Genomic DNA, 57,671 nt, shown 5'->3' with positions numbered 1-57,671 from the left:
GGGAAGCTGGTCGCTCTGGGCATCGTCGGCGGAGTCTTTCTGCTCTGGTTCTCCGCAGCCCTCGCATGGGCCTACGCCGACGGGGACCACGGCCGACACGCACTCCACCGCGCGTACAACGTCACTTTCGGATGGGGCGACGGGTTCTGAGTACCAAGGCCAAACCAGAGGGGGCGATTTGACTTTCGAGGTGTTGAGGTCCGCTCTGGTCGGGAATGGCTCCATCAGCGGGCCCGCGGCCCTGGCTGCTCTGCTGTCGGGCGCGCGGTGGGAGGTCCCTTCCAATACGGCCTCGGCCCGCTCGTTGTGGGCGATCTGGTGCGATCGGCTGGACATGTTGGTGGAGACGGGAGGATCTGATCCGGGTCTGCTAGAGAGCCTGGCTCAGGCCCTGGACGGGCTCCACGATGTAGGAGACGCACGGGTGTACATGGCCACGGTCATCGACCCACCGCGCCGGTTTCACGTCTACCTCTCAGAGGACCTCGCCCACTGTGTCGGGGCGTGGGAGGGCCGCGTGAACGAGCAGGCTCCCTGAACGGCGACCTGAACCGAGGTGGCCAGGTCTTCCTGAGATGCCGCTCAGATCGGCTCACCTTGACTAGTGCAGAGAAGTGGCACCCAGACCTGCCGCTACGGAGTCGGCGCCTCGCCCTTGTGCGCGGCCTGCAAGGCCGCACGGAAGGCGCAGTACGGGGGCTGAACATGTCCGAGCTCCCACGGACCTGCCGCGCCTGCGCACCGTCGTGACCTATCTGCGCGGTGAGCTCGGCCGTGCCGAACGCTCGCTGAACATTGCGGAGGAGCGCGAGGCGCTCGCCATGCGGCGCAGGCCGCTGCCCGAGCCGCCCGCGTGCGATCGGAGTGGGCCGGCTGCCGGTCCGCGTCCATGCAGGTGGCGCACGCCCCGTACTGCCGGGTGATCGTCACCGTGTACGAGATGAAGCGGCTCGGGCGTTTTACCGAACGGAAGGGCGTCCGGATGGCCCGTGGCCTGCAGAAAAGCATGACGTGGGCATCCGTGACGTCGCGTCCTCCACTCGAGCATTCGCTCTAGGAATCGATTTGGGAGGCGGCTGCGGTCCAGCTGATCTCGTGACGGTTGTCGGTGATTTCGCGGAACGCATGAACGGCGGCAGCAGCGTCAGGCCGTTCCTTGGGGCGCTTCGCGGTGGCCAGGAGGACGGACGTTACCGCCACCAATGACTTGAAGGCAGCATAGGGTTCGACTCCGGAAGATAGCCAGTTCCGAGGCCGTAGGCGGTGGCCCCCTCATCGCCGCGCCCACCCCCTTCGAGATCAGCACACCCGCCTAGCCCAGCACGGGCTAGATCAGGCCCATCCAGCTGGCCGTCCGACCACACGCCTACTCAGCAGCCGGCCCCAGCTATGCCCTGCTCAAGGGGTAGCTGGGGCCGGATCGGTTACGGCTCAAGGCTGGTCCGGGTGACTGTGTTCACGAGAACGGGCTCTGGCACAACTTCTGTGGTGCGGCGTGGTCGCCCGGCAGAGCGCGGTCGGTGGGAGAGGGAATCGCCAGGTAGGCGGTTTGGGCGACGTCGGGCGACCGGCCCACGTGACGCGACACCACAGAACTTGAGCCAGAACCCGTTCTCGTGTGCACAAAGCAGGCGGCGAACCAGCGGCTGTGGGACACCTCGTACGGGCTGCTGAACACCGGTCAGCGGGTAGTGCGGCATTCAGGTGACGGATGGGCTGTCTGAGCAGTGGATACCCCAAAATCCCCCCACCCGGAGGCGAGGGCGGCGCCGACGGGACGGACACGGACGGGAACGTGCAGCCGCTCGGCCGTCCGTGCCACCGACTCAAGACGTGCGAGGACTTCGGGGGCCGCTGGTGCCCGTTTTGAGGCTGCCGGGCTACCTCGGTGCGTCGGCGATAATTGGGGTCAACACGGTGCCAACGACGGGGAGGTTGTCCGCCAGAAAGCAGGTGACATTGCCGAGCGAACCGGTGATCGGGAGTCCATGGAGGGTCTTGCAGACGCTCAACCCCCCGATCCCCAGGGCGGTTGGATCCGCCACCCCCGGGAGCGGTGCGGCGCTGGCGGGTGCGGCCTGGGCCCCGAGGAGAGCGGCGGTCCCGAGGGCGAGGGCGGCAAGTGCCCGGCTGGTGGTGTTCATGCCCCGCCAACGATCTTCATCCCGCCGGAGTCACGCCCGGCTCACGGACATCGCCCTGCGAGCCCTGACCAGGCCTGTGCGGTGCCTGACCAACGACACCTTAGGGGGCCGCCCGGACTCGACGGCCTGATCCCCCGGCAGCCGCCTGTTTCATAGGTGGTCGCTTATAAAACAAAGCGGCAATCGTCGCTGCCAGGCGATCGGCGTGAGTCGAGTCGGCTCGGGGCTGCTGCCGCGCAGGGACCGCCGTTTCCATTGGAAACGGCGGCCGCCCCTCGTCGCCCTGAATGTGCGGGCCATCGCTACCAGCAAGGCCAGGGTGCTGAACTGGCCGGGCGGGCGGGTGCTCGTCGGCGTCGTGGGGGCCGTCTTGGTGATCGTGGGCGTGGTGATCGTCGTCCGCAGCCTGATGCGGAAGTTCGAGGACAACCTGCGGACCGAGGCGATGAGCGCGCCCACGCGACGGGTCGTCGCGTGGCTGGGCGTCATCGGCGGCGTCGCGTGCGGGGTGATCGCGGCAGTCGCGGGCCTGTTCATCGTGCTGGCCGCCGTCACATTCGACCCCAGCCAGGCCAAGGGACTCGACGCGACACTCCGCTCGTTCGCCGCCACCCCCGCTGGACCCGTGCTCCTGATCGCCGCGGCGGTGGGCCTGCTGCTGTTCGGCCTCTACTCGTTCTGCGAGGCCCGCTGGCGCAAAGCCCCGGAGCACGACGCCTCGGCCGAGTAACCCCTGACCCCCGGCCGCCGGGGAAGCCGAAATGCACGCTCAGCGGGCGAGTGTGACCATTTGATTACTACGGGTAGCGTGCTTGTGTGCGTCCATTCCGATGAAAGACGCAGGACAGATCATGGCCAAGCAGCCGAAGCGTCCCAGCCCCGCGACGGCGAGGGAATCAGCCGGCACGAGGGCGGCAAGCAGCACGGCTGGTCTCCCGACGTGGACGAAACCCGCCAGCAGGACAGCCCCAGCGCCCAGCGCTCCTTCCACCCGCAGAAGTACGCCCCCGCCAAGGGCCCCGGCAGAAGGGTCTCCAAGGAAGAGGCGGGCAACCCGCACGGCAAGCCCTCCAAAAGCATGGGAACCCGCGGCGAAGACCAAGAGAAGGGCACCGGCGAGAAGGGGATGCACGACAGCGCGCGCGGCCGCTCGCAGCGCCCCAGCGGAACCAAGGACGCTTCCGCCACCACTGGTGTGGATCCCCAAGACCCCCAAGGTATGCGAAGCGCGGGATAGGCATGACCGCCGGCAGTTCCCAACACTTTGGCGCGAGGTGCGGTGCCCGGCACTGCCGGCTGGTGGCCTGATGGCTCTGTCATCTGTGTGAGGCCGCACGGGTAGCAGCCGATCGCTCTCGCTGTGCCAACCGGTCTTGCGCAGCCTGTTACTGCTTGCATTCACCAAACCGGGGATCCCGGTGGATGCGGCGCGCCTGACGGGTCGCGGGGTCCCTGAACCGTACGGCTGGCTGCCTACAGGGTGCGGGTAACGGTGACTACGACAGTGACGCGGTCGGATATGCATTGCCGGGCCAGGTAGGCGGAGACGGCGTTTCGCACGTCGTCGCGTACCTGCCTGGCCACGTCGACGACGCGCTGGTCGGCGTGCAGGATGCAGCGGACCTCCACGTGCGGGTCCGGGACTTCGCCAGCGCCGCGTCCACCAGCTCCGGCGGAAACACCTCGGTCAGGTCCCCCAACCCGATCCGATCCACCAACCGAGGAACCATCGGACACCACCCCCTGGTATCCGTTGAACCGCCAAATCGCCCCTATGTCAACGGCATTTGGATAAACGACAAGCTCAGCTCCACCAGGAGCCCGTCCGCCCGGGCGCCTCCGTCACGGAAGTACAGGTCTTGCAGCCCTTCGGCGGCGAGCTGCTGCAACTCGGCCTGTGATCGGGTGGGCCGCCTGCCGAGGGCGCGTGAGCGTCGATACCATCGCCTGGTCCCGGACGGAAAGTGAGTCGACGCCAGCATGACTGACGAAGTGAGAGGGGAGCCCGTCGGCGGATTTCCCGGCCGGGCGCGAGAAGTCGCGATCCTGCGCGCGGTGCTGGCGGGCGAAGGTGGCACCTGGTGCGTCGCGGTCACCGGCGAACCGGGGATCGGCAAGAGTCGGCTGCTGACGGAGCTGGGGAAGCTCGCGGACACAGCAGGATGGACGGTCCGCAGCGCACGCGCGGCGGAGTTCGAGTCCCACATCCCGTTCGGTGTGTTCGTCAACGCGCTCGACGACCAGCTCGCCGAGCTGGGCCCGGAGCGTCTCGCCGCCCTCGGGCAACAGCAGCTCGCACTTCTCGCGACCGTGTTCCCGGCGATTCCCGCCGCCGGCCCCGCCGACCTGGTCGACGCGGAGCGGTACCGGCTGCACCGCGCAGTTCGGGCGTTGCTGGAGCTGGTCGCCGAGCCGTCCGGGCTGGTGCTCGTCTTCGACGATCTACACTGGGCGGACGAGGGTTCGGTCGAGCTGCTCGACCACCTTTTGCGCCACCCACCCCAGGCGCGGCTGGTCTTGGCATTGGCGGGCAGGCCCCGGCAGACGTCGCTGCGGCTGTGGCACGCGCTGTCCCGCGCCGCGACCGACGGAGGGGCCGAGCTGCTGGAACTCGCGCCGCTGAGCCAAGCCGATGCCGACCACGTCATGCCGGAAGGTCTGGGCCGTTCCCGGCGGGAAGAGCTTTACCAGGCCAGTGGCGGAAACCCGTTCTACCTGGAAGCACTGGTGCGGGCCGGTGAGCGGGGTATCGCCGTCGGTGATACGGCGCTCCACCCCGACGGGGCGATCCCGGTGGCGGTCCACGCGGTGCTCGCCGCCGAGTTGGCCGCGCTGACCCCGCAAGAGCGGGTCGTCGCGCACGCCGCCGCGGTCGTGGGTGACGACTTCGAGGCTGATTCGCTCGCCGAAACGGCAGCCATGGACGGCGGGTCCGTGCTCACCGCGCTCGACCGGCTCGCCGAGCGTGACCTGGTCCGGCTGGACGGCACGACCGGCCGGTTCCGGTACCGGCATCCGCTGGTGCGCAGCGTCGCCTACCAGGACGCCGGTCCTGGCTGGCGGCTTCAGGCACACGGCCGGGCCGCGTCGGCACTCCGGAGCCGGGGCGCGCCGCCGGCCGAGTTCGCCCGGCACGTGGAGCGATCCGCCGTGCGCGGTGACCTCGAGGCGGTCGCGGCGCTCACCGAGGCGGCCGAGGCGACGATGCACACCACGCCGGCTACCGCCGGGCACTTCCTGCGGGCGGCCATCCGGTTGCTCCCCGACTCGGAGTCGGCCACGCCGCAGCGCCTGATCCTGCTCGGCCGGCTGGCACACGCACTCGGCGCCACTGGCGACCTGCGGCAGGCCAGGGAAACCATGCACGAGGTGCTGCGGCTCCTGCCTGCCGAACTCACCCAGATCCGGGCACAGACAGCGCGGGCCTGTGCGACGGTGGAGCAGATCCTCGGGCGCTATACCGAGGCCAGGGCGATGCTGCACAGCGAGTGGAGACGCGTCGAAGGTGTTGACGCCCACTCGGCGGCCGTCCTGCTCGTCGCGCTCGTGGCCGGTGAAAGTGTCGAGCGCGAGCACGGACAGGACCGGGTGGCCGAGGCGATCGCCGCCGCGCGGCAAGTCGGGGATCCGATGCTGCTGGCGACGGCGTTGTCGGCCGCAACGCTCATCGACCGGCGGGCGGACCGGCTGGACGAGGCGGCCGCACTCCTGGATGCGCTGCCCGACAGCGACCTGGTCCGCGACATCGATGCGGCGTTCTGGCTGAGCTGGTCGGAGGTCTCCGCCGACCGGCTCATGTCTGCGAGCCGGCACATGAGTCGTGGCCTGCAACTGGCTCGCGCGAGCAGGCAGTCCCACAAGATCGCGCTGCTGACCGCGATCCGCGGCATGGTGCATGCCTACCTCGGCGAGCTGGCGGCGGCGACGACCTGCTTCGACGACAGCCTGGAGTCGGCGGAACTGACCGGCAGCGAGGAGCTGCGCGTCATGGCGTTGACCTTCGGGTGCTGGATCACCACCTGGCGCGGCGACCTGGCCGAGGCCATCCGCCTAGGCAAGGAGGCCATCGTTGTCGACGACCAGGCGACGGCCATGAGTTCCTGGCGCAGTGGCCAGGCCGAGGCGATGCTGGCGCAGGCGATGTTGCACTCGGGTGATCCGCACGCTTGCATCGAGCTGTTGCTCACCAGTGGCGGTGGGACCGAGCTGCCTTCGGTGGGCCTCCGCACCAGGCCATTGGTGTACCTGATGCTCACGGAGGCGGAGGTCGCGGCCGGCCGAGTTGCCGCGGCCGCAGCATGGGCCGACCGAGCGGAGGACGCAGCCGGCCAGCTCGAGCTTCCGCTGCGCACCGCCATGGCACAGCAGGCCCGCGCGATCGCCACGCTGCCAACGGATCCGGCGGCAGCCGCACCGCTCGCTGTCGCCGCTGCCAACACGTTCGGCCAGATCGGGGCGGCCGTGGAGGCCGGGCGGGCGCACTTGCTCGCCGCGTCGGCGTTCGGCAGCAGCGGGGCGATCGACCAGGCCCGTGCGCACCTCGTGTCCGCCCGCGCGTTGTTCACCCGGTGTGACGCGCAACTGTTCCTGCCTCAGGTCGCGCGCGAGGAGCGGCGCCTGAACGCGCGCGGCCCCCGGCCCGAAAGCGGCGTCGAGCGGTTCGACTTGACTGCCCGTGAGGTCGAGATCGTCAACCTGGCCTCGGACGGCCTGACCAACCGGGAAATCGGCCTCCGGCTGCATCTGAGTCCCAAGACCGTCGAAGTCCACCTGGGCCGGGCCTACGCGAAGGTCGGCGTCTCCGGTCGTGCTGCTCTGGCCGGTGTGTGGGCCGCCGCGACGCGTGATTGAGGACGCCGCGGCAGCCAACAACTCAGTTGCCGAGGCCGCGTACGTACAGGTTGAACTTCCGGCTGGTGCCGTCACCGCCCAGGTTCGTCGCGCTGGTCGTGAAAGCGACGTGGTGGCCGTCGGCCGAAATCGAGGGGCTGTAGCTGTACCCATCGCTCTGGGAGCCGTCATTGGCGACGCTGACCCTGGTCGTGGTGGCGGTCACCCGGTCTCGCACGTACACGTCCCAGCTTGAGTTGGAGTCGCCGGTCACCAGCTTGTCCTCGCCGGACACGAACGCGATGTAGCGGCCGTCGGCGGAGAGCGTGGTCCGCTCCTGGCCGGGGGTCCTGCCGTCGCTCAGGCCATCGGGACCGAGGTTCACCTGCGTCGTCGTCCGGGTGACCCGGTCGTACAGGAAGATGTCGGTGTCGTACGGACCACCGGTGTCGCCCGCCACCAGATTCGACGCCGTGGATTCGAACGCGACGAAGCGGCCGTCGGCCGAGATGCTCGCCGTGCGACTGGCGGAATTGCCTTCGTTGCCGTCGGGACCGACGCTGATCCGGTCGGTGTACCCGGTCAGCTGATCGTGCACGAACACGTCGTCCGCGCGGTTGGTGTCGGGGAACAGGGACAGTGTCTTCGCCCCGGAGGAGAAGGCGACGTAGCGCCCGTCTGCCGAAATCGACGGCAGTTGGCTGATGCCGTCGCCCTGGCGAACGTTCGAATCGACGCTGGCCCTGGTGGTCTCACCGGTCTGCCTGTCGCGCACGAAGACGTCGTGCATGTCGTTGGTGTCGCCGAACACCAGGTTCGACGCGGGTGAGTCGAACGCGACGAACCGGCCGTCGGCGGAGATCGACGGATGGGAACTCTCGCTGTCGCTCTCCTCGCCGTGGCTTCCGGCGCTGACCCTGGTCGTCTCACCGGTCTGCAGGTCGTGCACGAAGATGTCGCGGTAGCGGTTGGTGTCACCGGCCACGAGGTTCGTCGCGTAGGACTCGAACGCGACGTAGCGACCCTCGGCGGAGATCGACGGATTCCGGCTCACGTTGTTGGCCTGGTTGCCCGCTGAGTCGACGCTGACCCTGGTGATGGCGCCGGTCTGTCGGTCGCGCACGAACACGTCGTCCGCCCGGTTGGTGTCGCCAGCCACCAGATCCCTTGCCGGCGAAGAGAAAGCCACGTAGCGGCCGTCGGCGGAGATCGACGGCCCGCTGGCGGCGTTGCCGATCGGCGCCGTGCCGGCCGGCTTCGGTTCGACATCCGTGGCATGCGCGACGCCGCCCGTGAGCAGCGCCGCGACGATTCCCGGCGCGAGCACTGCGCGTCCGGTGTTGCGGATTACGGAGAGACGTCTCATGGGTGGTCCTTCTGTTCGGTTCGCCGCCACGGCAGCCAATTGCACTGATCAGCGTTCCGTGTCGGACCGGCCGAAGCATGAGGGAACCCCCTACACCTTCGGCGTCGCGTTCTGCGCGGCGCGCGTTTGGATCTTGCATGGCACATTTCAGCGTGCCGTGTCCGATCCGGCGTTTACAGTGAGCAACAGCCAGTGGATCGGGCCGGCGAGATCCATCTGCGGTTTCGCCGGCTCACCCCAGGCTTGGCGTTCGGAGCGCGGTGGGCGCATCGGCTGTGAACCGGCGGGACACCCCGAATGTCGCAGAGGCGCTTTACGCCGAACCGGCGCTGGTGATCTTCGGGCCAGGGTAGTTGCTGTTAATCGGGAGTAGTTGGCCAGGCTTGAAGAAGCCCCGGGCGATCCGGCCCATGCGCAACCGCTGAATGCTGCCTTGGCAGTACGAGCTGCGGTTGACGCCGACTTTCGCTCTGGTCTGCGGCAGTGGCATGAGCGGGCGTCCACGAGGCGGGTGGCGGCCGGGGTGAGTGCGGGCATCGGCCTGGCGAGGAAGGCGGACCAGTCCCGGTCCATGACGAACAGCGGCAGCCGTCCCGGTACGGCAAGGTGTTCGGAGACCGGCCGGGCGGCCCGCGTGGCGCGGACCAAGGCGAGGCGTTTGGTCTGCAGGCGGCGCCGGCCGTAGATCCCGGCCATCCGCCCGGTACGGTCGGTGCTCGTCCGCAGGCGCGGCGCCAAGACGCCGCCGAACCAGAGCTGATCAGCGCCAGCAGGAAGCGACCGGGACCGTGCCGCCCCGCGGGGGCAAGGCCACCTTCGAGATTGCCAAGACAGACCCGCAGAACCCCACCGAGAACCGGTTCACCGGCGAGCGCTTCGAGAAGGCCCTGAACGTCACGCTCAACTCGGTGGTGTTCCGGTCCAGCGGTGAGGATCTGACCACCACCGGCCCTACATCGAGACGGCGTCCCGCGTGACGGAGCCCATCCTTCTGGGCTTGGCGGTGCTGGCCGTCCGTAACCGCGTCAAACGCTGACCCAGTACCCCCACCTCCAGGGGCCAGCAGAACGTCGCAGCCACCGGGCACTGAAACAGCCGGTGCGCGCGAACGGCCATGAGCCACCGCACGGAAGATTTCAGTGCTCAGGTCGCAGTCCCGCCCAGTGAAATCTTCCGTGCGGCCCGACATACGTTGTCGGGTCGCATGGCTGAGCCTGAGCACGATAGGTGTCGCATTTGCACGACAACTGCCGTAGGGAGCACGGAACTACGCCAGACCGATCAGGCCGCGAGCACGGAAGCCTCGGACCCCGCGTCACCTCGCGGGTGCGGCCGGTGCACACACGCCGCGCGGCGCCCGATGCCGGGCCCCCGGTCAGTCGGCTTCCGTCAGGGCCGCGTGCGCGGCGGCGAGGATCTCCTCGGAGAGCGGGGAGCCCTGGGTGGCCCGGGACAGGACCAGAGCACCGACCAGGGTGCACAGCCGGGCGAGGCCGCCCTCGCCGCCCCCGACGCCCTCGCCGTCCGCGACGGCCTCGGCGGGGGCGAGAAACGCGGCGAAGTCGGCCACGCCCTCCGCGTAGGTACGGCGCGCCTCGCGGCCTTCGGGTCCGCGCGCGATATCGGTGGCGAGAGCCGCGACCGGGCAGCCGTCCGCCGCGTTGTCACGGTGTTCGACGGAGAGGTAGGCGTCGATCAGGGCCCGCTGAGCGGCATCCCGCTGCCCGTCGTGCTGCTCGAGCCCGGCCACATTGCGCCGTGCGATCTCATCGAAGGCGTGGGCGGTGACCTCATCGACGAGCGCTTCCTTGGAGGCGAACTGCTTGTAGAAGGCGCCGTGGGTGAGGCCGGCCGCCTTCATGAGATCGGCGACGCTGACGTGGGTGCCCTGCTCCCGGAACAGCCGCGACGCGGTGTCCACCACCCGCCTGCGATTTTCCTCCGCCTGCGCCTGCGATACGCGGCCCATGGCCACCTCCCGTTTGGATGTCGACTGGCATCTATCATAGCCCTGTGTTTAGATTGTGCTTGCAATCTAAATGACGCGGGTGCTCCGACGGCACCTGCGAAGGACAGGAGCGAGCATGGAACTCAAGAACGCGGTCGCGGTGGTCACCGGCGCCAACCGGGGCCTCGGGCGGCACCTGGCCGCCCAGCTCGTGGAGCATGGCGCCAAGGTCTACGCGGCGGCCCGCCGTCCCGAGACGGTCGACCTGCCGGGCGTCCGCCCACTGCGCCTCGACGTGACGGACCAGGAGTCGATACGGGAGGCCGCCCGCATCGCGTCGGACGCGACGCTTCTGATCAACAACGCGGGCGTCTCCACCGGCGCGACGTTGGTCGGCGGCGACCTGGACGAGGTACGTCGCGAGATGGAGACCAACTTCTTCGGCCCGCTCGTCGCCACACGGGCCTTCGCTCCTGTCATCGAGGGCAACGGCGGCGGCGCCGTACTCAACGTCCTGTCCGCCCTGTCCTGGTTCCACCCGGCAGGCCTCGGCTCCTACGCGGCTTCCAAGGCCGCCGCCTGGGCGCTGAGCGACGCGAGTCGCGAGGAACTGGCGCCCCGCGGGATCACCGTCTCGGCGCTGCACGTCGGCTACATGGACACCGACATGGCCGCCGGCGTGCCCGCCGATCAGAAGGTCGCCGCCGCCGACGTCGCGGCCCAGGCCCTTTACGGCATCGAGACCGGCCTGCCCGAGATCCTCGCCGACGAGACCAGCCGGTACGTCAAGCAGAGCCTGTCCGCGGCGCCCCAGCCGAACGCGGGCTGACGCTCACCCCCTCCACCACGGCAGGACGGCTTTCCAGGCCCCCTTGCGCAAGGACTTCTCATGCGTTACATGGCCTTCGGCCGCAAGACCGGACTGCGCGTCTCCGAGTACGCGCTCGGCACCGCGAACTTCGGCACCGGCTGGGGCGCCGGCGCCGAGCCCGACGAGGCCCGCCGGATCTTCGACCGGTTCGCCGAGGCCGGCGGCACCTTCCTCGACAGCGCCGACAGCTACCTCGCAGCCCTCGACGTCCAGCTCACCGACGAGCAGTACGCGCGCCTCGACAAGGTCAGCGCCATGCCGCTCGGCGTACCGCACGAGGGCGTCGCGGGCTCACTGGGCCGCCTCCAGGGCGGCGACGCGGGCAGCGTCATCGCCCCGGTCGTGCCGGTGGCCTGAGCCCGGAAACACGGCCGCCGCAGGGCTCTCCGCGCAGGCACTGGCCACTTGCCGTGCCGACGCGGAGCGCGCGGACCAGAAGACACGACAAACTGTCTCGTAACGAGACAAACCCCTCACGGACAGAACACCCCTCCCGCTTGGACGGGAGACCACACGAACGGAGATGACGATGAAGGCCTTCATGGTCGAGAAGTACGGTGACGCGTCCAACATGCGTGCCGCCGAGATACCCGATCCCCAGGTGGGCGCTGACGACGTCCTGGTCAGGATCGATGCGGCGAGTGTCAACCCACTGGACATGAAGATCCGCGACGGTGACCTCAAGCAGATCCTGCCCTACCGTCTCCCGCTCGTCCTGGGCAACGACCTCGCCGGGACCGTCGTCCGCGTCGGATCGTCCGTCACCCGCTTCGCGGGGGGCGACGAGGTCTGGGCGCGGCCCGACAAGGACCGCATCGGCACCTTCGCCGAACTCCTCGCCGTCCACCAGGACGACCTGGCGCCCAAGCCCGCCACGCTCACCATGACCGAGGCCGCCTCCCTCCCCCTGGTCGCGCTGACCGCCTGGCAGGCCCTGGTCGAGCGGGCGAACGTCCAGCCGGGCCAGAAGGTCCTCATCCACGCGGGCGCCGGCGGCCTGGGATCCATCACCATCCAACTGGCCAAGGCACTGGGCGCGCACGTGGCCGCCACCGCGAGCACCGCCAAGGTCGACCTCGTCAAGGACCTCGGCGCGGACGAGGTCATCGACTACCGCACCCAGGACTTCTCCGAACTCCTCACCGGCTACGACCTCGTCCTGGACTCCCTCGGCGGCGAGAACCTCGCCAAGTCCCTGCGCATCCTCAAGCCCGGCGGCCTGGCCATCTCCGTGGCGGGCCCGCCCGACACGGCCACCGCCCGCGAACTCGGCTCGAACCTGGTGCTCCGCCTGGGCATCGCCGCGCTCAGCGCCAAAACCCGGCGCCAGGCCAAGCGTCTCGGTGTCACGTACTCCTTCCTGTTCATGAAGGCCAGTGGCAACCAGCTGCGCGAACTCACCCCCCTCATCGACGCCGGGAAGATCCGCCCCGTCGTCGACCGGGTCTTCCCCTTCGACGAGACCCTTCAGGCCATGGAGTACGTCGAGAATGGCCGCGCGAAGGCCGGCAAGGTCGTCGTCTCCATGATGTGAACCCAGGGCAACGGCCCTGCCGGACGCCGAGAACGCCGCCCGCCACAACGAGAAGATCCCGCCCCACGCTCCTTTCTCCCACACCAGGACCCGATCACGAACGCACCGTCCAGCTCCCCCACGCCCACACCGTCGTCGTACAAGAACGCGCCGACCCGCGCCGTGTCCGTGCACGGCGTGGGCGTCACCTACCGGCAGCACGGTCCGGACGACAACTTGCCTGCGAAGAGTGCGGATCACGTCAGGAACGATGCGAATTCGGCGACTGATGTCGCGCTCAGAGCTTCACGAAAGGGCAGGTCGGGACGGAAGGATGACGACACCTATCGTGCTCAGTCTCAATGGCAGATTTCAGTAGCACACGATTCACTTCAGTGTGTCTTCCAGCGCCACGCCGAAGGATTCAGTGATGCCCCTCCGAGGCGCGCGGTCCGCGCAACTAACGGGTCGCGCTCGATCGTCCTCCAGGTATGACGCACCCGAGCCTCACACCGTCCCCGGCTCTGCCTAGATGGCCGTACTGCGGCCACAGCACCAGTCCTGAAGATCCGATTGGCTGCTGCGGCATCCGCATCCCGGGCCACACCGCATGCTTCACCCACCTGACCGACGCCGACCGCGACACCTACCTGGCCGGCCTGACCCCTGGCGCCGACATCGACCACCGCGGCACCCCGTTCACCGAATCCCTTCTCGAAGCCCTCCTCGATGCGCTCCGCGACCCCGCCACTGGACACCCCTGCCTCGGCCGCGCCCGGTTCGACTCGGCGACCTTCCAGGGCCGCGCCCGGTTCGACTCGGCGACCTTTCAGAACAGCGCCTCCTTCGACTCGGCGATCTTCCAGGGCATCGCCAAGTTCGACTCGGCGACCTTCCGGAACGGCGCCTCCTTCCGCTCGGCGACCTTCCAGGACGGCGCCTCCTTCGTCTCCGTGACCTTCCAGGGTCCCGCGCGGTTCGACTCGGTGACCGCCCAGGGCATCGTCACGTTTGTTCAGGCGATCTTCCAGGACCTCGCGACCTTCGTCATGGCGACCTTCGAGGGCCTCGCAACGTTCTGGTCGGCGACCTTTCACGGCGAGGCCGCGTTCATCTTGGCGACCTTCCAGAACGCCCTGTTCAACACGGCGACCTTCCAGGGCATCGCCAAGTTCGACGCGGTGACCTTCCGGAACGGCGCCTCCTTCAGCACAGCGACGTTCCAAGGCAGTGCCCGGTTCAACTCGGTGACCTTCCAGGGTGACGCCGGGTTCGATCATGTGGTTTTCGAGAGGGCGGCCGTCTTCGGGCCGTTAGTGTGCGCCGGGGCGGTGTTGCTGTCCGGGGCGGTGTTCGGCGGACCGGTGACACTCTCATTCGCCGCGCGCCGCCTGGAGTGTCGGCGGACCCGCTGGTCTTCCACGGCCGAGGTCCGCCTGCGCTACGCCACGGTAGATTTCTCCCACGCGGTCTTCGAGTACCCCCTCACGGTCGCCTCGGAGGCCAAGCCGTTCGTGCTCACAGACGGACGGTCGCTGGCAGAGCCGCCCTTTGCCGGCGCTCCGGATGCCACGGTGCGGATCGCCTCGCTGCGAGGGGTAGACGCAGCGCACCTCGTCCTAGCCGATGTCGATTTTTCGGAATGCTTGTTCATCGGGACAGTCCATCTAGACCAGGTGCGGCTGGAGGGCGCCTGCTCATTTGGCACTGTCCCGCCCGCACAGTGGCGGCGCTGGCCCCCGCGGTTCACCCAGCGCCGCACCCTGGCCGAGGAGCACCACTGGCGTGCCAGGCGGCCGGCAGCGGCTCAGGGATGGAACTCGGCGATATCCGGAGCCGGACACGTCGGGCCGGCGCAACTGGCACCGGTGTACCGGGCGCTGCGCAAGGCGTTCGAGGACGGCAAGAACGAGCCGGGGGCGGGGGACTTCTACTACGGCGAGATGGAGATGCGCCGCCACGACCGCGCCGGCACCAGCCACGCTGAACGCAGACTGCTGCACGGCTACTGGCTGCTGTCCGGCTACGGTCTGCGCGCCTCCCGCGCCCTGGGCTGGCTTGCTGCCGCCATGCTCGTCACCATCGTGCTGCTCATGGGCTTCGGCCTCCCGCAAGACGATCCGAAGCAGGAAGCAACCGGCATCGTGCCACGCGGCGGAGGCAAGGTCACCTTCGAGATCGACAAAGCCGATCCCCAAAATCCCACTGGGACCAGATTGACCGGCAAGCGCCTCGAGAAGGCCCTGAACATCACCCTCAACTCGGTGGTCTTCCGCTCCTCCGGCCAGGACCTGACCACCACCGGCACCTACATCGAGATGGCCTCCCGCCTAACCGAGCCCGTCCTACTCGGCCTGGCAGCTCTGGCCATCCGCAACCGCATCAAACGCTGACCCACTGCCCCTGCAGCCAACGGTCAGCCGAACGCCACAGCCACCGCGCGCTGAAGAACCGGTGCGCCCATTCGACAACAAGCCAACGCATGGAAGATTTCAGCGCCCAGGTCACAGCGTCGGCCACTGAAATCTTCCGTGCGGCCCAACATAACGGGCCGTGTCGCAGCGGTCGAACTGATGACCAGCGACCCGCCTGCCTCCATCCATGATCTTCACCGGCCTTGAATCCGGGCCGCAGCCGCACGCAGCGTGATTCTCATAAATGACCATCGGTGAGAATTCTTCGAGAGCCCCGGACGCCACCACGTTTCCGCAGGTCGCCGTTTCGCAAAAGCCCTCCGAAACCCGCATGTTGTGCGAGAAACTTCTGAGGGACTGGCGCCATGGATCTCACGCCGATCAGGCCGCATCGGCGGCAGAACGACACGACTGCCCGAACTGTGACGCGCCCGCCGGCAGCGCCTGCCGCACCCGGGCGGGAAGACCGCCTCGAAGTACCACACCTCCCCCTTCGTCCTCGTCCCCGCGCTCCGCGAGCACCTGGAGATCCCCGTCCCCTCCGACCGGATGCCCGGCCGCGCGTGGAAGCAGGGCCCGGCGCTCGCGATCGTGCCCGCGCCCCGCACCGAGCGGCCGATCCGGATCGGGTACGCCCGCACGTCGACCGCCCGCCAGGAGTTGGCGAGCCAGCTCGAAGCCCTCTACCGCGCCCAGTGGCACAAGGTCTTCAAGGAGCAGATCAGCACCCGCGTCAAGGTGCGGCCCGATCTGGAGAAGGCGCTCGCGCTGGCCCACCAGTTGAAGGAGGTCGCGCCCGATACGCCGGTCATCTTCACCGTCGACGAGCTCAAGCGTCTGGCCAGGAACGCGGCCGAGCTGATGACGCTGTCCGCCGAGCTCCAGGCCAGCGGCATCCAGCTCGAACTCCTCGCCGGCCCGCTCACCGGGATCTACGACCCGGGCGGCATGGGCGCCATGTTCTTCGCCGTCCTCGCCGTCGCCGGGCAGATCGAACGCAACGACATCCAGGACAGGACCCTGGAGGGCCAGTATGCCGCGGCGGCCCAGGGCAACCACGCCGGACGGCCGAAGGTCATCGACGACGACATGCTCACCTTCGCCGTCGCGCTGAAGCACAAGGGCGTCCCCGTTCCGGAGATCGCGAAGAAGCTGACGATCAAGACGGGGAAGAACGCAGGGCGCAATCCGTCTGTCCTCGCTGTACCGGACATTCGCCGAAGCCGAGGGGCCCGACCCGCAGGCCAACGGCCCGCGCCGCCCCACCCGTACCCAGCTCGCCGGCCCGGGCAGGGGCGCCGACCTCGATCTCATGGAACGGCTCACCCGCCAGGTCCTCGACGGAGTCGGCGCGTCCGTACCTCATCCCGGACCAGGCGCGTCTGCGCGAGGCCATCGAGCGGGTCCCCTCGCCCCGGGAGCTCCACGCGCGGGGTGAGCTCTGATGGCGGCGATCGCTCTTCCTGTCCTGCCGTCGACGGAGGCGGCGCGCACCCGCCAGCTGGTGGAGGCTCTGGACGCGGAGTTCCTCAGGGGCATCAGCTGGGACTGGGAGGTGGGGGTCCTCTTCTACCCGCGGGAGCACCCGGTGCTCGGGATGCCGGAGTGCCAGGTGCAGGGCTGCGACAAGGGGTACGAGCGGAGCGGTCCTCTCTGCTCGGGGTGCCGGATCCGGCTCAACCAGTCCGGCCTGGGCTTGGAGGAGTTCCTGGGGGCGGCTTCGAGGTACAACGCCCAGCACGTCCGGCAGGAGCTGTGCCGCCTGCCGGGCTGTCAGCGGCCGTGGCGGAGCCCCGGAGCCGGCCTGTGCCAGAACCACCACTACCAGCGGACGCCGCGCCTGCAGGTCAGCTTGGAGGAGTTCCTGACGCACCCGGTGCCCCAGGCGCTGCCCGGCCACAGTGTCTGCGAGGTGGTGGCCTGTCTGCGACAGCGTGTCAGCTTGAGCACGCCGTACTGCGACGCCCACCGGCAGCGGCTGAACAAGGCGAAGACCACGGGCACCTACGGCGGAGACGAAGAAGCGTGGCGGAAGACCACGGCACCGATCTCTATGGGCGGCGAAGTCAGCATGCGGGGCCTGCCGCGGCGCCTGGTCGCTGAGCTCCTTTACTGCGTGCAGATGCGGACCGCCGCCGGGATGAAGACGTACGGGTACTGGCTCCGCTCGATCTGCGAGCGGCTGCGCGCGCTGCGGTGCGAGAGCCTGGACGGGCTCGGCGATCCGGCGGCTGCGGGACTGCGCGGCCATGCCGTGACCCTGATCGGCACGATGCGCAAGACGCTGCGCCGCCTCGGCGCGACGCCCGAGGAGGAGATGCGGCTCGATGTTTGGGACCTGACCGTGTTCGGCTTCTCCGGCTCGGCGGACTTCACCGGGATCCGTCAGCCGGCTCTGCGGGAAGCGGCGAAGCTTTGGGCGGCCGATGACCTGCCTCGGCGCCGGGGAAAGAACGCCGGACACGGGCTGCAAGGCCGGATCAACGCGCTCGCGGCGCTGTCGAAGAGTCTCCACCTGCAACGGGAGGACAGCGGCCAGGTGGTGGCGTTGCTCGACCGGAGCGACATCACCGCGTTCTGCACCCGCCTCGCGTTCCAGGCGCAGAACGGGCTGTTGACCGCCCACCAGTGGCTGCGGATCGCCCGCACCGTCCGCCAGGTGTTGAACCGGTGGCGGACCCTCGGCCTCACGGCGGGGGGCCAGGTCCTCGAAGGGCTCCGGGCGGACTTCGCGATGGGCGCCGAGGACATCCCGGACGAGCCCGAGGACAGCGAGGCTGGCAAGGACCTGCCCGACGAGGTGATACTCCAGCTCTGCGACAACCTGGTGCTGCTGGAGGAGATGAGCGGGACGGAGGTGCGGGTCTGTACCGAGCTGCTGATCGATACCGGGCGCCGGCCGGACGAGATCTGCCAGCTGCCCCTGGACTGCCTGGAGCGCGACCCGGACGGCAGCCCCGTCCTGGTCTATGACAACCACAAGTCGTACCGGCTGAGCCGAAGGCTCCCATCGCCAAGGCCACCGCCGCTGTGATCACCGCCCAGCAGGAACGCGTGCGCCAGCGCTTCCCGAACACGGCGGCGGCCCAGCTGAAACTCCTGCCGTCTTCGGTGTCGAATCCGGCTGGGACCAAGCCGATCTCCGGGATCTGGGACCAGCACCGGGCCTGGGTCACAATCCTGCCCGAATTTCTCGTCCCCGTCGAGGTCGAAGAGGACGGCCAGCCGGTCATTAAGATGCTGCCATTCGACAAGAGGAAGGTCTTCCCCTACGCCTACCGACACAGCTTCGCTCAGCGGCACGCCGACCAGGGCGTGGCGCCGGAAGTCCTCAAGGAACTCATGGACCACCGGCAACTGATGACCTCCCAGGCGTACTACCGCATCGGCCAGGATCGCCGCCGCGAGGCGATCGACCGGGTCACAGTCCTGCAGTTCGACCGGCACGGCAACCGGGTGTGGCGCAAGGCCCAGGGGCTCCTGGACTCTGAGCACGTCCGACGGGAGATCGGCGAGGTCGCCACCGCATACGGCGTCTGTAGGGAGCCCTCCAACGTCGCTGCCGGCGGGCAGAGCTGCCCATTGCGGTTCCGCTGCCTGGGCTGCGAGCACTTCAGCACCGACGTCTCCTACCTCCCGGACCTCGAGGCGTACCTCGCCGACCTCCTGCGCAGCCGCGAGAAGCTGATGTCGGCCTTCGAGGCGGACGACTGGGCCCGCAGCGAGGCCATGCCGTCCGACGAGGAAGTCCGCCGGGTCCGGCGCCTGATCAACCGCGTCAGGGCGGACCTGGACGATCTCACCGAGGAGGAACAGGCCCAGATCGGACAAGCGGTGTCGATCGTCCGCCGCGGGCGCAGCGTGATGCTGGGAATGCCCCGCATCCGACAGCCGCGGCCCGACGTGCGGCCCAGGAGGTCAGCGTGAGTGCCGCGATGAGCGACGGCCGCAAGGCCGATTCCGAGCGACGCCGGCAGCGGGTGATGAAGGCAGTGGCGGCCGCTGCCCAGCGCGGGAGCCGCATCAGCGTCTCCGGGATCGCCCGCCAGGCCGGGGTGGACCGTACGTTCCTCTACCGCCACCAAGACCTGCTCGCCCTGATCCACGCGGCCGAGGCCGAGCCCGGCGAACGCGACCCCGCGTCCGGCGCGCACACAGTGAGCCGCGCATCCCTCCAAGCCGACCTCGCCCACGCACAGGCCCGAAATACCCGGCTCGCCGGGCGCGTCCAACAGTTGGAGAGGCGCCTCTCCGCCGAGCTGGGCGAGCAGGCTTGGCGGGAGTCCGGCCTCGACGCCGCCCTCGATGTCGACGAGCTCCAACGCACTGTCACCCGGCTTGAGCAACGCAACGTGGAGCTGACCGAGGCCCTTGAGGACGCCCAGGCGGACCTGAAGGCGGCCCGGGAGGCCAACCGCGAACTCACCCGAGCGCTCAACCAGCGCGGACAAGCTGGCGTCTCCCCCTGACTCTGACCCGGCATGTCCGTGGCCCGGACCGGATTCGCGCCCGGCGCTGTCTGTCGCCGTGGTTTTGGCTGCCGTTCACAAGCCGGAGCAACTATCAGGTGATGCAGGCATACAACTTAGCTACCTGACCTGGCCATCAACGCCGAAACCCCCGCCCGGAGGGCTAGTACTGCAACGGTGTTTGCCGTGACGGTTGGGCAGTTCGGTCGTTGTTCAGGTCATGGGTGGGGAACTTGCAGATGCCCGGTTGTGGGCTGGTGAACTGAAGGCTTTGCATGAGCGGTTCGTGCACCGTTTCTCCAGGTCGGAGCCGCGGGAGTCGGCTCTTGCCTATATGCGGGGACTGATAGCTCCGCTGGAACGGAAGAACGGATGGACGCTTGCCGAGGAGGCCGGGCATGGGGGTCCGGACCGGATCCACCGGCTGCTGAACCGGATCGACTGGGACGCCGATGAGGTCCTGGCCGACGTGCGGGACTACGTCGTCGAGCACCTCGGAGACCCGGAAGCGGTGCTGATCGTGGACGACACGGGGTTCCTGAAGAAGGGTGTCCGCTCGGCCGGGGTCCAACGCCAGCACTCCGGCACCGCCGGGCGGACAGAAAACTCCCAGATCGGAGTGTTCCTCGCCTATGCCGGCGGCCGGGCCCGCACGTTGATCGACCGCCGTCTGTATCTGCCCACGTCATGGACGGAAGACCGGGAACGGTGCCGGGCTGCCGGCATTGAGGACACGGTCGCCTTCGAGACGAAGGTGGTGATGGCCAAGGCCATGGTCCGCCGGGCGATCACAGGCCGGATTCCGTTCCGGTGGATGACCGCGGATGCCGCTTACGGCTTCTCCAAGGGCTGGCGCACGGAGCTCGAGCAAGCCGACGTCTTCCACGTCATGGCCACCACCCGGCACGACACCGTCGTCACCCGCTGGGCGATCGACCACCCCGTCCACGACCTGTTCCCCGGTCTCCCGAGGCAGAAGTGGAAACGCCGTTCCTGCGGGATGGGGGCCCATGGCCCGCGGGTCTACGACTGGGCGAGAGTCGAGGTGAGGCCCTGGCACCGCGAGGACCGCCGGCACTGGGTGATCGCCCGCCGCAGTGTCCGCCGGCCCGAGGAGATCTCCTACTACATCGCCTACTGCCCCGCCGAGACCACACTGGATGAGCTGATCCGCATCGCGGGCGCCCGGTGGGCGGTCGAGGAATGCTTCCAGACCGCGAAACAGGAGTGCGGCCTGGACGACTACCAGGTCCGCCGCTACGACGGCTGGCACCGCCACATGACCCTGGCCATGGCCACCCACGCCTGCCTCACCGTCCTGCGAGCCCGCGAACTCCAGACGGGCAAAGCAGAAACGGATCCTCCCAGCTCATACCCCTCACCCTGCCCGAAATCCGACGCCTGATCAGCCGGCTCACCCGGCCCCGCCCGACCATCGACCACGTCCTGCACTGGTCACACTGGCGCCGGCGACGACAGTTCCAGGCCCGCGTCAGTCACTACAAACGACGCGGCCACACACCACCAGAAACTGCCCAACCATCACGACAAGCACCGTTGCAGTACTAGGTGAAGACGCCGCGTGAGTGGCGCGCACCGTGCGATCCCAAGGAGTGCCCATCCGATGAGCCAGCTCGATGCCACCCCCGCAACTCAGTCGCCGGACTACGCGGTGCTGGGGCTCTCCCCCGCTGACGAGGTAGAGGCGCAGTGGGTGACCTCGCAGGCCACGGAAGCCCTCGCCCGGGTGCTTGCCTGTGAGCGCGCCGGCTTGTTTGGACTCGTGGTGGAGCTGAATGAGGACGGGCAATGCCCCTTGAGGCGCGCGAGGTCACGAGGCGGGCAGTGGCTGCTGGGCTGAGTAGCAGGGTGCCGGTGATGGCGCCGACGTCCGAGAGGTCGAGCCGGTCAGCCCGGCACCAGCGGGTGGCCCCCGCGATCTGGCGGCCAGGCGAGGAGACCGGCTTCGCGGTGTCCGGCCTGCGGGCCGGCGACCTGGTCGTCGCCGGCCGCGCGTGTCGCCGTACGGGGCCAGCCGCCCGAGCTGCGGCCGCAGTGCGCCGGACGGCCGCGGAAGCAGGGAGCTGGCCGGGGCGACGGGCACGGGCGCCCGGGTCACCAAGGCGACGTCCGGCGCGGCGGCCAAGCTCCCGCGGGGAGTCACTGCTGGCAGCGTCCGAAGTCCACGACGTAGGTGCCGGTGTTGGACGACGATGCGCCGGCCGGGTCCGCCGCTCCGGGCAGGGCCGCCGCGCCGATGTCACGCAGGGACGACTTGAGGATGATGGCGCGATGGCCGGGGCTGTTCATCCACCAGTTGACGGCGGCCTGCGGGGTTCCCGATCCGCCCCAGCCCGTGTACGTGATCTCACTGAACTCCCACGACCGGGGGTTCGGGCAGTATGCGGCCGCCTGGATGCGGCTCTGCGGTGTCGAGCCGGTCTGGGGGTTACGGTGGGGGTCCTTGCCCGGCCCCCACCACTTCAGCTGCACGGATGCGGCGGCATGCTGCTGGGCCGCGTTGGTCAGCGGCTGGTTGACGGTGAGGGCAGGCAGCCCGCGCTGTGTGCGCTGCGCGTTGATCAGGCAGATCACGGCAGCCCTCGCCTGGGCTTCCGCGCCAGCGGTCGGCGCCCGGTTGACAGCGGCCGGGTCACAGCCCGCGGCTGGTGCCGCAGCCGGGGCGACGGCCCGCTGCCCGTTGATATTGCCTGCCGCGGCGTACCGGCACACCAGAATCCAGCCCGTACTGCCCGCCACGGGCACGCCCTCTTTCACGCCGCAACCGACTGCCGTGGTCGCTGACGCGGGAGACATCCATATCATCTGGGAGTAATGACCCCACGCACGGTAATTGGTGCCCGCGGATGCATTGCTGTTGATCGGGGCATTGTTGTCGGCGTCGAATTTTGGCTTCTCCGCCGTCCAGCTGAAACTCACGGAGGGGTCCAGTGCCATCAGCGGCCGCGCCGGGCCAGGGAAAGCATTGAAAAGGTTCTCACCCTCGTTGCCGTTGGTGTCACGGCTGCTGTGGTGCAGTCCGCCGCCCTGGCTGGATGCAGGGTCATCTGCCCAGGCCTGCGCGTCACAGGCAAGCTTGGGGTTCCATGCGACAGAAACCACGGAGGAGCCGGGGCTGTACTTCTGAACGGCTGCCCGGCGCGCGTCGTTGTGAATACGGGCGATCTCGGCAGCGTCGGCGGCGGATATCCGTGAGCCCGTTCCGGGCGGGGCATTGGACGAGGGACAGGTGGGAGATTTTTCCTCGGAGGCAGGGGCCGAAGCGGCGCGTGCGTGGGGGGAGGCTGCCGATACCGGGCCCATTATGGCAAGGCCGCACACGAGCGCAGCCGCGGTTGCGAAATGCTTTTGTTTCATGGAACACCCCGAATGCGGGTAAGGGTTTCCCATGCGGGCGAAAATGCCGGGGTGCCGTATTCCGAACGCCCGGATCGACCGCACGTGGATGAAGTCGGCGGGGAGGTCTCCGTACGCCGGACGATGAGATCATCGTCGCCCATTCGGCGTAGATCCACCCGTCAGGCCATCGGCCGATTACTCCACTCGGGTGAATGCGACGACTGTGGTTGCGATCAGCGTTCCCGTCTCGACACCCACCGGCACACGGCCCAGCAGCCGGTGCCAGGAGCACGTTGTACTTGATGCCGCGCCAAACCCACTGGTATCCGATGGGTCAGATCCACGCCGCCACCGCCATCAGGACGGCGTTCAACAGCACGAACGGGATCCAGGTCGGGGCAGCTCCCCACCGGGGGCGCAGCGCCGTTCCGCCGCCACTGTGGCTGTCGTTCCACGGCAGGGCCGTCCCCGCACCAGAGCAGCACGTAGCAGCCCATGGCACAGAACAGCAGGGCCGGGAGGGGCTTCTCCCGGAGCTGAGCCGGGGCGGCAGGGGCGGGAGGGGCGGGAGCAACGAACCGCGTCGGGCCATCGATGCCACGGCGCGTGCATCTCACCAGCCAGATCCTTGCGGGATCGGACAGCTGGGAGCGGCCCATGACAAGTGCGCTCCGCGCAGGTTTCTCGCCGCGGTGATCTGCACGGGGTTCAGGACGGCTGTACTGATGCCTTCACGGTGGCGTGGTGACCAGAGGCGGCCTTCTGGGGTCCACGCAGACGGAACCTCAGCTTTGTGGCCGCACGCCGGACCCGTCGCTGTGGGCCAGGCGGGCGAGGACCTTGGCGTACACCATGGTTGCCGCTGCGGTGACGGTCGCTACGGACGCCAGGGCGAGGATGCCCACCAGCGCGGGCCACTGCCGCAACTCGTCGCTGCGGCAGACTCTGTCCTGAGGCCACGGGTCGCTTAGCGGGCTCTGGCACACGGCGTGGGTCCCCTTGTATGAGGACACCTCGGGGCCGTAGTCGGCGACCAAGAGGAAGATGAAGCATCCCCAGATCAGCATGGCGAGGAGCATCCAGACGATCGACCACCCCTCAATGCGGCGCGCGTCCCGGGCCCTCGTCTCAGCCCCCTCTGATGCGGTGCCTGCAAGAACCGACACTTCCAGAGGCGTCTCATCGGCTGTCATTCTTGCCCCTCCAACTTTCAATTAAGGATCATCAGTCCATCACAGCCTGATTGCGCACCTGACATCCCCAGAAGTCCTGGGCGGGCCTGCGTCTTCGCGATGGAGAGCACAGCGCCGCAAACGCCGGTCAGCCGGCGCTGACGCTTCTTGACGATCTGCGGCTCGAACGAGCCCTCCCGGTCCCGCGGGACCTCGATTTCGACCGGCCCGACGTCGGTGACGACGGTCTTGGAGCGTTTTCCGTTCCGGGAGTTCTCGCCGTTCTTCCCAGCCGGATCGTGCCGGTCATAGCCGAGGTGATCGCTCATCTCGCCTTCGAGGGCGGACTCCAGCAGCCGCTTCGTCAGCTGCTGGAGCAGCCCGCCCTCACCCGTCAGCTGCAGCCCCTCGGCCTGAGCCCGGGCCACGAGCTCGTTCAGGAACTGGTCATCCACAGCTGCAGGCGCAGCCCCCGCCTCAGACGGCTTGGCTATGTTCTCGCTGGTCACAGGTGCACTCTTCCATGATCGGAGTTACACCGTTCTCTTGGCCCTGTCTCACATTCGGTGGTGACGCAGAGTGGTGTAGGTCGTTGATGTGAGCGTGGAGAATCTCAACGAGCTGGTGGCGACGGTGTTTTCGGGGATATCCCCGCTGGTCATCGAGGATGTGGTCGACGAGGGTGAGCGCGTGGTCGTGAGGGCACGGACTCCGGGATCGACCGCGGTCTGCCCGGTGTGCGGGGTGTTGTCGGTGCGGGTGCACGGCTATCACTGGCGGACGGTCGCCGACCTGCCGATCGACGGCCGGCGGGTCGTGGTCCGTGTCCGGGTTCGGCGTCTGGTGTGTCCTACCCGCGGTTGCCGCCACACTTTTCGCGAGCAGCTGCCTGGGGTGCTGGAGCGATACCAGCGGCGCACAACCCGCCTGACCAGGCAGATCAAGGCTGTGGTCAAGGAGTTAGCGGGCCGTGCGGGATCGCGTCTGCTGGCGGTACTCGCGATGGGCCTGTCGCGTCACACGGCCCTGCGCACCCTGCTGCGCATTGCGCTGCCCACCGGGCGGGTGCCCCGCGTGATCGGTGTCGACGATTTCGCTCTGCGCCGGCGGCACCGATACGCCACCGTGGTGATCGACGCGGAAACGCATGAGCGGATTGACGTGCTGCCCGACCGCACGGCCGACACGCTGGAAACGTGGCTGCGCGAGAATCCGGGCGTCGAGGTCGTGTGCCGTGACGGTTCAGCGACCTACGCGGAGGCCATCCGCCGTGCCCTGCCCGACGCAGTGCAGGTCGCCGACCGGTGGCACTTGTGGCACAACCTCTGCGAAACCGCCCTGAGTGAGGTCAAGGCACACAGCGCCTGCTGGGCCGCCGTGCTGGACACTCCAATTTACGAAGGACCACGAGCCGAGACTACGCTCGAGCGTTGGCACCAGGTCCACGGCCTCCTCCAGCAGCGTGTGAGCCTGCTGGAATGCGCCCGTCGACTGCAACTGTCCCTGAACACTGTCAAACGTTATGCCCGCGCCGACCGACCCGAGCGCATGCTCCGCGTCCCCAAGTACCGGGCCAGTCTCGTCGATCCCTATCGCGAGCACCTGCGCAGACGCCGAGCTGATGACCCTGCTGTTCCCGTCCAGCACCTCTTCGAGGAGATCAAGGCCCTCGGGTTCACGGGCTGCCTCAACCTCCTGCACAAGTACATCAACCAAGGCCGCGCGGACGCCGACCGCAGCCACATCTCCCCGCGCAGGCTGGCCCGGATGCTCCTGACCAGGCCCGAGAACCTCAAGACCGGACATCGCGATCTCCTCGATCAGCTGACCGCCGCCTGCCCCGAGATGACCGACCTGGCCACCGCCGTCCGGACTTTCGCCCAGCTCCTGAAGCCTCGGCCCGAGAACGTCGACGCGCTCGATCACTGGATCACCCAGGTCCGCGCAGCGGACCTGCCACACCTGCACGCCTTCACCCGCGGCCTCGAGCGAGACCACGACGCCGTGATCGCCGCGGTCACACTTCCGTACAGCAACGGCCCCGCCGAAGGCGTCAACACCAAGACCAAGCGGATCTCACGCCAGATGCACGGACGCGCAGGCTTCAACCTCCTCCGTCACCGCATCCTTCTCGGATAGCGACACACTCCGTCACCACCGAATGTCAGACAGGGCCGTTCTCTTTACAGTCCCTCTGTACGGCTCAGTCACATCCGCCTGCAGATGGCCAGGGCGACGAGCCGTCGGTACTCCAGCCGCTCTGGCCGCCTGGCCGCGCGGCGGACGTGAGCGTCGGCGAGGAACTCCTTCAGGGCCGTACCTGGTGCCGCAAGCGCCTTGCCATGCGTGTCTACGTCCCCCTGACCCAGCCCCGGTACCGAGCCAGGGGTGGGGTCTGCGGGACACGGCCGCCGTGCGCCTGCGCACCCCCACGGTGGAGCAGAACGGCCGGACCTCCAGCCACTCCGTCGCCGCGGTCGTCACCGACGACATGCCGTTCCTCTTGGGCTCCGTGACGAACGAGCCGTCCCGCCAGGGCCGCGGCATCCACGTCGTGATCCACCCCCAGGTCGTCGTCCGCGATGACGTCACCGGCGCGATAGTCCGAAGGGGCATCGAGACCCCGCACTCGCCGGACACATCCGGCACGTCGCCGCGTTCGACCACCCCCTGCCGAGTGCACACCGGGGCAGGTCGGTACTAAGCGGGACACCTCCCGCGCTACTACCTGCACACTGCCCGCGCCCGATCCCAGGCCAGCAAGGGGCGCAGCGCACGGAATGCACTAAATACCATATGTCGAGCCACGATTTTTGCGGATTTGTGCATATGGCGCCCATGACGCGTACGGGTCCCGGGGCCCTAGGCTCACCACATGGCCTGGGAAGAGAGTTCGCCCCGGGCATTTCAGCCGCCCATGGCGTCAGTGGCGATCAAGCACACCTCGCGGCGGCGCGGTTTCATTCCTTCCTGTACCTACGCCACGCAACGGCGCGCGACAGGAGCCAGAGGACATGCAGCCCAAGCCGAGCCAAGCCCGACGTGAAGACTCCGACATGAACCGCAACGCGGACACCCCGCCAAAACCAGCGCTGGAACTACGCTGCGGGAGCCTGCACTTGACTGTTCAGCGCGTGCCCGTGTGGCTCGTGTCGCTAGCAGCAACCGCCGCAGGAACCGCCGCCACGTGGTGGGCACACCAGTAGGACGAGCTCACCATCGAGGACCAGGCCCACGGGCAGTGGCCCGGCGGCGACCAGGCAGCACCACGTTGGCGCGTGAGTGCCGCACGCGACAGGAGCCGACCGCAGGTGTCTACTTTGCGGCCAGCCCGGCGTGCAGACAAGCAAGACGAAGGGCCGCCACCCCAGCAAGGGTGGCGGCCCTCGGCCCGCAGCCAGCCTTACGGGGCAGAGGTGAACTCCACCTCCGTGTCACCGCAGCCGGCGGCGATGTCCAGCAGCCGCTCCCGCTCCGCCCCGTCCGCCGCAAGCCCCCAGCGGAGCTTGGTCGCCGTCCACTCCGCCCCGTACCGACACAAGGCATCCGGCGCCGGCGGCAGCCACTCGGCCGGGTCCTGGTCCGCCTTGGACCTGTTCGAGCGGGCGGTGACCGCGACCAGGGAGGACAGCTGGCCCTGGTCGTTGGCGTATGCTTCGCGCTTTTGTGCGGTCCACGAACTGGCGCCAGCTGGCGGGGAGCGTCATTCGAACCGTGCGGTATTCCCTGTGGGCCGGTAGTGGAGTGCCTACCTTGGGCCTGCTGCACCCAGTGGATCGCCTCTCCTCGCACAGGTGTTGCCCACTGCGGGATTGGACCACTCCGTAGGCCACCCGTGGGTCACTGGCGGGCCATGTGCATGCGCATCTCGCTCTCCGCGTCGACGATGAGGTCGCCGGACAGGTCGACCGTGACGCTGTGGAGGGTGCCGGTGAAGCGGAACGGTGCCCGGTAGTCGGGGGTGACGGCCGATCCGGGGTTGGCACCGCAGGCCATGCCGCCCGGATTGAACGTGATCGGGGTGGTGACCGGCATCTCGGTCTCGCCGACGAGACGGCCGTCGATGTAGAGCTGGGCGCGGCCGGGTGCGCCCTTGCCGTGGGCGATGTCGGGGGCGCCGGTGGGCTCGAACTCGAAGCGCAGCGCGTGCCGCCCCTCGGGGACGGTTTCGCCGGAGGCGACGTGGTGCAGGGCCCGTTGGACGTAGTTGTGGGCGTAGTGGAGGTGGCCGTCCTTGACGTAGAGGGACCAGCCGCCGGCGTTGGTGCCCTGGCAGAGCAGGACGCCCTGCGCGCCGCCGGACGGGATCTCGACGTCGGCGGTGACGCTGTGCGGGCGGTTGAGAACCCGGGGGGCGACTGCGGCGGGCACGGCCTGGGTGCCGGAGCGGAAGGTGTAGCTGGTGCGGTTCTCGGTGATCTGCGGGCGCTCGGTCATGATGCGCTGCAGGACGCTGCCGTCGATCGGCATCACGTTGTACTTGCCGGCCTCCACATACCACAGAGCGATCATCTCGATGAGTTTGCCGCGGTGCTCCTGGGCGAGGTTTTTGGTCTCGGCGATGTCCTCGTCGACGTGGTAGAGCTCCCAGTGGTGGGCGTCGAGGTCGTCGAGGTCCGCCATCGTGATCGGAGTGCCGAACGGCCGCTCGGCCTCGGCGAAGGAGGGGCCGGGCCAGGGACAGACCGCCCGCCATCCGTCGTGGTCGATCGCCCGATGCCCGAGCATCTCGTAGTACTGGGTGCGGTGGCGGCTCACCGCGCCGGCGTCGTCGAAGGTGTGCGCGAAGCTGACCCCGTGCAAGGGCGCCTGGGTGACACCCCGGATGGTCGCGGGCGCCTCGATGCCGAGCACGTCCAGCACGGTGGGCACCATGTCGATGATGTGCGCGAACTGGTCGCGGATCTCACCGCGGGCCCGGATGCCGTCGGGCCAGTGGACGAGGAACGGATCGCTGACGCCACCGCGGTAGGTCTCCCGCTTCCACCGCCGGAACGGCGTGTTGCCCGCCCACGTCCATCCCCACGGGTAGTGGTTGAACGTGGTGGGGCCACCGAGCTCGTCGATTTGCGTCAGGCTCTCCTCCAGCGTCTCGGGCGCGTTGTTGAAGAACTGCACTTCGTTGGTGGTGCCGGTCACCCCGCCCTCGGCGCTCGCCCCGTTGTCGGACACCACCATGATCAGCGTGTTGTCGAACTCGCCGGTCTCCTTCAGGAAGTCCACCAGCCGCCCGAGGTGGTGGTCGGTGTGGGAGAGGAACCCGGCGTAGACCTCCATCATCCGCGCGGCAAGTCTCCTGGCCTCCGGGGACAGCGACTCCCACGTGGGCACGTCCGGATCGCGCGGGGACAGGCGGGCGTCGGCGGGCACCACGCCGAGCTGCTTCTGTCGGGCGAAGGTCTGCTCGCGGTAGGCGTCCCAGCCGTCGTCGAACCGTCCCCGGTAGCGGTTCGCCCACTCCTTGGGCACATGGTGCGGGGCATGCGTCGCACCGGGGCACAGATTCAGGAAGAACGGCTTGTCCGGGGCGACCTGCTTGGCGTCGGCGATGAACGACATCGCCCGCTCCACCAGGTCCTCCGTCAGGTGGTAGCCCTCCTGCGGCGTGGCCGGCGGCTCGACCTGGTGGTTGTCGTACACCAGGTCCGGATACCACTGGCTCGTGTCGCCGCCGAGGAACCCGTAGAACCGTTCGAAGCCCCGCCCCAGTGGCCAGCGGTCGTACGGCCCGGCCGCCGACTCCTGCTCCGAGGGCATCAGGTGCCACTTGCCGACCATGTACGTGTTGTAGCCGCGCTGCAGCAGCATCTCCGACAGGAACCCGTTCTCGAACGGGATCTGCCCGTTGTAGCCCGGGTAGCCGGTGGCCAGCTCCGTGATCGCCGCCATGCCGTTGGCGTGGTGGTTGCGGCCCGTGATGATGCAGGAGCGCGACGGCGAGCACAGCGCGGTGGTGTGCATGTTGCTGTACAGCAGCCCGCCCGCGGCCAGCGCGTCCAGATTCGGCGTCTCGATCGGACTGCCGTAACAGCCGAACTGCCCGAACCCGGTGTCGTCGAACACGATGAACAACACGTTCGGCGCACCCGCCACCGCCCGCACCGGCTGTGGCCACGCCGGACTCGACTCATCGGTCGTCCGCCCGATCACCCCCGGAAACCGCTGCCCCGGCCTGTACTCACTCCACGACGACTGCGCCATCCTTCTCCGTCCCACCAGCGGCACGAGCACCGGTGATGTGTGTGCTGCTCTGCGGCCTGCAACGACCACAGAGCCCTGCCGCGACGCGGGATCCGTACCCGCCGGCCGGGCAGGAGGCCCCGGCCGGGGCCACGGTCCTGGGCTGCTCCACGCTAGGACGCCGCCACCACCACGGCGAGCCGGCTGCGCCGTCTGGCCCTCCATGCGAGAAGGCGCTACGGGGCGGGGTGTAGGCGACGGTGCCCCCGCCCCAGCCGGCCGCGACGTCGCACAGCCGGTCCTGCTCGTCCGGGTGGTGGATAGGCTGGACAGGTCAACAGGCTCCTTCCCAGCACCCGGTCGCTGCAACGCCTTGCAGCTGAGCTGCGGGTCTCTGCGAGGTCCTCGCCGCGAGGATCGAGGAACTGCTGGAGGCACACCCTCTTTCGAAGGTCCTGACGTCCATGCCGGGGATCGGCGTCAGGACCGGAGCCCGCATCCTCATCGACGTCGGCGACGGATCCAGCTTCCCGTCCGCCGCCCACCTCGCCGCCTATGCGGGCCTTGCCCCAGCGACCCGCAGCTCGGGCTCCTCGATCCGCGGCGAACAACCCTCCCGGAGAGGAAACAAGCAGCTCAAAACGGGCCTTCTTCCTCTCCGCGTTCGCCGCTCTGACCGACCCGGTCTCCCGGGCCTACTACGACAAGAAGATCGCTCAAGGCAAGCACCACACCCAAGCACTGCTCTGCCTCGCGAGACGACGAGCCGACGTGCTCTTCGCGATGCTCCGCGACGGCACCTTCTACGAACCCCAACCCGCCCCATCACCTTGACCAAACCCATAGGGGCCCCACCCGGTCATACGGTTGCGGCCGCGGGACCCGCTTGCCTCGTGTTCCGTTGCGGGAGTTGCCGCCGTTCTTCCCGGCCGGGTCGTGCTTGTCATAGCCGAGGTGGTCGGTGATCTCGCCCTCCAGGGCGGACTCCAGCAACCGCTTCGTCAGCTGCTGCAGCAGCCCGCCCTCGCCGGTCAGCTGCAAGCCCTCGGCCTGGGCCCGGGACACCAAGTCGTCGATCAGCTGATCATCTACCGCCTTCGACGGCTCCGACTCAGACGACTCGACGGTCTCGGCCTCGGTCACATTCTCAATGGTCATCGGTGCATCTTCCATGATCGGGAGTTACACCGACCGAACGATTTACAGTCCCCGCCAGCGGCGAGATCGACTTCTCGACCGCAGCCGCATCCGATCCCGGGGTCGGGCAGCAGAACGCCGGGGCCGTCGTCCCGTTCTACCTGGAGCCGGGCGAGGCGCGAGGCGCGGCGGAAGGCGCTGCTCTCGTGAGCGCGGTGATGACGCGGTCGAGGGCATCTTTGCTGTGCGGGTCCGGGAGGTTGCCCAAGAGCTTGACCAGCGCAGGTTGGAGGGCGGATCGGCTCATGATGTGCGTGGTGAAGAGCTTCATGATGCGGGGGTGGCTGAGGGCCTGGATCATGAGGCGTCCCACCGTGAAGTATCTGCCGTAGGCCTGACGCAGGGCATCGGGATAGCTGAGCAGGACCTCCTCGCGTAGGGCGGCGGTGTGCCGGGAGCGGGCGCTGGTAATGGTTTCGGCGGTGAGGCGGCCGGATTCCATGGCGTAGTCGATGCCCTCGCCGCTGAGCGGGTTGATCACGCCGGCGGCGTCTCCGATCAGGAGCATGCCGGGGATGTACTGGGGGTGCCGGTTGAGGCCGGCGGGCAGTGGGGCCCCGCGGACGGGGCTTGTGGCATGGGCGTCATCGAAGTGCCAGGCGGCCGGCAGACGTGCGATCAGGTCGTCGAAGAGCATCCGGTGATCGCTTTTGGATGTGCGGTTGATGTGGAAGGTGCCGGCCCCGACGTTGAAGGACCCATCGCCGACGGGGAAGACCCATCCATAGCCGTACGGCTGGTAGGTGCGGCCGCGCTGGTCGCGGGCCTGAAGGCCCACCCACAATTCGAGATGGTCCTCGTTGCGGTGGGGGGCTTGGTAGTAGCGGCGCACTGCTACGCCCATGGGGCGGTCTTTGCGCTGCTGGAGGCCGAGGGCGACGGCGAGGCGGCTGGAGGCGCCGTCGGCCGCCACGACTAGGGGCGCCCGGTAGGTGTGAGTGACGCCGCCACGTTGCGCGACGACACCAGCGACGCGGCCCGTGCGCGCCTCCATGAGAGGGGAGGTGACCTTGGTGCCCTGCAGCAGGCGTGCTCCGGCCGCTGTGGCGGTACGGGCCAGGAGATGGTCGAAGTCGTGGCGGGTTCGCACGAGCCCGAAATCGGGAAAGGGTGCCACGCTGAGCCAGGGCTGCTCGAACATGTAGCCGGGGCCGTGGACACGCAGCCCTCGGGTGCGCACCCAGCCATCGCCGTCAACGTCGACACCCAGGGCGAGAAGTTCTTTGACGGCACGCGGAGTCAGGCCGTCGCCACAGATTTTATCCCTGGGGAAGACAGCCTTCTCCAACAGCAGAACATCGTGGCCGGCCTGGGCCAGGTGGAAGGCGGTGGTACAGCCGGCAGGACCTGCACCGACCACGATCACATCGGCGCTGTCCTGGTCGCGGTGAGGGGACATAGGCTGTCTCTCTGTGGGGTCGCCCCGACGGGCAGTGGGGCTTTCGCGTATCAACCCTCAAGGGGCCGGATCCGTCACGCCTGGCCGCCGCAACACCAGGACACCGCCCATCACCCCAAACGGCGCGAACCCCGACGCGGCCAGCCGCTGCACAGTCATCTTGTACGCGCCCTCCCCCTGGCCCCGCCAATGCCTCGGCGTCGCCCCCCGCCACCCGCCCGGACAGGCAGTCCTGGTCAGGAACACCCCGAGCATCCGCACCGAGCCCCACAGCACGGCGAAGCCCAGGCGCGTGGTCCCGCCCTTCTCCCGCTGCCCGAAGCAGCGGGCCAGGCGGCGGATGCCCCCGCCATGCCGTGTATAGCGTCACTCGTCCAGCTCAACGACGTGATCCACTTCCGGCAACGGGCCACGGGCAGACGCGGCCATGGCCGCCGTCACCTCTTTGCAGCTCGAGTCCTGTCCCCTGCGGCCGGTGCGCGTTCGGGGCTCCCGCCGGGCCCGCCTCGCCGCCGAGCCGACCCCCGGCCCCGGCGCCGCGCCGCGCCCGAGGGTCCCGCGGTACCACGCTCCCCCGGCCGCCGGCCCCTGGGAACCGGAACGAGCGCGATCGCTGACCTGGCGTCACCCAGCCGCGGCCACGGGCCCGTGGCGGCCCGTCTGGTCATGGCGGCCGAGGACGAGGAGCTGCGGGCGGGTCAGGGTGCCGGTGATCGCGCCGACGATCATCTCCGTGGTGTCGCGTCTTCTGATCTTGGTCCTTCTCTGCACTTCACCCCCATACGCACAGGCGTAACGGTCCGGTGTCAGGTTCGTTGGATCATCATGATCAAGAACAGGCTCGGGCCGGTCTGCGCTGGCGCTGTGGTCGTACGGTGAGCGGCGTGCGTTGGCGGTGCACCGCTTCGGTGGCCATGTTGGTTTCTTTTCTGGCGGCCCACGGCTCGGTCGGTCACGCGGCGGATCATGGAGGCGGCCCCACGGCGGGCAGCGCCGCGCGGGACGGTGAACCTGTCTCGGTCTCCGCCACCACGCTCACCATGAGGGATGGCACACGGATTGCCGCCGAGGTGCACGTTCCTGCGGCACCCGGCCCGCATCCGCTCATCGTGATGCCCGGCGCGTGGTGGGCCATGCCGCAGGACACTCTGCTCGACGACAAGAAGCAGCTGGCGGCAGCCGGCTACGTGGTCGTCTCCTACGACCCCCGGGGGCTGCGCCGCTCGGGCGGGGCGATCGACATGGCAGGGCCCCTGGACGTGGCGGACGTCTCCGACGTCATCACGTGGGCGCTGGCCCACACTCCGGCCGACGAGCGAAGGGTCGGGCTGTACTCCTCCTCCTACGGTGCGGCGGTGAGCCTGAACGCGGCAGCGCACGATGCCCGCGTCACGGCGGTGGCGGCCATGTGCCCGTGGACCGACCTGTTCGAGTCGTTCGTGCACAACAACACCCATGCCGGAACGATCGCCACGTTCCAGGCGGCGCTCGGAGCGCTCAACGGCCGGATGAGTCCTGCGACGCGTCAGGCCTTCGAGAGCCTGAGGACCGGTAGCGACACGGTCGGAGTGCGGGCGTGGGCGCTCGAACGTTCGCCTCGCGCCGTCGTCAGCGCGCTCAACGCACGCCGGACGCCGGTGTTCATGGCCGGGGAGTGGAGCGACCCCCTGGTGCCGGCCGGGCAGACCGGAAGGCTGCTGGACCAACTCAGCGGCCCCAAGCAGTTGTGGATGAGCCCGGGCGGACACGGTGACTCCAGTTCCCGTGAAGCCACCGTGCTGCAGCCGCAGAGCGCGGTCCGCCACCATGCGACACGGTGGCTCGACCGCTTCCTCCTCGGCCGTCCCAACGGCGTTGACCGTCTTGCGCCGCTCATGCTGCGACCGCGTAACGCCGAGCGGGTGGAGACCTATCCGAGCTGGTCCGCGCTGGAGCGCTCGCCCCTGGCGGTGCCTGTGCGGGCACATTCGGGTGACGGTTCCCAGCGTCTGGTCGCCGGCCTGGACTCGCCCGCCGATTCCGGCCTGTTCCCCGTCGCGGGACTGATCGACAGGCTCGGGCTGCCGCCCACCACTGTGCTTCCCCCGCTCGCTCCGCCGCTGGCGGCCGTCTGGCGCAGCGCTCCGCTGAGTTCCCGGTGGTCGCTGCGCGGATCGCCCCGGGTGCGCACCCGTGTGACCTCCACCGCCGACCGGGGCACCTTCGTGTCCTACCTGTATGACGTGGACGCGCTGGGTGTGGCCCGGCTGGTCAGTCACGCCCCGTACACGTTCACGGGTGTGGCGCCGGGTGCGCCGGTCGAAGTGGACGTGCTGATGCCCGCCGCGGCGTGGGACGTGGCGCCGGGGCACCGGTTGGCGCTCGTCGTCGATGGCGGCGACCACCGTTACACCAGCGTCAGCCCCCTCGGGTCATCCATGAGCTTCTCCGCGGCCGGCACGCGCCTCAGCGTTCCTGCCCGCACCGGATGACAGACCCGGCAGCCGTGGCTGCCGCCGGCTCCACGCGGAGGTGAAAACGCGCGCGGGGCGGTGTCCGTGGGCGCGGGCCCGGCGTTGGCCAGGCGGCAAGTTCGTTCTTGGGCGGCTCAGGTGCCGCGCGGTGAAGTCTGGGGTGATGGTCATGCAGGATGTTCTGGCCGATGGTGAGGGACGTGGGCGTCATGTGGCCGTGTTCAACGTGCCGATGCACGGCCATGTGATCCCCACCCTGGCGGTCGTACAGGAGCTGGTGGACCGTGGTCACCGGGTGAGCTACGCGGTGACCGCCGAGTTCGCGGAGGATGTGCAGGCCGTGGGCGCGGTTCCCGTGCTGTATGACGCGCCTGCGGTGGGTGAGGCGCCTGAGGACATGGCCGAAGGTGTGACCGGGGCGGTCGTGGTGAACGTGGCCGCGCTGCCGCAGCTGGAGGAGGCGTTCGGGCAGGACGTCCCGGACGTGGTGCTGTCCGATGTGTACGCGTGGGCGGGGCCGCTGCTTGCGGCCCGCTGGGGAGTACCGGCCGTACAGCTGGCTCCGACGCACATCCCGTACGACGGTCTGGTGCAGGAGTTCTTCGGGCTCGAGGACATCGCGCAGATCCCCGGGTTTCCCGAGCTCGCCGGAGCGCTGGAGGAGTTCGGTGTGCCGGGCGGGGTCCACGCGCTGACTCTGGCGCCGCCGCGGACGATCGCGTTCTTCCCCCGCTCGTTCCAGCGGCTGCCGGAAACGGTGCGGGCGGGAGAGGCGCACTGGGTGGGCCCGGCCATCTCCGACCGGTCCTTCCAGGGCCGCTGGCAGCGGCCGGAGGGCGGCAAGCCGGTGCTGTACGTGTCGCTGGGCTCGCAGTTCAACCGGCGCCCGGAGTTCTACCGGTCCTGCCTTCAGGCGTTCGAAGGCCTGGGATGGCACGTCGTGATGAGCGTGGGTGCCGAGGTGGCGGCCGCCGGACTCGGCTCCGTGGGAGACGGATTCGAGGTGCATGCAAGCGTGCCCCAGCTCGACGTCCTGGCCTCCACTTCGGTGTTCGTCACGCACGGCGGGATGGGCAGCCTCATGGAGGCACTCTCGCTGGGGGTGCCTGTGGTCGTGGTGCCGCAGATGGCGGAACAGCGGGTCAACGCCGGACAGGTCGAGCAGCTGGGTGTGGGCCGCTACCTGCCACGGGAGCAGGTCACGGCGCAGGCCCTGCGCGAGGCGGTGCAGGCGGTCGCGGACGATCAGCGGATCGCTGACGCCGTGGCGGGACTTCGGAAGGAGATCGTCGAGGCTGGGGGCGCTGCGGCCGCGGCTGATGTGGTCGAGAAGGTCCTGGCGGACACCCCGATGGTGACGGGCTGAACGCGGCGCACGGGCGGGGCGGGGCTTCCTCCTTAGGCTGAGGCCCCGCCCGCCTGGCGCCGGTCAGAGCACGGCTCGGGCAGCAGGGCCCAGCGCGCTGCGCGTTCTCCGGAGTGCCGCCTATGGACGGGCGCGCCGCGGTTGTCGCCGATGCGGTTCACAGCTCACTCGTCGGCCGGCTGCGTGAGGACACTCCGCGGAACACATGGCTGGCGCCGCACCCGGCAGGCGCCCCATAGCGGCCGTGCGGCCGTGGACGGAGACCTGGTCAACGGCTGCTGCTTCGCCGGAGTTAGCCGATGGCGTGGCTTTATTCACTGTAGCGAAGCCCGTTCTTCATGGCTTCGGGAGGCACCCGCCGAGGCGGGATGTCGATGTTCACGAGACCGGGTTCTGGCTCACATTCCGGATGCTGTTGGTGATCTTCGCTCGGTGGGGTGAACCCCCTTCGACGTGCTTTCGTGCTGGCGGTTGGTGTGCTGCTGTTGTCGAGCGGGGTAGTTCTGCCGGTCGGAGGGGGCCGGGATGGCAATGGGGTGTGGTTCCGGTCGGGTGATTCCGCCGCTGACGGTGAAGATGGCCCGGGCGAGCAATCCGCGGGGCACGGCAGCGATGTGGATACGTGACCGCCTGGACGAGTTGTTCGTCGACGAGGACTTCGCTGCTTGGTATCCGGCGGACGGGCGCCGGGGTCTGTCGCCGGCTCGGCTCGCGCTGGTATCGGTGCTGCAATACACGGAGAATCTGACCGACCGGCAGGCGGCAGAGGCCGTCCGGTGCCGCCTGGACTGGAAGTACTGCCTGGGCCTGGAGCTGGACGATGCGGGCTTCGACTTCTCGGTGCTGAGCGAGTTCCGTGACCGGCTGGCCGAAGAGGACCGCGCAGACCGGCTGCTGGCTGTGATGGTCGAACGTCTTGCGGCTGCGGGCCTGGTCAAACGCCGTGGCCGGGTCCGCACCGACTCGACCCACGTGCTGGCGGCAGTACGCCGGCTCAATCGGGGTGAACTGGTCGCCGAGACACTGCGGGCGGCTCTGGACGAGCTCGTTGCACACGGCGAGGAATGGCTGGCTGGGCTCGTCACTGCGGACTGGGGTGACCGCTACGGCCGCCCAGTCCGCTATGACCGGCTTCCCCGCGGAGGAGATGCCCTGATCGCCTACGTCCTGCGGGTCGGCGGGGACGGCATGCACATCCTGCGAGCCGTCCATGATGCCGATGCCCCACCCAGACTGCGTGCATTGCCCGCTGTTGAGGTTCTGCGGCAGGTCTGGGTCCAGCAGTACTGGCTCGACGAGGACGGACGACTGTGCTGGCGGGGACCGAAATCCAGCCGGGACCGGGCAAGCCGCAGGACAACCGAACGTCGCAACACGGGCAAGGCATCAGCGGACGGCAGACCCGATCCCGCTTCGGCGCGAGTGCCATGGTCGGGCCTCGAGATCGTCACCCCGCACGATCCCGAGGCCCGATACAGCCAGAAAGTCACCGCCGCCGGACAGCAGGACTGGATCGGCTACCGCGACCACCAGACCGAGACCTGCGACGAGACCGGCCCGAACGTGATCGTCCAGGTCACCACTCGGCCGGCGCCCGAGCAGGACATCGACGCCCTCGACCGGATCCACCTGGGACTGACCACGCAGGGGTTCCAGCCCACCGAACACGTCGTTGACAGCGGCTACATCTCGCCGGACAGCATCCACCACGCCGCCCAGCAGTGGGACATCACACTCTTCGGACCAGTCCGTGACGACCCGCAGGCCGGCAAACGGCCCGGATTCGCCAAGCAGGACTTTCACATCGACTGGCAAGCCCGCACCCTGACCTGCCCCAACGGCGTGACGAGTCCGCCATGGAAGCCCACACTCGGCGACGGCCACCCCCGGCTCTCCGTGCTCTTCCCACGCAAGGCCTGCCGCGAATGTGCCGACCGGCTCAAATGCACCGGCAACGTCGAAGGCAAGGGCCGACACGTCTTCCTGATGCCACAACCTCTCCAGGAGATCCAGACGCAGAACAGGGCCGACCAGACGACAACCGAGTGGCGCCGGAGATACGCGATCCGCGCAGGCTGCGAGGCCACCGTGTCCGAAACCGTTCATGCCCACGGCCTGCGGAACTGCCGCTACCGCGGCATGGCCAGAACCCACGTCCAACACGTGCTGACGGCAGCCGGAACGAACATCATCCGACTCAGCGGCTACCTCTCACCGGGCATCGCACCGCCCAGCAAAGCGCGGCCGAGGAGCCGCTTCCAGCAGCTCTGCCGCAACCTGCCCACCTAAGATCACCAACAGCATCCATTCCGTGGAGCGGTTGCGGAGAGTCAGATCTTCGGAGCCATGCGATGGCGGTTTGGATGGGCACGAAGTCGAGGCGAGGTGAGTTCCAAGGCCCGGTTGTCGCGTCCGGCGCTCATGTGGCTGAGCCAGCGTTCGTACCAGTCGAGGAAGTCGGTGGCGGAGGAGACGTTGGGGCCCCAGTACCCGTCGCTGTTACCAATGAGGACGCGGCCGGTGAGTGGACCAGTCACCGCGAGGACGCATACGTCAGTGCAGCCCATCTCGATGATGTGGAGGAAAAGGTCGCCTTCGTGTGCCCCGGAGCCCGCGCGGGTGAAGCCGCGGGGTGTCCCTGCTGCTTCGCGCGGATTCATAACCAGCAAGGAACAGTGCTCCAGCGGCACGAGACCGTAAAAAGGGGCCGCGCCTGAGCCCCCGATGTTCGTGATGAACTGCCGATAGGCTTCAGGAAGAACGATGTCGCGCTCGGCCTCAAACGAAACAACACGTGCTTCCGCCAGCTTCGGGCCGAGGCAGAACTGGTGTTGCTCTTCCCCGAAGGAGTGGCTGCGCAGCGGCTGGAAAGGGATCGCGGCCAGCTTGCGACGCAAGCGGGGTATGCGGGGATCCATGGTGCATCTTCTCTCGTCCCCGTCACCCTACGGGTGGCTGCGGTCAGCTGGCCAGAAGAACCCTCTTCCGCAGGAGAGCGAAGCCTGCGCGGCCGAACATCTGGCGTTTGAGCATCTTGATCCGGTTGCCGTGGCCTTCGACGACGCCTGAGCTCCAGGGCAGGGTGAGGCCGGCGATGACTGCATCGCGGTCGCGGTCGATGCCTGCGGCGAGGGTGTGGAGGCCGGGGAGGTCATCTTGTCGGACGGCATCGAGCCACTGCGGCAGCCGTTCGCCCTGGCGCTCGGTGAGCATCTGGCCGAAGGAGCGGACGTGGCCGGTGAGGGCGTCCAGTTCAGGGCAGTGGACCAGAACGGCCTTGAGTCGAAGGTGCTCCGTCTCGGTGAGGGTCTCCGGCCGGCGGAGGATCCATCCGGCGACGACCCGGGGTGATGGCGGCCGAGCGGTGACGGGGCCTGGCGAGAGCCGCTTCTCCCGGAAATAGGCGCGAACCCGCTGGTAGCTGCCCTGATAGCCGAGCGGCACGATCTCCTCCCCCACCCTCCAGGCGTTCGTGCAGCCTTGGTTCCAGCGGTCATCCAGGTAGGGCTTGAAGGCGTCGAGTTTGGATGGCCGGCCCTGCCACTGCCCCTGGAACAATTCCTCCGGGGTGGCTCGTCGGCCAAGAGCTTGACGGTGCGGGAGGTCGTCCGGAGTTGGCGGCCGATCGCCCTCCGGCTGAGCCCGGCGGCCAGCAGTTTGTGGACGGTCGCGTGGTTGACGCGGGTGCGGTCGGCGAAGCGGTGTCCTCTCGGCCAGGGCGAGCCGGAGGGGTCCTCGAACCTCTTCGGATCGGGGGCAGGCTGGGCTGGATCTGGCGCCAGGACCTGCAGGCATCCGCGGTGGTCTGCGACGCACCGCTCTGCAGCCTCGCTCAGGTTGTGCCAGAGATGCCACCTGTCCGCGACCTGCACCGCCTGCGGTGCCCCGGCCGTGGCACCTTCGGCAAAGAACGGTGCCCGATCGCGGCAGACCACCTCCACCCCGGGCCGTTTCGCGAGCCAAGCGGCCAGGCTGGGCGCCTCCCGGTCGGGCAGCAGGTCCACTGGACGCCGGCTTTCGACGTCGACCAGGACGGTCCCGTAGTGGCGGCCTTTGCGGGTCGCGTACTCATCGACGCCAACCACCCGCGGGGCTGGAACTTCGGGGTCGGGCAACGCTTCGACCAGCCTGAGCACCGTACTCCGGCTGACAGACACGCCGAAGGCTCTCGCCATGCGAGCACCGGCCCGGCCAGCGAGCGCGAGGCCCACCGCGGCCAGCGTCGACCGCAGGCGCTCGGGAACAGCAACTCCTCCAGCCGGAGCACCACTTCTTCCACGGGCCGAACTGTCAGCCACACCACACCCCGTACGGATCAATTCCGGGCATCTTCCCCGGGCCCGCTCGCCCGACGATCATGACTCAGAGTGCATGCTCCACGGAAAGTGAGCCAGAGCCCGAGACCGAAGACAGCGAGCAACAGGGGCCGTGAGACGGCGTTGAAGCCGCGCCCCCGGCGGCCCTCAATGCAGCCAGGCTCGCGGGTGGCAGCCAGTTGGCCGCCGGGGGCGGTGGCGTCCAGGCGCTCGTGCAATCAGGTGAAGCCGATTCTGTTCGCGCGGTCCGCTGTTCTGGCGGGCCAGCTGCTCCGCGCCAGACCCCCGGGCCTGCCGCTCATGGAACGGGCGGCCCGGGGGTGGATCGGCCCGACGTCAGCCGGGCGCGTCGTGCGACTTGGTGGTGCGGGGCCGTGAGCTCGCCTCAGTTGCCGATGCCGGAGCTACCGAGGCCGGAGTTTCCGATGCCGTGGCTGCCGATGCCCGTGTTGGCAAGGCCCGCGTTGCCCAGACCCCAGTTGGCGACGCCCGCGTTGCCGACGCCGTCGTTGAGCGCGCCCGCGTTGCCGACGCCTTCGTTGAGTGCGCCCGCGTTGCCGACGCCCGAGTTCCCGAAGCCTGAGCTGCCCACGGAATGGCCCGGCCCCGTGTCGTCGGCGCTGGCCGCGCCGGCGCCGACGACAGCCAGCACCGCCGCGGCGCCCAGCGCCGTCGTCACGCGGAGAAGAATTGCATGCATATTCGAATACCTCCTATTTCGGACATCTTTACTTACTATCCCTAGCACGCGGCCATGCCCAATACAGGGAGGAATGCCCCGAAGCTGCCGTGTCGCCCAGAGGTCTCGTCCGACGGCGTGCGGGTCACGGGTCCACGGTCCAGAGGACCGCTCAACGCCTGGGCGGCCGGTGCCGGTGCGCCAGCCGACCATGCTCTTCGACGTGCACAAAGCCAATGGCGGGTCCGTCAGAGCACCGCTGGCCGCGCGGGCGCGGCCGCCTCTGGGGCAGCGGCGCCGGCCGGCTTTCCGGCAGGGAAGCGGTTGCGGGCCGGCCCGGTCGCGGCCGCCGCAAGGATTCCGAGCCCGGCGGTTGCCGCACCGGCCCACAAGACCGCGGCCAGACCGTGCGTGAACATGGCCGGGCCCGCCGTGGAACCGCTGTACGTGAACAGGACCGTGGACGCGCCGACCCCGGCCAGTGCGCCGATCTCCCGGACGGAGCTGTTGACCCCCGACGCGGCGGCCGCGCACCAGTCCGACGTGTTGGCCAAGAGGGCTTCAGGCGCCGCGGTGAAGAAGAGAGCCATTCCCATCCCGCCGGCCAGCAGACCGGGCAGCTGCATCACATAGTCCGAGTGCGGGGTGAGAACCAGCGCGAACCACCCCGAGCTCGCCGCGGTCAGCAGAAAGCCGGCCACGAGGACGGGGCGCGCGCCGGTACTGCCCATCATCAGCCCTGCCAGGGGAGCCACCACCAGCGGCATGGCCGTCCAGGGAAGGATCCGCAGGCCCGCTTCCCACGGGCTGTGGCCCTGGACGGCCTGGGGGAACTGAGCCAGCCAGAACACCGTCCCGAACACGCCGGCGTGTATCAGGAACCCGCAGGCGTGCACCGCCAGGAGACCGCGGGAGACGCCAGAACGCGGCCAAAGCCTCAGCACTGTGCTCTGCCTTGCGGCGGCCGGCCGGGACCTCGTCGATGCGGGGGCTGCGGCATGGGTGCTGGGCGGCTCCCGCAAGAAAACCCGCGCCGCCGCTGCCAGGAGGCAGCCGAGAGGCACGTTGATCCAGAAGACGTACTGCCAGCCGCCCCACTGGACGACGGCGCCGCCCACCAAGGGGCCGACCGCCACCGCCAGCCCGCCGAGGGCTCCCCAGACCCCCAGCAGTACCGGCCGCCGGTGGACGGGCACGGCGGCGGCTACCAGGGTGAGGCTCAGCGGCATGATCGCAGCGGCCCCCGTTCCCTGCACCACGCGCGCCAACGTCAGGGATCCTGCCGTGGCTGAGCAGGCGGCCGCTGTGGAACCGGCGGTGAAGAGGACCAGAGCCGCTGTGAACATTCGCAGCTGCCCGACCCTCGCGGCGAGCCTGGTCACCAGCGGCGGCAGGACGGCGACCGGCACGAGGTAGGCGTTGACGAACCAGCCGGCCGCCGCTGCGTCGGCGTCCCGGCCGAGGTCGGAGCGGATCGCGGTGAGCGCGGTGAGCAGCACCAGGTGATCCAGCCCGCACAGAAAGACCGCCAGCCCTGTCACCGCGCAGGCCGGCCAGGCGGTATGCCGCCTTGCGGTCATACCGGCTCCCGCTCGGCCCCCGACGGCCGGGGCGCGCCGCGAAGGGTGCGCGGCAGGCGGATCTGAGCCGGGGCGGGGGCCGTGGCCGGCACGGCCGCCTCGCGTGGCGCGCCCTTCTGGGCGCCCGCGGCCGGCATGCCGGCGCGCCGCGCGACGAGCGACCGGCGCAGCCAGGCCTCGCCCGCCCCGGCTACTGCGGAGCCGGCCAGCCGGAGATAGACGCGGTAGCCCTCGGGTGACGGATGGAAACCGTCGGGGCAGTAGAGGTGTGCCGGACGCCGCCGGAACGCGTCGGTCTCCAGCGCGACGACCCGCCCGCCCGCGGCCAGCACGGCAGCCGACTGGAGCCGGGCCAGCCGGCGCGAGCGAACGGAGGCAACCGCCGCTACGCCGCGGCGCAGGGCAGGAGCCGCACCGATGTCCGCGCACGAACCCACCACCACCTCCCACCCCGCACTGCGGAGCTCGCGTACGTAGCGGCCCAGGCGAACCGCGGACCGGCTCACAGGAGCCGGCAGCATCACGTCGTTCCCGCCGATGAGAATGAACGCCACGCCCGGAGCGGTCCGGCCGGACACGGCCCGAACCTGCCGGCCCAGCGCCGCTGTCGTGGCTCCCGCCCGGGCCAGCACGTCCAGCTCCACCGCGCACTCGAGCCGCGAGGACAGCATCCCGGCCAGTTGCGCACCGATGGTGTCCTGCCGCTCCAACACGCCCACGGTCACCGCGGACGAGTCCCCCAGCAGCACGAACGGCATTGCCGATCCGCCGCCGGGACCATAGCGGCCGCAAGGCGACACCACCCCACGCGCGTCCCACAGCGGCTGACGCAGCAACACAGCCGCATAAGGCTTCACCAGAGACTTCAGCAGTCGGCGGCGCACTCTCTTCCACGCCTCCATCGGCACATCGGAACGCATGACAAGTCCCCATCTCAGCGACGGCAGTAGGTCCCCAGCTCGTTCGAAGCCCTCCGACACCGGGCAGACGGCGCGCCCAGCAGACACGCAGGCAGCGAACATCCGTTTAAACGATCAAGAAGTGGTGAGGACACGGAACCGGACGGGACACCACACCAGCCCCAGGTGGTCGACGCTCGTCTTTCGTTCCAGGAGCTGGCTCTGCTGCTGTGTCCCAACCCAATGCATGTGGATCTTCCATTTCACGATGCGTCATACAACGTGCCCGCAGGTCAGCTGCTTCACCACCGGCGTACAGCGCCGGCTCGACCCGCGCGCCCCGTTTTCGACCTCGGCGTGGAATGGGCGTGACACGGGCAGCAGCCAATCGTTGAACCCGGCGGCCAGCGACGGCCACGGCAGGAACGCCCCGAGGCCCCCTACGGCTCGGGGTCTTCCTCTTGCCCCTCTAGCCCGCCTACACAGCCGCACAGTGCCCGCCGCTGTCAAAGAGGGCGGATCGTCCTCGTGATCGCCTCGGTGATCAGAGATGCGCGGCGGGGGACGGCGCCCCCCTATCGGCTGGACCAGGCCCGCGTCCTGCCCTCATGGAAGGTCGACTCTGCCCTGAGTCGGCCCGGCCACCCCGTGCTGAGGCTCACGGAGGCGAGGTGCACCGGGAGCGTGGCGTCGGCTGTCCTCGAGTTCATGAAGCGAAGATCAGCCGTCGCGTGTCTGCGGCTCGTGACCTTTGCCCGGTGTGGTCGGTTACTGAGGATTTCGCGTTGTCGTCGGGTAGTGACGGTTCATGATCCCTGCGGTATGCCGGTGAGGTGAGGTATCCAGAGGGTGGGGGCCTGACGGCTGAGCGTCGGGCGTTTCGTGAGGGGATCCGGCTTCAGGCCGGGATGCGGTTCGCGGCGGGTGAGAAGACCGCGGTGATCGCGAAGGATCTGCGGGTGAGTGTGCGGTCGGTGGAACGCTGGCGTCGTGCCTGGCGCGAGGGCGGCATGGAGGGCTTGCGCTCGGCGGGTCCGGCGAACGCCCCGACCGTCACCGACGCCCAGTTCGCCGTGCTCGAGGAGGAACTCGGCAAAGGCCCCTCGGCGCACGGCTTCGACGACGAACGCTGGACGCTGGCCCGGGTCCAGACGCTGATCCGCCGCCGGCTGCGGCTGACCCTGTCGGTGCCGACGGTGTGGCGGCTGCTGAAACGGCACGGCTGGTCCTGGCAGGCACCCGCCCGCAGAGCCCTCGAGCGTGACGAGCACGCGGTGGAACTGTGGAAGAAGGAGGTCTGGCCACGGGTAAAAGCCTCGCGGCGGCGTCCGGGGCATGGCTCGTCTTCGAGGACGAGGCCGGCTTCTCGATGACTCCGCCCCGGGCCCGCACCTGGGGCCGACGCGGACAGACCCCCGTCATCCGCGTCCGCGGCCGTTCCCGCCGCCGGACCTCGGTCGCCGCGCTGTGCTGCTACAAACTCGGCGAGAAGAGCCGCCTCATCCACCGACCCCGCAACCATCTCCTGCTCAAGGGCGCCCGCAAGAGCTTCTCCTGGAAGGACTACCGCGACCTCCTGGTCCGCGCGCACATCCAACTCGACGGCCCCATCGTGGTGGTTTGGGACAATCTCAACACCCACCTGGCCGCCGGGCTGAAGCGGTACGAGGCGGAGCACGACTGGCTCACCACCATCCGCCTCCCGGCATACTCACCAGACCTGAACCCGGTCGAGGCCGTCTGGTCACTCGTGCGCAGAGCGATGGCCAACACCGCCTTCGACACACCCGACGACCTCGACCGCACACTCCGCCGCGAGCTACGCAGAATCCAACTCCGGCCCCACCTTGTCGACGGCTGCCTCACCGCCACCGGTCTGGCCATCAACCCACCGACCCCACCCTGAAATCTTCAGTAGCTCTTCGCTGTCCTCAGGAACGCACACGCCTTCGCGGGGGTGCCGCATCGCGCCTTCGCCATCCTTTGGGGATCACAATGATCCAACAACCAAATGCGCTCGACGGCTGCTTTTTCACCTACGAACGGCAGCAGCACAATGTGCGGCCCTATATCGGAGTAGTCCTGCGTGCGACTGGCACGGCCCCGAGCCTGAATCGGGTGAGGGAGCAGGTTGGCGAGCGGATCGAACGGATGCCGACTTTGGCGTGCACAGTTACCAAGCAGAAGCGGCGGACGGTGTGGGAGTCGGACCCGGACTTCGACCCGCATCGCCACGTGCACGAAGTCTGCCTCGCGGGCTGTACCAGCACGCTCGAGGAAGCCGTGGACTCGCTGTTGCGCGCCACCGTCCCCGACAGATCACCGCGTTGGGAAGTGTGGCTTATTCACGGGTACTCCCCCCGCGAATACGCGCTGTTCTACCGTGCGCATCACGGCGCCCAGGACGGACAGGCACTCATGGACGCGGTCACGGCCCTCTTCGGTACAGGACCTGCCGATGTGCCACGCGTCGCCGTACCTCCCGTCGGCCTTCCCTGGGCGCAGCGGATTCCGGTGCGAGCCGTCACCCGGAGCGTGGCCGACCGGATGCAGACCTTCGGGCCCTCTCTCGCCTGGTCGACGAAGCGCACCTTGACGGGTGAGGCACAGCTGATTGCGGCCGCTGTACCGGCTTCGTTGCTGCGCGAGGCGGGGCGGGCCCTGGGAGCCACGTCGAATGACATCTGCCTGGCCGCCCTGGCAGCCGCTCTTCGCAGTTGGATGCCCGAAAGCTGGCTGGCCCCCCATCAGCGTGAACGTGACCTCCACGTGGGGTTGCCCATCAGCGTTCGGTACCCGGAAGAACGATTCTCGGTAGGCAACCGCTTTTCGGCCATCCGTGTTCCGCTGTCGTTCTGGGAGGAGTCGGCAACCGCGCGCGTGGCCGCCATCACACGGACTACCAGCCGGGTGAGGACCGAAGGGATGAGGCGGGTGCTGCGAGCGCAGTTGAGCCTCCCAGAGTGGCTCATCTACCGCATCGTCCGGCAAGCCGCCAACGCGCGGGGGCCTTGACCCCGGATTTTGAACACGTCTATGCGGCTTGGGCCAGGGTAGTTGCTGCTGGTCGGAGGGTGTTCTCGTAGGCGATCGGAGACCGCTGACCGAGGCGGGAGTGCCGGCGCCGGGTGTTGTAACGGGTCAGCCAGCGGAAGGCGTCGAGCCTGGCCTCACGCTCGCTCGACCAGGCCTTCCGGCCTTTGAGCGTCTCCCTCTTGAAGGCGGCGTTGAAGCTTTCCGCGGCGGCGTTGTCCGCGCTGGACCCGATCGCGCCCATGCTCTGCAGGACCCCTGCTGACCTGCAGGCTTCAGCGAAGGCCCTACTCGTATATTGCGAGCCGTGATCGGTGTGCATGATCGCTCCAGCCAGGCTCCCGCGGGTTCGCTCGGCGGCCGCCAGGGCATCGGTGACGAGCTCGGCTCGCATGTGATCGGCGATCACCCACCCGGCCAGCCGGCGTGAGGCGAGGTCGATGACGGTCGCGAGGTAGAGCGGCTTCGCGCCACTGACCGGCAGATACGTGATGTCTCCTACGTACTTCGTGTTCACTACGACCGCGGTGAAGTCACGGCCGATCAGATCCGGCGCCTTCGCCGCGGCCTGGTCCGCGACGGTGGTCTGGTGCCGGCGGCGCAGACGGACCCCCTCAAGTCCGATGGTCCGCATGATCCTCGCGACGCGCTTGTGGTTGACCGCCGGGCCGCCCTCGTCACGGAGTTCGGCAGTGATTCTGGGGGCTCCGTAGGTGCCGTCGGAGTCCTGGTGAACCTTGCGTATCCGAGCCGCGAGCCCGGCCTCGACGTTCTGCCGGGCCGCCCTCGCGGCCGCGGTGCGGCGCCAGTAGTAGAAGCTCGAGCGGGAGAGGCCGAGGATGTCGCAGAGCCGCTTCACGCCGTGACGGCGCTGGTGATCTTCAACGAACTGGCAGCGGTTCACCAGCGCGTCTCCGTCGCGAAATACCGGGCCGCCTTGCGGAGAATGTCGCGCTCTTCCTCCAGCTCACGGATCCTCTTGCGTGCCGCGGCCAGCTCCGCCTGAACGTCGTCACCGCCATCCCGGGCAGCGGCCGGCGGTGCGGAATGGGCGCCGGGCCGGCGCCCGTCGGCGGCCCGGATCCAGTTTCGCAGTGTCTCGGTGTTCACCCCGAGATCAGCCGCGACCGACTTGATCGTCGCTCCCGGCCTCGACCGGTACAACGCGACCGCGTCCGCCTTGAACTCGGCGGGATAGTGCTTCATCCCCACGGGGACTCCGTTCTCCTGGACCATCAAGATCCAAGTGTCTCCGGTGTCCAAAACCCGGGGTCAAGGCCCCGGAACGGATTGGACAGTACTGGTCTGCTGCGTATCCCCGGCCGGCTGGCGCTCGGTGCGGACCCAATCAAGACAGCGGTGCCCACGCTCTTCCTGCACGAGGGACGCATCCTCGCGGTGTCGTTCCTGTCCTACGGGGGACAGGTCGTCGTCAGCTTCACCATCGACCGTGCGCTGGCGGACCTCGGGGACCTGCCCGCCCTCTGGGCGGGTGCCGTCGAACAACTCTGGCGAGAGGGCAAACACCGCCCACAAGCAAGTACGGGCGACAGTTCCACGAGCATCACACTGCCCAGACCAATCAGTGCGCGGAAGCACGTCTAGTACTGCAACGGTGTTTGCCGTGACGGTTGGGCAGTTCGGTCGTTGTTCAGGTCATGGGTGGGGAACTTGCAGATGCCCGGTTGTGGGCTGGTGAACTGAAGGCTTTGCATGAGCGGTTCGTGCACCGTTTCTCCAGGTCGGAGCCGCGGGAGTCGGCTCTTGCCTATATGCGGGGACTGATAGCTCCGCTGGAACGGAAGAACGGATGGACGCTTGCCGAGGAGGCCGGGCATGGGGGTCCGGACCGGATCCACCGGCTGCTGAACCGGATCGACTGGGACGCCGATGAGGTCCTGGCCGACGTGCGGGACTACGTCGTCGAGCACCTCGGAGACCCGGAAGCGGTGCTGATCGTGGACGACACGGGGTTCCTGAAGAAGGGTGTCCGCTCGGCCGGGGTCCAACGCCAGCACTCCGGCACCGCCGGGCGGACAGAAAACTCCCAGATCGGAGTGTTCCTCGCCTATGCCGGCGGCCGGGGCCGCACGTTGATCGACCGCCGTCTGTATCTGCCCACGTCATGGACGGAAGACCGGGAACGGTGCCGGGCTGCCGGCATTGAGGACACGGTCGCCTTCGAGACGAAGGTGGTGATGGCCAAGGCCATGGTCCGCCGGGCGATCACAGGCCGGATTCCGTTCCGGTGGATGACCGCGGATGCCGCTTACGGCTTCTCCAAGGGCTGGCGCACGGAGCTCGAGCAAGCCGACGTCTTCCACGTCATGGCCACCACCCGGCACGACACCGTCGTCACCCGCTGGGCGATCGACCATCCCGTCCACGACCTGTTCCCCGGTCTCCCGAGGCAGAAGTGGAAACGCCGTTCCTGCGGGATGGGGGCCCATGGCCCGCGGGTCTACGACTGGGCGAGAGTCGAGGTGAGGCCCTGGCACCGCGAGGACCGCCGGCACTGGGTGATCGCCCGCCGCAGTGTCCGCCGGCCCGAGGAGATCTCCTACTACATCGCCTACTGCCCCGCCGAGACCACACTGGATGAGCTGATCCACGTCGCGGGAAGCCGGTGGGCGGTCGAGGAATGCTTCCAGACCGCGAAACAGGAGTGCGGCCTGGACGACTACCAGGTCCGCCGCTACGACGGCTGGCACCGCCACATGACCCTGGCCATGGCCACCCACGCCTGCCTCACCGTCCTGCGAGCCCGCGAACTCCAGACGGGCAAAGCAGAAACGGATCCTCCCAGCTCATACCCCTCACCCTGCCCGAACTCCGACGCCTGATCAGCCGGCTCACCCGGCCCCGCCCGACCATCGACCACGTCCTGCACTGGTCACACTGGCGCCGGCGACGACAGTTCCAGGCCCGCGTCAGTCACTACAAACGACGCGGCCACACACCACCAGAAACTGCCCAACCATCACGACCAGCACCGTTGCAGTACTAGGCCGTGTCCGATGGGTCCTGTGGGTCGCCTCGCGCTGGATCGTTGCGGTCGGTGTGGGGCGAGGGGATCGTTCAGACGACGCTGGAGCGGCATCTGCCGCGTTACCGCGGTCGGGGTCGATGAAGACCCTGTCGGCGCACATGCAGCCGATGGCGGTGCAGGCCCTGGTGACGGCCTTCCAGCGATCGCTGTGGGAGGAACTGAGGGCGGCGTTCACCTCGGAGACCGGGTGAACGCCGCCTGCGGGTGCTCTGCTCGCGGGCTCACACACCGCCCGCGAAGAACGTCCAGCCCGAGGAGACCCCGGCAAGTGGTCCGACGTTGGCGTAGGTGTTTCTGCTGAGCTTGGAGGTCCACGCGGTGCCGTCCGTCTTGTAGAAGATCAGGCTGTCCGAGGTCCGGCCCTCCTCCTCCCACATGCCCGACGTGCCGATGTCGCGGAACCCGCCGAGCCTGCCGTCGGTCGCCGTGGCGATGCGGTACCGGAGTCCCGAACCGTTGTCCGCGAGGGCCAAGACCGTGTCCTTGGTCGCGACCAGGGCACCTAGGTCCTCGGTGCCCCTGCCGTTCACATGCGTGTAGACGCCGCCCTTGAGGGTCCCGTACCCGACTTCGCCGGGCTTCGTGAAGACCGCCGTGTCACACGAGGCGGCGATGGACTCCCAGCCCGTGCTGAAGTTGTCGTACGAGCGGACGTGCTGATACCGGCCGTTCTTCAGTGTGCCCGTGCCCCCTTGGCCGTTGTCGGCGTTGTAGAAGAGGGCCGAGTCGCCCGACGCCACGGCGTTGGTCCAGCCCGTCGAGAAGTTGTCGTAGGTCTGGACGCGGGTGTACTGCCCTCCCTTGAAGGTGCCGCTCTCCCCCGCTCCGGTGTCGGCGTTGTAGAACAGCATCGAGTCGCGGCTCGCGACGCCGTGCGTGTACCCGTCAGGAACCTCGATGTTCGAGCCGTAGCGCCAGCGCCCGGCCGACAGGGTGCCGGTGCCCACGGCTCCGGTGTCCTTGTTGTAGCCGAGGAGCGAGGTGCTCGGGGTCGTCTGGTTGCAGAACGCCGAAGCAGCGGCAGCGGGCGCCGCCGGAACGGCCGGCATGACGGCCATCACGGAAGTGGCAAGTGCGGCCATAAGGGTTTTCTTCATGGGTCTCCCCGCTTCTTCGCACGTGAACGGGTGATCCCCCCAGCTGTGCACGGTCGGAGAAGGACACGTGCCCTGTTCATCGTGCGCCGCGTCCGGCGCCGTCGCATCTCGGGCGCCGGACACGCGCGAGGGGGCTGGCCGGCTACTGCTCTGACCGCATAGGTTCGCCCGGGTTGGTGGTCGTGGCGGTTGGATGTGGGTGACGTTCGATCCGATCGCTGGAGGTGCGGTGGCCGAGCCTGTCCGTATGCGCAGACTGACCGATCAGGAAGGACAGAAGCTGCAGCAGATCGTGCGCCGGGGCAGCACCAGTTCGGTGCGTTACCGGCGTGCGATGATGCTGCTGGCCTCGGCCGGCGGGAACCGGGTGCCGGTGATCGCCCCTTTGGTGCAGGCCGACGAGGACACCGTCCGGGATGTGATCCACCGGTTCAACGAGATCGGCCTGGCCTGCCTGGACCCTCAGTGGGCGGGAGGCCGTCCCCGCCTGCTCAGCACTGACGACGCCCCGCCAAGCTCGGCCAGCCCTTCACCCGCTGGTCACGGCGCAAACTCGCCGCCTACCTGCGCAAAGTCCACGGCCGGATCATCCGCATCGGCCGCGAGGCGTTACGCAGCCTGCTCGCCCGCCGCGGCGTCACCTTCCAGCGCACCAAGACGTGGAAGGAGTCACCCGACCCAGAGCGCGAGGCGAAACTGGACCGGATCGAGGAGGCCCTGGACCGGTTCCCGGACCGGGTATTCGCCTTCGACGAGTTCGGCCCCCTCGGCATCCGGCCCACCGCGGGCTCGGGCTGGGCCGGACAGGGGCGCCCCGACCGGCTGCTGGCCACCTACCACCGCACCCACCGGGTCCGGTACTTCCACGGCTGCTACTCGGTCGGCGACGACTGCTTGTGGGGTGTCAACCGCCGCAGGAAGGGCGCCGCGAACACGCTGACCGCGCTGAAGTCGATCCGTGCCGCCCGGCCCGACGGAGCACCCATCTACGTGATCATGGACAACCTGTCCGCTCACAAGGGCCCTGGACGAACGCCTGGCGCAGCACTGTGCCAGCCGGTGGTGATCGCGCTGACCGTGCGGCCGAGCCCCCTGGGCCAGGCCCAGAAACCGATGCCACTTGTGATCACGGCCCGGCCCGACCAGGAACCGCTCACCCCGTCCGCCCGTCATGTACACGGGGGTTACCAGAGACTCAACACCCTTTACACTCTTCACGATCGAGGTCCGAGGAGATCCATGGCCGACACCGTCAACTCACTGGCCGCCCGTGTTCACGAACTGCTGGTGGAGGTCATGACCAACGGTCCCGCCGCGGTGGGCACCGCGGGCTTCCACGACGTCGTCGCGCGCGCCACGGCGCTCGGCCCCGACGGCACGTGGCTCGTCGCCGCGGGCCACGCGAGCCTCGGCGTCCTGGCCGTCCTGCACGGAGAGGCGGACCGGGCCATCTTCCACCTCGACGCGGCGGTGGCAGCCGGTTTCAACGACTGCGTGGCGCTCCACGTCGCCCCCATACGTCCGCTGCACGACGATCCCCGCTTCCGGGCCCTGTATCAGCGGATGCGCATCACCCAGGCCGACCTCGACGAGTTCTTCTGGCTGCACCAGGAAATGCAGCTCATGTCGCAGGACGCCCAGACAGCGGCCGTCGACAACATCGGCCGCCTCGACACCGGGGTGTCGCCGCTCCCGCAGGCCCCCATGCCGACCCGCGAACCGAACACCCCCGGCGTCCTGATCACCCGCATCGATCTCGCCGCGACCCAGACCGCGCTCCAACAGGCCGCCTTGAAGGCGGAGTTCCAGCGCAGCTCCGGCAATACCAGCCTCAGTCTCATCGACGACTCGTGGGACTACGACCGCGCCAGGCGCGACGCCTGGCACGCCGACGAGCTGGATTCCCAGCGCCTGCGGGCCGCCGAAGCCCGGGCTTTCATCGAACGCCCCGGCGCCGGCACCACACTCATCCCCTGCCCGCCGCTGGGCTCGATCACCTACCCGGGCTGAGGAGAAGCCTCACCGGCACAGTGGCCGGTGAGGCTTCTCCCCCGGCTCCCGTCCGCCATTTCGCGCGAGGCTGGTGAGAACCGGCTCAGAGACCGCGACGCCCCCGCCGGCCGGCGGGGGCGCGATGGCAGGTACTCAGGCTTGGGTGAGCCAGCCCTCTTCAAGACCGCCCAGAACAAACCCGTTCTCGAAGCGCACCCTGTATCTGATCTGAGCGCCGACTCCGGCGTCGAACCCTCCGGCCCGGATGAGCTGCTGACGGAGGTTGTCGATCACGCCGGCCGTGTAGCCATCGAACTGGACGCCGCGGATTCGCCGTTCGAATTCCGCGAGCCCGTCCTGGGCCACGCCGCCCGCTTCCTTTGCCGAGCCCGTGACAATGCCCTCCAAGCCTTCGGCCAGGCACAGCGGACCGGGGAAGCCAATCCTGGCCGCCGTGTCGTTCGCGGTGACCTGAACATCCCTGGTCAGCTTGACCTTCGCGCCGGTCTCGTACGGCATGGGTGTACCCCCTCATTCGATCTCGGCCGTGACCATGGCAAGCGTAATCGGGATGCCATGGAAGGAATGGGTGTCCGGCGAGATCAGGAGCCCCACGGCTTTCCAGGCCGGGCCCTTCGTATCGGCCTCGGCCTGCAACTGCTCGAAGATCCGCTCCCAGGTCAGGTCCGGCTTCTTGTCTACCGGCTCCAACCGCTCCCACTGGCCGTTCCTCAGATGGCCACGACGCATGGGCGGTAATCGTCCATGACCTTGATCCACTTTCACAACAGGCCCTAGCTTGATCTTTAACCCTTGCGGCGTGGGCGAGGAGTCGTGGACTTCTTCGTTTTCGGATTCGCGGCGTCTGTTTTGCGGACTGTGTGCACGTCGTGGCGGGGTGTGGGCTGGCTGTTCTTGCGGCCGGGTGGCCTGCCGGGGCCGGGACGGGAGGGTTTCGGTGCTCTGGCCGGGCAGGTGGTCTTGGTGCGGATGTGCCGGAAGTCGCGGCGGACGCGGGCGGGTGTGAGGCGGTCGGCCGATGCGGGTTTCTCCCATGGCCGGCGGAGGTCGGCTGCCAGTGGGCGGGCGAGGCGGAGTTGGGTGTAGGCGGCGAGGATCAGCCAGGTCCACCGATCCGCCGCCTCGGGAGTGCGGACCTTCGGGGAGGTCCAGCCGAGGCTCTGTTTGAACAGGCGGAAGGTGTGTTCGATGTCGAAGCGCCGCAGATATGACTGCCAGAGGCGGTCGACATCCGCGGGGTTTGCGTCGGTGCCGGACCACCACAACCAGACCGGCTTGGGGGTTGCTCCGCTGGGCAGACGGTCGATGTCCAGGCGGACCACAGTCCCGTCAATGATCGGGAGGGTGCCGTCCGCCGCGGCCCAGGAGGAGCGGTGGGTGAGTTTGGGGTGGAGCCGGTCCCAGGAGCGGGCGGTGGCGGTGCCGTAAAGGCGTGTGTCGGTGACGGTCTCGGTGTCCGGGGTGCCCCAGGTGTCGGGCTGGCCGAAGACGAACTCTCCTCCGTGCCGGGGCGGCCGCCCCATCGTGTGTGGCTGCCGGGACGGGGCGGCCCTGCGCAGGACGCGGTCCGAGCGCATCCGTGCCAGGACCTGGACCGGCAGATCCCGTAGCAGGTGGGCCAGGCGGGGTGCGTCGTATCCGGCATCCGCGACGACGAGGATGTCCAGGTCGCCGGTCTGCCACTGCCCCGCCGTGATGAGCCGCTCAACCAGTTCGCGGAGCTGCCCGGCAGTGACGGTGGCGGTGTCGTCCCCGGGCGCCAGGCGGAGCGCGTCCAGGGGTGCGGTCCATGAGCTGCGGCCGGGCTCCAGCGCGCAGATGATCGAGTACGGCCAGCCGGGAACGGGGATGTGCTGGTCCTTGCCCCGACCGTAGGTGTGGCACAGGATCCGCTCCGGCGAGGTGTGGGCGTCAGGCCGCAGCCAGCAGGTGATGTCGATGGCCAGGACCAGCTGGCCGTCGGCTGCCCGTGGCAGCGGAACCGCCGCCAGCGCGAGCCGCAGCCGACTGGTGTCGACCCGGCCATGGGCCACACCGGCGTAGAGCCCTCCATGGCCGCGGCGGTGTTCGCCCACCAGCGACAACTCGGCCAGTGACCTCACCGGACCGTTGCCGCACAGGATCGCGTCGGCCAGCTCGAACAACGCGTCCGAACGAGCGGTCAGGCAGGAGTAGAACTCACCCCGGAAGCGTGACAGTTCCGCCAACGGCTCTCGCCGGGCATCACGATGCAGCAGACTCATCCTCACGGCCTTCGCGCTGGATGTGAGTGTTTCCTTGGTCGGAGCACATGATCCAGACGAAGGCCGCTTCCGCGTGCGCTGGTTACCGAACCGAGTGATCGAGTTCGACGCACCGTTCGACCTCAGAGGTTAAAGATCAAGCTAGATGTGTTGTCCCGGGACGTTGGTGACACGCGTGCTGGGTGCTTGAACTGGGTGAGGGCCTTCTGGCTCGGTGTGGATTGCGGCATCTGCACCTACTGTAGGTTCTGTCTCTTTGGTCAGCGTCAGGTCCAGGTGAGGATGCCCGCAAGGTGGGGTGCGCGCCTGGTAGGCGGCGATCTGGTCGGATGGCTGCGGGATGACCGCCCGGGTTCCCCGGCGCCGGAGCGGCAGCCCGCCGCGGGAGCGTCCGAGGTTATGCCCTGGGTGGGGTTGCCCAGGGTGCGGCTGGTGTAGATGGAGTCGGCGTAGGCGGCGGCCACGATGCGCCGTTCGGTCAGCCTGAGCGTGAGCCTCACGTGGCTTTCCGCTCCGGAGTCTTAGCGTGGTCCCATGACGAGAAGTCAGGACCTGGCACAGCGAGCAGCCGTGGTGCTCTGTGTGACAGCGGTGCTAATGGGACCGGGAAACACGGCCGGCGCATCCGTCGGGACGACGGCAGTCGGGCTCTCCCCGCGGCCTGATGCCCTCGTTTACATCGCCAACCTCCACTCCGACACGGTGTCGGTCGTCGACACCGGCACCGGCACCGTCGTGGACAGCGTTCGCGTCGGGAACGGACCGGACAGCGTGGCCGTCAGCCCGGACGGCTCCCGCGTCTATGTCACCAATTCCGTGGCGGACACCGTATCGGTGATCGACGCCCGTACCAGGACGGTCATCGCCACCGTCGCTGTCGGGGACGAACCGAGCAGAGTGACAGTCTCTCCCGACAACCGGAACGTCTACGTCGCCAACGTCGGGTCGGACAACGTGTCGGTGATCAGCACCCGCACCCGTGCCGTGACGGACACCATTGCGGTGGGCGATGCCCCGCTGGGCGTGGCGGTGGCACCCGACGGGTGCACCCTGTACGTCGCCAACGCCGCATCCGGCACCGTCTCAGTGATCCGGACCGCCACCCGAACGGTCACCGGCACCATCCCTGTCGGCAGCGGACCGACCGCTCTGGTGCTCACCCCCGACGGCCGCCGCCTGTACGTCTCCAACCTGACCTCGGACGATGTGTCGGTGGTTGACGTTCACGACGGCGCGGAATCGGACCGCATCCCGGTCGGGGACCAGCCTGCGGGAATCGGGGTGCGACCGGATGGGCGAAAGGTATACGTCGCCAACATCGGGTCCGACAATGTGTCCGTGATCAGCACCCGCGGCCGTGCCGTCACGGAAACCGTCGCCGTGGGAGACGGCCCCAACGGCCTCGCTGTCGGCCCGGGCGGCTCCCTCGTCTACGTCAGCAACTTCGACTCGGACACGCTGTCGGTCATCGACACCTCGACAGCCCGCGCAACGGACACGGTGACCGTGGGGGACGGGCCGACCGGCGTGGCAGCGGTACAGGGAAATGCGGGCACGGCCCGAGGTTCGAACACCCCGCCGGTGCAGCTCGCCTGAGCAAGGCGCCGCTAGGTTCGGTCTCTTTGGTCAACGTCGTGCCCAGATGAGGATGGCGGCGAGGTGGAGTGCGGCCTGGTGGGCGATGGCGAGTTTGTCGCACCGTGTGGCCAGGCCGCGCCACTGCTTGAGGCGGTTGATGCAGCGTTCGACGGTGTTCCGCTGCTTGTAGATCTCAGCGTCGAAGCCGGGCGGGCGGCCGCCTCGGCGGCCTCGCCGCAGGCGGTGGCCGACCTGGTCGACTGGCTGCGGAATGACCGCGCGGAGGCCGCAGGTGGGACCGGATGGCGCGGGAGGAGTAGACCCGGTCCGCGAGCACGGCCAACGGCCGGGTTCGGGGCCTGCCGGGCCCGCATCGCGGCACGCGGATGCGGCCCATGACCGCTTCGAAGGCCGGTGCGTCGCCGGCCTGTCCTGCGGTGACGGTCAGGGCCAGGGGCCGTGCACGGTCGTCGGCGGCCAGGTGAACCTTGGTGCTCAGGCC

General features: G+C 68.8%; 41 protein-coding genes and 12 pseudogenes (2 of these 53 running past the window's edge). 31 read left to right on the top strand and 22 right to left on the bottom strand.

Translation table 11 applies throughout. The features are described from left to right. From AB5J51_RS39340 to AB5J51_RS39325, 4 genes are all read left to right on the top strand, one after another. Positions 1-150: the final stretch of a hypothetical protein gene (locus AB5J51_RS39340; protein WP_369780027.1), read on the top strand. 162 nt of this gene lie to the left of the window's left edge; only the last 150 of its 312 coding nucleotides appear in the window; the start codon falls outside the window, past its left edge; its stop codon occupies positions 148-150. 2,199 nt (positions 151-2,349) lie between these two features. Next, a complete protein-coding gene (locus tag AB5J51_RS39335; RefSeq protein ID WP_369780026.1) occupies positions 2,350-2,874 on the top strand; it encodes a DUF1206 domain-containing protein in 525 nt (174 codons plus the stop codon). A 210-nt stretch (positions 2,875-3,084) separates the two neighbouring features. Next, positions 3,085-3,381, top strand: coding sequence for a hypothetical protein (locus AB5J51_RS39330; protein WP_369780025.1), 297 nt, complete (start codon positions 3,085-3,087; stop codon positions 3,379-3,381). Between the two features lie 743 nt (positions 3,382-4,124). After that, complete coding sequence (locus AB5J51_RS39325) at positions 4,125-6,995, top strand: AAA family ATPase (RefSeq protein ID WP_369780024.1); 2,871 nt, start codon at positions 4,125-4,127, stop codon at positions 6,993-6,995. A 22-nt stretch (positions 6,996-7,017) separates the two neighbouring features. Here AB5J51_RS39325 and AB5J51_RS39320 read toward each other — a convergent pair whose 3' ends face one another. Continuing rightward, positions 7,018-8,340, bottom strand: coding sequence for a hypothetical protein (locus AB5J51_RS39320; RefSeq protein ID WP_369780023.1), 1,323 nt, complete (start codon positions 8,338-8,340; stop codon positions 7,018-7,020). Between the two features lie 764 nt (positions 8,341-9,104). Here AB5J51_RS39320 and AB5J51_RS39315 point away from each other — a divergent pair. Further along, positions 9,105-9,376 (top strand): annotated as a pseudogene (locus tag AB5J51_RS39315) (hypothetical protein); the annotation flags it as partial. A gap of 339 nt (positions 9,377-9,715) precedes the next feature. Here the strand turns inward: AB5J51_RS39315 and AB5J51_RS39310 are convergent. Next, positions 9,716-10,309 carry a TetR/AcrR family transcriptional regulator gene (locus AB5J51_RS39310; RefSeq protein WP_369780022.1) on the bottom strand — a complete coding sequence of 198 codons (594 nt, stop codon included), beginning with the start codon at positions 10,307-10,309 and terminating at the stop codon, positions 9,716-9,718. A gap of 115 nt (positions 10,310-10,424) precedes the next feature. Between AB5J51_RS39310 and AB5J51_RS39305 the strand changes: the two genes are divergently transcribed. The 11 genes and pseudogenes from AB5J51_RS39305 (at position 10,425) to AB5J51_RS39255 (ending at position 21,416) form a co-directional block, all read left to right on the top strand. Beyond that, positions 10,425-11,117 (top strand): SDR family oxidoreductase, encoded by a 693-nt coding sequence (locus tag AB5J51_RS39305; protein WP_369780021.1) that lies wholly within the window; start codon positions 10,425-10,427, stop codon positions 11,115-11,117. A 60-nt stretch (positions 11,118-11,177) separates the two neighbouring features. Then, positions 11,178-11,516, top strand: a complete 339-nt coding sequence (locus AB5J51_RS39300) for an aldo/keto reductase (RefSeq protein WP_369780020.1) — start codon at positions 11,178-11,180, stop codon at positions 11,514-11,516. 172 nt (positions 11,517-11,688) lie between these two features. Further along, on the top strand, positions 11,689-12,693 hold the full coding sequence (locus tag AB5J51_RS39295; RefSeq protein ID WP_369780400.1) for an NADP-dependent oxidoreductase: 1,005 nt from the start codon (positions 11,689-11,691) through the stop codon (positions 12,691-12,693). A gap of 470 nt (positions 12,694-13,163) precedes the next feature. Next, positions 13,164-13,604 (top strand): annotated as a pseudogene (locus AB5J51_RS39290) (pentapeptide repeat-containing protein); the annotation flags it as partial. 54 nt (positions 13,605-13,658) lie between these two features. After that, the gene (locus AB5J51_RS39285; RefSeq protein WP_369780399.1) at positions 13,659-15,065 is read left to right on the top strand and encodes a pentapeptide repeat-containing protein; all 1,407 of its coding nucleotides are present in this window, start codon (positions 13,659-13,661) and stop codon (positions 15,063-15,065) included. A 570-nt stretch (positions 15,066-15,635) separates the two neighbouring features. Further along, positions 15,636-16,082, top strand: a pseudogene (locus AB5J51_RS39280) (recombinase family protein); the annotation flags it as partial. Positions 16,083-16,530: 448 nt separating this feature from the next. Next, positions 16,531-18,120: a hypothetical protein gene (locus tag AB5J51_RS39275; RefSeq protein ID WP_369780420.1), complete on the top strand. Its 1,590-nt coding sequence runs from the start codon at positions 16,531-16,533 to the stop codon at positions 18,118-18,120. Then, entirely contained in the window at positions 18,117-19,013 is an 897-nt protein-coding gene (locus AB5J51_RS39270; protein WP_369780019.1) for a hypothetical protein, read from the top strand. The genes AB5J51_RS39275 and AB5J51_RS39270 overlap by 4 nt, the downstream gene beginning before the upstream one ends. Further along, a complete protein-coding gene (locus AB5J51_RS39265; RefSeq protein ID WP_369780018.1) occupies positions 19,010-19,555 on the top strand; it encodes a DUF6262 family protein in 546 nt (181 codons plus the stop codon). The genes AB5J51_RS39270 and AB5J51_RS39265 overlap by 4 nt, the downstream gene beginning before the upstream one ends. A gap of 220 nt (positions 19,556-19,775) precedes the next feature. Then, a complete protein-coding gene (locus AB5J51_RS39260; RefSeq protein ID WP_369780017.1) occupies positions 19,776-20,960 on the top strand; it encodes an IS701 family transposase in 1,185 nt (394 codons plus the stop codon). Positions 20,961-21,179: 219 nt separating this feature from the next. Beyond that, positions 21,180-21,416: a hypothetical protein gene (locus tag AB5J51_RS39255; RefSeq protein WP_369780016.1), complete on the top strand. Its 237-nt coding sequence runs from the start codon at positions 21,180-21,182 to the stop codon at positions 21,414-21,416. A 299-nt stretch (positions 21,417-21,715) separates the two neighbouring features. Here the strand turns inward: AB5J51_RS39255 and AB5J51_RS39250 are convergent, their stop codons facing one another. From AB5J51_RS39250 to AB5J51_RS39240, 3 genes and pseudogenes are all read right to left on the bottom strand, one after another. Further along, on the bottom strand, positions 21,716-22,933 hold the full coding sequence (locus AB5J51_RS39250) for a CAP domain-containing protein (protein ID WP_369780015.1): 1,218 nt from the start codon (positions 22,931-22,933) through the stop codon (positions 21,716-21,718). A 767-nt stretch (positions 22,934-23,700) separates the two neighbouring features. Then, complete coding sequence (locus tag AB5J51_RS39245; protein WP_369780014.1) at positions 23,701-24,108, bottom strand: hypothetical protein; 408 nt, start codon at positions 24,106-24,108, stop codon at positions 23,701-23,703. Between the two features lie 98 nt (positions 24,109-24,206). Continuing rightward, positions 24,207-24,542: pseudogene (locus AB5J51_RS39240) on the bottom strand (transposase); the annotation flags it as partial. Positions 24,543-24,684: 142 nt separating this feature from the next. Here AB5J51_RS39240 and AB5J51_RS39235 point away from each other — a divergent pair. Next, on the top strand, positions 24,685-26,226 hold the full coding sequence (locus AB5J51_RS39235) for an ISL3 family transposase (protein WP_369776355.1): 1,542 nt from the start codon (positions 24,685-24,687) through the stop codon (positions 26,224-26,226). 265 nt (positions 26,227-26,491) lie between these two features. Next, positions 26,492-26,707: pseudogene (locus tag AB5J51_RS39230) on the top strand (hypothetical protein); the annotation flags it as partial. Positions 26,708-27,490: 783 nt separating this feature from the next. Here the strand turns inward: AB5J51_RS39230 and AB5J51_RS39225 are convergent. Continuing rightward, positions 27,491-27,778, bottom strand: a pseudogene (locus tag AB5J51_RS39225) (HNH endonuclease); the annotation flags it as partial. Positions 27,779-27,927: 149 nt separating this feature from the next. Further along, positions 27,928-30,162, bottom strand: coding sequence for an arylsulfatase (locus AB5J51_RS39220; protein ID WP_369780013.1), 2,235 nt, complete (start codon positions 30,160-30,162; stop codon positions 27,928-27,930). 509 nt (positions 30,163-30,671) lie between these two features. Here AB5J51_RS39220 and AB5J51_RS39215 point away from each other — a divergent pair. Beyond that, positions 30,672-31,101 (top strand): annotated as a pseudogene (locus tag AB5J51_RS39215) (transposase); the annotation flags it as partial. A gap of 45 nt (positions 31,102-31,146) precedes the next feature. Here the strand turns inward: AB5J51_RS39215 and AB5J51_RS39210 are convergent. From AB5J51_RS39210 to AB5J51_RS39200, 3 genes and pseudogenes are all read right to left on the bottom strand, one after another. Then, positions 31,147-31,425, bottom strand: a pseudogene (locus AB5J51_RS39210) (transposase); the annotation flags it as partial. 136 nt (positions 31,426-31,561) lie between these two features. After that, on the bottom strand, positions 31,562-32,830 hold the full coding sequence (locus AB5J51_RS39205) for a geranylgeranyl reductase family protein (protein WP_369780012.1): 1,269 nt from the start codon (positions 32,828-32,830) through the stop codon (positions 31,562-31,564). Between the two features lie 657 nt (positions 32,831-33,487). After that, positions 33,488-33,634: a hypothetical protein gene (locus tag AB5J51_RS39200; RefSeq protein ID WP_369780011.1), complete on the bottom strand. Its 147-nt coding sequence runs from the start codon at positions 33,632-33,634 to the stop codon at positions 33,488-33,490. 104 nt (positions 33,635-33,738) lie between these two features. Between AB5J51_RS39200 and AB5J51_RS39195 the strand changes: the two genes are divergently transcribed. The 3 genes from AB5J51_RS39195 to AB5J51_RS39185 all read left to right on the top strand — a co-directional run bounded on the left by AB5J51_RS39195 (position 33,739) and on the right by AB5J51_RS39185 (position 38,971). After that, on the top strand, positions 33,739-35,334 hold the full coding sequence (locus tag AB5J51_RS39195) for a CocE/NonD family hydrolase (protein WP_369780010.1): 1,596 nt from the start codon (positions 33,739-33,741) through the stop codon (positions 35,332-35,334). A 199-nt stretch (positions 35,335-35,533) separates the two neighbouring features. Further along, a complete protein-coding gene (locus AB5J51_RS39190; protein ID WP_369780009.1) occupies positions 35,534-36,682 on the top strand; it encodes a macrolide family glycosyltransferase in 1,149 nt (382 codons plus the stop codon). A gap of 552 nt (positions 36,683-37,234) precedes the next feature. Beyond that, positions 37,235-38,971 (top strand): IS1182 family transposase, encoded by a 1,737-nt coding sequence (locus AB5J51_RS39185; protein WP_369776515.1) that lies wholly within the window; start codon positions 37,235-37,237, stop codon positions 38,969-38,971. A gap of 41 nt (positions 38,972-39,012) precedes the next feature. On the opposite strand, the gene AB5J51_RS39180 is transcribed toward AB5J51_RS39185, so the two are convergent. The 6 genes and pseudogenes from AB5J51_RS39180 to AB5J51_RS39155 all read right to left on the bottom strand — a co-directional run bounded on the left by AB5J51_RS39180 (position 39,013) and on the right by AB5J51_RS39155 (position 44,015). Further along, positions 39,013-39,600, bottom strand: coding sequence for an SMI1/KNR4 family protein (locus tag AB5J51_RS39180; protein ID WP_369780008.1), 588 nt, complete (start codon positions 39,598-39,600; stop codon positions 39,013-39,015). A gap of 43 nt (positions 39,601-39,643) precedes the next feature. Next, positions 39,644-40,240, bottom strand: coding sequence for a transposase (locus AB5J51_RS39175; protein ID WP_369780007.1), 597 nt, complete (start codon positions 40,238-40,240; stop codon positions 39,644-39,646). A 311-nt stretch (positions 40,241-40,551) separates the two neighbouring features. Then, positions 40,552-40,857: pseudogene (locus tag AB5J51_RS39170) on the bottom strand (transposase); the annotation flags it as partial. Between the two features lie 526 nt (positions 40,858-41,383). Next, complete coding sequence (locus tag AB5J51_RS39165) at positions 41,384-41,698, bottom strand: hypothetical protein (protein WP_369780006.1); 315 nt, start codon at positions 41,696-41,698, stop codon at positions 41,384-41,386. A gap of 227 nt (positions 41,699-41,925) precedes the next feature. Then, positions 41,926-43,257, bottom strand: a complete 1,332-nt coding sequence (locus AB5J51_RS39160; protein WP_369780005.1) for an MFS transporter — start codon at positions 43,255-43,257, stop codon at positions 41,926-41,928. Then, the gene (locus AB5J51_RS39155) at positions 43,254-44,015 is read right to left on the bottom strand and encodes an SGNH/GDSL hydrolase family protein (protein ID WP_369780004.1); all 762 of its coding nucleotides are present in this window, start codon (positions 44,013-44,015) and stop codon (positions 43,254-43,256) included. The genes AB5J51_RS39160 and AB5J51_RS39155 overlap by 4 nt, the downstream gene beginning before the upstream one ends. Positions 44,016-44,989: 974 nt before the next feature. On the opposite strand from AB5J51_RS39155, the gene AB5J51_RS39150 reads away from it, so the two are divergent. From AB5J51_RS39150 to AB5J51_RS39140, 3 genes are all read left to right on the top strand, one after another. Continuing rightward, entirely contained in the window at positions 44,990-45,529 is a 540-nt protein-coding gene (locus AB5J51_RS39150; RefSeq protein ID WP_369779849.1) for a winged helix-turn-helix domain-containing protein, read from the top strand. Then, the gene (locus tag AB5J51_RS39145; protein ID WP_369780380.1) at positions 45,526-46,062 is read left to right on the top strand and encodes a transposase; all 537 of its coding nucleotides are present in this window, start codon (positions 45,526-45,528) and stop codon (positions 46,060-46,062) included. The genes AB5J51_RS39150 and AB5J51_RS39145 overlap by 4 nt, the downstream gene beginning before the upstream one ends. An 89-nt stretch (positions 46,063-46,151) precedes the next feature. Continuing rightward, a complete protein-coding gene (locus AB5J51_RS39140) occupies positions 46,152-47,171 on the top strand; it encodes a wax ester/triacylglycerol synthase domain-containing protein (RefSeq protein WP_369780003.1) in 1,020 nt (339 codons plus the stop codon). 19 nt (positions 47,172-47,190) lie between these two features. Here the strand turns inward: AB5J51_RS39140 and AB5J51_RS39135 are convergent. Beyond that, positions 47,191-48,401, bottom strand: a protein-coding gene (locus tag AB5J51_RS39135; RefSeq protein ID WP_369776330.1) for an IS3 family transposase whose coding sequence is annotated in 2 segments (ribosomal slippage) — positions 47,191-48,110 and positions 48,110-48,401 — 1,212 coding nt in all. Because the reading frame shifts where the segments join, the coding sequence is not laid out codon by codon here. Between the two features lie 147 nt (positions 48,402-48,548). On the opposite strand from AB5J51_RS39135, the gene AB5J51_RS39130 reads away from it, so the two are divergent. From AB5J51_RS39130 to AB5J51_RS39120, 3 genes and pseudogenes are all read left to right on the top strand, one after another. Then, complete coding sequence (locus tag AB5J51_RS39130) at positions 48,549-48,794, top strand: hypothetical protein (protein WP_369780002.1); 246 nt, start codon at positions 48,549-48,551, stop codon at positions 48,792-48,794. Between the two features lie 53 nt (positions 48,795-48,847). Continuing rightward, positions 48,848-50,032 carry an IS701 family transposase gene (locus AB5J51_RS39125; protein WP_369780001.1) on the top strand — a complete coding sequence of 395 codons (1,185 nt, stop codon included), beginning with the start codon at positions 48,848-48,850 and terminating at the stop codon, positions 50,030-50,032. A gap of 280 nt (positions 50,033-50,312) precedes the next feature. Then, positions 50,313-50,429 (top strand): annotated as a pseudogene (locus tag AB5J51_RS39120) (transcriptional regulator); the annotation flags it as partial. 30 nt (positions 50,430-50,459) lie between these two features. Here the strand turns inward: AB5J51_RS39120 and AB5J51_RS39115 are convergent. Beyond that, positions 50,460-51,335: a hypothetical protein gene (locus AB5J51_RS39115; RefSeq protein ID WP_369780000.1), complete on the bottom strand. Its 876-nt coding sequence runs from the start codon at positions 51,333-51,335 to the stop codon at positions 50,460-50,462. Positions 51,336-51,564: 229 nt separating this feature from the next. Here AB5J51_RS39115 and AB5J51_RS39110 point away from each other — a divergent pair. Beyond that, positions 51,565-52,358 (top strand): annotated as a pseudogene (locus AB5J51_RS39110) (helix-turn-helix domain-containing protein); the annotation flags it as partial. A gap of 216 nt (positions 52,359-52,574) precedes the next feature. Continuing rightward, entirely contained in the window at positions 52,575-53,345 is a 771-nt protein-coding gene (locus AB5J51_RS39105; protein WP_369779966.1) for a hypothetical protein, read from the top strand. A 135-nt stretch (positions 53,346-53,480) separates the two neighbouring features. On the opposite strand, the gene AB5J51_RS39100 is transcribed toward AB5J51_RS39105, so the two are convergent. From AB5J51_RS39100 to AB5J51_RS39090, 3 genes are read right to left on the bottom strand one after another with little or no spacing between them, the layout of a single operon-like run. Further along, positions 53,481-53,846, bottom strand: coding sequence for a hypothetical protein (locus AB5J51_RS39100; RefSeq protein ID WP_369779965.1), 366 nt, complete (start codon positions 53,844-53,846; stop codon positions 53,481-53,483). Positions 53,847-53,858: 12 nt separating this feature from the next. Next, positions 53,859-54,077: a hypothetical protein gene (locus AB5J51_RS39095; RefSeq protein ID WP_369779999.1), complete on the bottom strand. Its 219-nt coding sequence runs from the start codon at positions 54,075-54,077 to the stop codon at positions 53,859-53,861. A gap of 56 nt (positions 54,078-54,133) precedes the next feature. After that, positions 54,134-55,591, bottom strand: coding sequence for an NF041680 family putative transposase (locus AB5J51_RS39090; RefSeq protein ID WP_369776996.1), 1,458 nt, complete (start codon positions 55,589-55,591; stop codon positions 54,134-54,136). 534 nt (positions 55,592-56,125) lie between these two features. Here AB5J51_RS39090 and AB5J51_RS39085 point away from each other — a divergent pair. Further along, positions 56,126-57,187: a beta-propeller fold lactonase family protein gene (locus AB5J51_RS39085; RefSeq protein ID WP_369779998.1), complete on the top strand. Its 1,062-nt coding sequence runs from the start codon at positions 56,126-56,128 to the stop codon at positions 57,185-57,187. Between the two features lie 30 nt (positions 57,188-57,217). Here the strand turns inward: AB5J51_RS39085 and AB5J51_RS39080 are convergent. Further along, a pseudogene (locus tag AB5J51_RS39080) lies at positions 57,218-57,671 on the bottom strand (IS5 family transposase) (its annotated part continues 218 nt past the right edge of the window); the annotation flags it as partial.

Source organism: Streptomyces sp. R33, assembly GCF_041200175.1.
GTDB classification, from domain to species: Bacteria; Actinomycetota; Actinomycetes; order Streptomycetales; family Streptomycetaceae; genus Streptomyces; species Streptomyces katrae_B.
The sequence above is the reverse complement of the archived record's forward strand: the minus strand, read 5'-3'. Positions and strand labels throughout refer to the sequence as shown.

Excerpts from the sequence above, each read along its gene's own strand:
- AB5J51_RS39325 (WP_369780024.1), top strand. The coding sequence starts at position 4,125 with ATGACTGACGAAGTGAGAGGGGAGCCCGTCGGCGGATTTCCCGGCCGG.
- AB5J51_RS39320 (WP_369780023.1), bottom strand. The coding sequence starts at position 8,340 with ATGAGACGTCTCTCCGTAATCCGCAACACCGGACGCGCAGTGCTCGCG.
- AB5J51_RS39310 (WP_369780022.1), bottom strand. The coding sequence starts at position 10,309 with ATGGGCCGCGTATCGCAGGCGCAGGCGGAGGAAAATCGCAGGCGGGTG.
- AB5J51_RS39305 (WP_369780021.1), top strand. The coding sequence starts at position 10,425 with ATGGAACTCAAGAACGCGGTCGCGGTGGTCACCGGCGCCAACCGGGGC.
- AB5J51_RS39300 (WP_369780020.1), top strand. The coding sequence starts at position 11,178 with ATGCGTTACATGGCCTTCGGCCGCAAGACCGGACTGCGCGTCTCCGAG.
- AB5J51_RS39295 (WP_369780400.1), top strand. The coding sequence starts at position 11,689 with ATGAAGGCCTTCATGGTCGAGAAGTACGGTGACGCGTCCAACATGCGT.
- AB5J51_RS39275 (WP_369780420.1), top strand. The coding sequence starts at position 16,531 with ATGGCGGCGATCGCTCTTCCTGTCCTGCCGTCGACGGAGGCGGCGCGC.
- AB5J51_RS39260 (WP_369780017.1), top strand. The coding sequence starts at position 19,776 with ATGGGTGGGGAACTTGCAGATGCCCGGTTGTGGGCTGGTGAACTGAAG.
- AB5J51_RS39255 (WP_369780016.1), top strand. The coding sequence starts at position 21,180 with ATGAGCCAGCTCGATGCCACCCCCGCAACTCAGTCGCCGGACTACGCG.
- AB5J51_RS39250 (WP_369780015.1), bottom strand. The coding sequence starts at position 22,933 with ATGAAACAAAAGCATTTCGCAACCGCGGCTGCGCTCGTGTGCGGCCTT.
- AB5J51_RS39245 (WP_369780014.1), bottom strand. The coding sequence starts at position 24,108 with ATGACAGCCGATGAGACGCCTCTGGAAGTGTCGGTTCTTGCAGGCACC.
- AB5J51_RS39180 (WP_369780008.1), bottom strand. The coding sequence starts at position 39,600 with ATGGATCCCCGCATACCCCGCTTGCGTCGCAAGCTGGCCGCGATCCCT.
- AB5J51_RS39165 (WP_369780006.1), bottom strand. The coding sequence starts at position 41,698 with ATGCATGCAATTCTTCTCCGCGTGACGACGGCGCTGGGCGCCGCGGCG.
- AB5J51_RS39160 (WP_369780005.1), bottom strand. The coding sequence starts at position 43,257 with ATGACCGCAAGGCGGCATACCGCCTGGCCGGCCTGCGCGGTGACAGGG.
- AB5J51_RS39155 (WP_369780004.1), bottom strand. The coding sequence starts at position 44,015 with ATGCCGTTCGTGCTGCTGGGGGACTCGTCCGCGGTGACCGTGGGCGTG.
- AB5J51_RS39145 (WP_369780380.1), top strand. The coding sequence starts at position 45,526 with ATGACTCCGCCCCGGGCCCGCACCTGGGGCCGACGCGGACAGACCCCC.
- AB5J51_RS39140 (WP_369780003.1), top strand. The coding sequence starts at position 46,152 with ATGATCCAACAACCAAATGCGCTCGACGGCTGCTTTTTCACCTACGAA.
- AB5J51_RS39125 (WP_369780001.1), top strand. The coding sequence starts at position 48,848 with ATGGGTGGGGAACTTGCAGATGCCCGGTTGTGGGCTGGTGAACTGAAG.
- AB5J51_RS39115 (WP_369780000.1), bottom strand. The coding sequence starts at position 51,335 with ATGAAGAAAACCCTTATGGCCGCACTTGCCACTTCCGTGATGGCCGTC.
- AB5J51_RS39105 (WP_369779966.1), top strand. The coding sequence starts at position 52,575 with ATGGCCGACACCGTCAACTCACTGGCCGCCCGTGTTCACGAACTGCTG.
- AB5J51_RS39100 (WP_369779965.1), bottom strand. The coding sequence starts at position 53,846 with ATGCCGTACGAGACCGGCGCGAAGGTCAAGCTGACCAGGGATGTTCAG.
- AB5J51_RS39095 (WP_369779999.1), bottom strand. The coding sequence starts at position 54,077 with ATGCGTCGTGGCCATCTGAGGAACGGCCAGTGGGAGCGGTTGGAGCCG.
- AB5J51_RS39090 (WP_369776996.1), bottom strand. The coding sequence starts at position 55,591 with ATGAGTCTGCTGCATCGTGATGCCCGGCGAGAGCCGTTGGCGGAACTG.
- AB5J51_RS39085 (WP_369779998.1), top strand. The coding sequence starts at position 56,126 with ATGACGAGAAGTCAGGACCTGGCACAGCGAGCAGCCGTGGTGCTCTGT.